The 55018-nt window shown below is 69.3% G+C and carries 58 protein-coding genes (1 of these 58 cut by a window edge); 32 read left to right on the top strand and 26 right to left on the bottom strand.

What is annotated here, in order from left to right:
- The 5 genes from AB0J64_RS40565 to AB0J64_RS40585 all read left to right on the top strand — a co-directional run.
- The coding region (locus AB0J64_RS40565; protein ID WP_364039911.1) for an RDD family protein at positions 1 to 1139 on the top strand (1139 nt) is incomplete at its 5' end.
- A 110-nt stretch (positions 1140 to 1249) separates the two neighbouring features.
- Positions 1250 to 1738: an RDD family protein gene (locus AB0J64_RS40570; RefSeq protein WP_364039914.1), complete on the top strand. Its 489-nt coding sequence runs from the start codon at positions 1250 to 1252 to the stop codon at positions 1736 to 1738.
- A gap of 518 nt (positions 1739 to 2256) precedes the next feature.
- On the top strand, positions 2257 to 2589 hold the full coding sequence (locus tag AB0J64_RS40575; RefSeq protein WP_345000635.1) for an Lsr2 family protein: 333 nt from the start codon (positions 2257 to 2259) through the stop codon (positions 2587 to 2589).
- Positions 2590 to 3680: 1091 nt separating this feature from the next.
- Positions 3681 to 6182: an ATP-dependent Clp protease ATP-binding subunit gene (locus AB0J64_RS40580; protein ID WP_364039917.1), complete on the top strand. Its 2502-nt coding sequence runs from the start codon at positions 3681 to 3683 to the stop codon at positions 6180 to 6182.
- Positions 6183 to 6696: 514 nt separating this feature from the next.
- A complete protein-coding gene (locus tag AB0J64_RS40585) occupies positions 6697 to 7635 on the top strand; it encodes a TIM barrel protein (RefSeq protein WP_364039920.1) in 939 nt (312 codons plus the stop codon).
- Between the two features lie 2 nt (positions 7636 to 7637).
- Here the strand turns inward: AB0J64_RS40585 and AB0J64_RS40590 are convergent, their stop codons facing one another.
- The gene (locus tag AB0J64_RS40590; RefSeq protein WP_364039923.1) at positions 7638 to 8102 is read right to left on the bottom strand and encodes a MarR family winged helix-turn-helix transcriptional regulator; all 465 of its coding nucleotides are present in this window, start codon (positions 8100 to 8102) and stop codon (positions 7638 to 7640) included.
- Between the two features lie 114 nt (positions 8103 to 8216).
- Here AB0J64_RS40590 and AB0J64_RS40595 point away from each other — a divergent pair, with 114 nt between their 5' ends.
- Positions 8217 to 8540 (top strand): cupin, encoded by a 324-nt coding sequence (locus AB0J64_RS40595; protein WP_364039926.1) that lies wholly within the window; start codon positions 8217 to 8219, stop codon positions 8538 to 8540.
- 12 nt (positions 8541 to 8552) lie between these two features.
- A complete protein-coding gene (locus AB0J64_RS40600; RefSeq protein WP_364039929.1) occupies positions 8553 to 8969 on the top strand; it encodes a cupin domain-containing protein in 417 nt (138 codons plus the stop codon).
- Here AB0J64_RS40600 and AB0J64_RS40605 read toward each other — a convergent pair.
- Positions 8962 to 9837 (bottom strand): A/G-specific adenine glycosylase, encoded by an 876-nt coding sequence (locus tag AB0J64_RS40605; RefSeq protein WP_364039932.1) that lies wholly within the window; start codon positions 9835 to 9837, stop codon positions 8962 to 8964. The two genes, AB0J64_RS40600 and AB0J64_RS40605, sit on opposite strands and share 8 nt — an antisense overlap.
- A gap of 78 nt (positions 9838 to 9915) precedes the next feature.
- Here AB0J64_RS40605 and AB0J64_RS40610 point away from each other — a divergent pair, with 78 nt between their 5' ends.
- Complete coding sequence (locus tag AB0J64_RS40610) at positions 9916 to 10605, top strand: hypothetical protein (RefSeq protein WP_364039935.1); 690 nt, start codon at positions 9916 to 9918, stop codon at positions 10603 to 10605.
- A 26-nt stretch (positions 10606 to 10631) separates the two neighbouring features.
- Here AB0J64_RS40610 and AB0J64_RS40615 read toward each other — a convergent pair whose 3' ends face one another.
- From AB0J64_RS40615 to AB0J64_RS40640, 6 genes are all read right to left on the bottom strand, one after another.
- Positions 10632 to 11207: a dihydrofolate reductase family protein gene (locus AB0J64_RS40615; protein ID WP_364039938.1), complete on the bottom strand. Its 576-nt coding sequence runs from the start codon at positions 11205 to 11207 to the stop codon at positions 10632 to 10634.
- 78 nt (positions 11208 to 11285) lie between these two features.
- Positions 11286 to 12362 carry a DNA integrity scanning diadenylate cyclase DisA gene (gene disA / locus AB0J64_RS40620; RefSeq protein ID WP_364039941.1) on the bottom strand — a complete coding sequence of 359 codons (1077 nt, stop codon included), beginning with the start codon at positions 12360 to 12362 and terminating at the stop codon, positions 11286 to 11288.
- A 40-nt stretch (positions 12363 to 12402) separates the two neighbouring features.
- Entirely contained in the window at positions 12403 to 13809 is a 1407-nt protein-coding gene (radA, locus tag AB0J64_RS40625; RefSeq protein ID WP_364039944.1) for a DNA repair protein RadA, read from the bottom strand.
- 50 nt (positions 13810 to 13859) lie between these two features.
- On the bottom strand, positions 13860 to 14165 hold the full coding sequence (gene trxA, locus AB0J64_RS40630; RefSeq protein WP_364039947.1) for a thioredoxin: 306 nt from the start codon (positions 14163 to 14165) through the stop codon (positions 13860 to 13862).
- Between the two features lie 2 nt (positions 14166 to 14167).
- Positions 14168 to 14536 carry a MerR family transcriptional regulator gene (locus tag AB0J64_RS40635; RefSeq protein ID WP_364039950.1) on the bottom strand — a complete coding sequence of 123 codons (369 nt, stop codon included), beginning with the start codon at positions 14534 to 14536 and terminating at the stop codon, positions 14168 to 14170.
- Positions 14537 to 14691: 155 nt separating this feature from the next.
- A complete protein-coding gene (locus tag AB0J64_RS40640; protein ID WP_364039953.1) occupies positions 14692 to 15390 on the bottom strand; it encodes a class I SAM-dependent methyltransferase in 699 nt (232 codons plus the stop codon).
- A 96-nt stretch (positions 15391 to 15486) separates the two neighbouring features.
- Between AB0J64_RS40640 and AB0J64_RS40645 the strand changes: the two genes are divergently transcribed.
- From AB0J64_RS40645 to AB0J64_RS40675, 7 genes are all read left to right on the top strand, one after another.
- The gene (locus tag AB0J64_RS40645; protein ID WP_364039956.1) at positions 15487 to 16296 is read left to right on the top strand and encodes a sugar phosphate isomerase/epimerase; all 810 of its coding nucleotides are present in this window, start codon (positions 15487 to 15489) and stop codon (positions 16294 to 16296) included.
- Positions 16297 to 16298: 2 nt separating this feature from the next.
- Positions 16299 to 17063, top strand: a complete 765-nt coding sequence (locus AB0J64_RS40650) for a class I SAM-dependent methyltransferase (RefSeq protein WP_364039959.1) — start codon at positions 16299 to 16301, stop codon at positions 17061 to 17063.
- Positions 17060 to 17641 carry a TetR family transcriptional regulator gene (locus AB0J64_RS40655; protein WP_364039962.1) on the top strand — a complete coding sequence of 194 codons (582 nt, stop codon included), beginning with the start codon at positions 17060 to 17062 and terminating at the stop codon, positions 17639 to 17641. Before AB0J64_RS40650 ends, AB0J64_RS40655 begins: the two co-directional genes overlap by 4 nt.
- Positions 17642 to 17779: 138 nt before the next feature.
- Positions 17780 to 19885 (top strand): (Fe-S)-binding protein, encoded by a 2106-nt coding sequence (locus AB0J64_RS40660; RefSeq protein ID WP_364039965.1) that lies wholly within the window; start codon positions 17780 to 17782, stop codon positions 19883 to 19885.
- 147 nt (positions 19886 to 20032) lie between these two features.
- A complete protein-coding gene (locus AB0J64_RS40665) occupies positions 20033 to 20836 on the top strand; it encodes a hypothetical protein (protein ID WP_364040077.1) in 804 nt (267 codons plus the stop codon).
- On the top strand, positions 20833 to 21900 hold the full coding sequence (locus AB0J64_RS40670) for a glycosyltransferase (RefSeq protein ID WP_364039968.1): 1068 nt from the start codon (positions 20833 to 20835) through the stop codon (positions 21898 to 21900). Before AB0J64_RS40665 ends, AB0J64_RS40670 begins: the two co-directional genes overlap by 4 nt.
- Before the next feature lie 26 nt (positions 21901 to 21926).
- Complete coding sequence (locus AB0J64_RS40675) at positions 21927 to 22208, top strand: metal-sensitive transcriptional regulator (protein WP_139629693.1); 282 nt, start codon at positions 21927 to 21929, stop codon at positions 22206 to 22208.
- Positions 22209 to 22309: 101 nt separating this feature from the next.
- Here AB0J64_RS40675 and AB0J64_RS40680 read toward each other — a convergent pair whose 3' ends face one another.
- On the bottom strand, positions 22310 to 22471 hold the full coding sequence (locus tag AB0J64_RS40680) for a hypothetical protein (RefSeq protein ID WP_020540796.1): 162 nt from the start codon (positions 22469 to 22471) through the stop codon (positions 22310 to 22312).
- Between the two features lie 214 nt (positions 22472 to 22685).
- Positions 22686 to 24011: a hypothetical protein gene (locus AB0J64_RS40685; protein ID WP_364039971.1), complete on the bottom strand. Its 1326-nt coding sequence runs from the start codon at positions 24009 to 24011 to the stop codon at positions 22686 to 22688.
- Positions 24012 to 24064: 53 nt separating this feature from the next.
- On the opposite strand from AB0J64_RS40685, the gene AB0J64_RS40690 reads away from it, so the two are divergent.
- Positions 24065 to 24967, top strand: coding sequence for a hypothetical protein (locus tag AB0J64_RS40690; RefSeq protein WP_364039974.1), 903 nt, complete (start codon positions 24065 to 24067; stop codon positions 24965 to 24967).
- On the opposite strand, the gene AB0J64_RS40695 is transcribed toward AB0J64_RS40690, so the two are convergent.
- Positions 24939 to 25469: a gamma carbonic anhydrase family protein gene (locus AB0J64_RS40695; RefSeq protein ID WP_364039977.1), complete on the bottom strand. Its 531-nt coding sequence runs from the start codon at positions 25467 to 25469 to the stop codon at positions 24939 to 24941. The genes AB0J64_RS40690 and AB0J64_RS40695 overlap by 29 nt on opposite strands.
- A 143-nt stretch (positions 25470 to 25612) precedes the next feature.
- Here AB0J64_RS40695 and AB0J64_RS40700 point away from each other — a divergent pair, with 143 nt between their 5' ends.
- A complete protein-coding gene (locus tag AB0J64_RS40700; RefSeq protein WP_364039980.1) occupies positions 25613 to 26596 on the top strand; it encodes a hypothetical protein in 984 nt (327 codons plus the stop codon).
- A gap of 700 nt (positions 26597 to 27296) precedes the next feature.
- On the opposite strand, the gene AB0J64_RS40705 is transcribed toward AB0J64_RS40700, so the two are convergent.
- From AB0J64_RS40705 to AB0J64_RS40720, 4 genes are all read right to left on the bottom strand, one after another.
- Entirely contained in the window at positions 27297 to 27539 is a 243-nt protein-coding gene (locus tag AB0J64_RS40705) for a hypothetical protein (protein ID WP_364039983.1), read from the bottom strand.
- A 122-nt stretch (positions 27540 to 27661) separates the two neighbouring features.
- Positions 27662 to 28414: a GntR family transcriptional regulator gene (locus AB0J64_RS40710; protein WP_345000685.1), complete on the bottom strand. Its 753-nt coding sequence runs from the start codon at positions 28412 to 28414 to the stop codon at positions 27662 to 27664.
- Positions 28415 to 28566: 152 nt separating this feature from the next.
- Entirely contained in the window at positions 28567 to 29109 is a 543-nt protein-coding gene (locus tag AB0J64_RS40715; RefSeq protein WP_364039987.1) for a VanZ family protein, read from the bottom strand.
- A gap of 40 nt (positions 29110 to 29149) precedes the next feature.
- Positions 29150 to 29863 carry a dienelactone hydrolase family protein gene (locus AB0J64_RS40720; protein ID WP_364039990.1) on the bottom strand — a complete coding sequence of 238 codons (714 nt, stop codon included), beginning with the start codon at positions 29861 to 29863 and terminating at the stop codon, positions 29150 to 29152.
- A 123-nt stretch (positions 29864 to 29986) separates the two neighbouring features.
- Between AB0J64_RS40720 and AB0J64_RS40725 the strand changes: the two genes are divergently transcribed.
- The 7 genes from AB0J64_RS40725 to kynU are packed head-to-tail and all read left to right on the top strand — an operon-like array spanning position 29987 to position 36388.
- Positions 29987 to 31396: an aldehyde dehydrogenase family protein gene (locus AB0J64_RS40725; RefSeq protein WP_364039993.1), complete on the top strand. Its 1410-nt coding sequence runs from the start codon at positions 29987 to 29989 to the stop codon at positions 31394 to 31396.
- Positions 31389 to 32186, top strand: a complete 798-nt coding sequence (locus tag AB0J64_RS40730; RefSeq protein WP_364039996.1) for a fumarylacetoacetate hydrolase family protein — start codon at positions 31389 to 31391, stop codon at positions 32184 to 32186. Before AB0J64_RS40725 ends, AB0J64_RS40730 begins: the two co-directional genes overlap by 8 nt.
- Positions 32183 to 32614, top strand: coding sequence for a RidA family protein (locus AB0J64_RS40735; RefSeq protein ID WP_364039999.1), 432 nt, complete (start codon positions 32183 to 32185; stop codon positions 32612 to 32614). The genes AB0J64_RS40730 and AB0J64_RS40735 overlap by 4 nt, the downstream gene beginning before the upstream one ends.
- Positions 32611 to 33126, top strand: a complete 516-nt coding sequence (locus AB0J64_RS40740; protein ID WP_364040002.1) for a 3-hydroxyanthranilate 3,4-dioxygenase — start codon at positions 32611 to 32613, stop codon at positions 33124 to 33126. The genes AB0J64_RS40735 and AB0J64_RS40740 overlap by 4 nt, the downstream gene beginning before the upstream one ends.
- Positions 33127 to 34095 (top strand): amidohydrolase family protein, encoded by a 969-nt coding sequence (locus AB0J64_RS40745; RefSeq protein ID WP_364040005.1) that lies wholly within the window; start codon positions 33127 to 33129, stop codon positions 34093 to 34095. It abuts the gene before it with no gap.
- Between the two features lie 15 nt (positions 34096 to 34110).
- Positions 34111 to 35190 (top strand): ABC transporter substrate-binding protein, encoded by a 1080-nt coding sequence (locus AB0J64_RS40750; RefSeq protein ID WP_364040008.1) that lies wholly within the window; start codon positions 34111 to 34113, stop codon positions 35188 to 35190.
- A 4-nt stretch (positions 35191 to 35194) separates the two neighbouring features.
- Entirely contained in the window at positions 35195 to 36388 is a 1194-nt protein-coding gene (gene kynU / locus AB0J64_RS40755; RefSeq protein WP_364040011.1) for a kynureninase, read from the top strand.
- Here kynU and AB0J64_RS40760 read toward each other — a convergent pair.
- Both AB0J64_RS40760 and AB0J64_RS40765 read right to left on the bottom strand, forming a co-directional pair.
- Positions 36381 to 36761: an MmcQ/YjbR family DNA-binding protein gene (locus AB0J64_RS40760; RefSeq protein WP_364040014.1), complete on the bottom strand. Its 381-nt coding sequence runs from the start codon at positions 36759 to 36761 to the stop codon at positions 36381 to 36383. The genes kynU and AB0J64_RS40760 overlap by 8 nt on opposite strands.
- Entirely contained in the window at positions 36758 to 37789 is a 1032-nt protein-coding gene (locus tag AB0J64_RS40765; RefSeq protein WP_364040017.1) for a DUF2293 domain-containing protein, read from the bottom strand. Before AB0J64_RS40765 ends, AB0J64_RS40760 begins: the two co-directional genes overlap by 4 nt.
- A gap of 168 nt (positions 37790 to 37957) precedes the next feature.
- On the opposite strand from AB0J64_RS40765, the gene AB0J64_RS40770 reads away from it, so the two are divergent.
- A complete protein-coding gene (locus AB0J64_RS40770; protein WP_364040020.1) occupies positions 37958 to 38773 on the top strand; it encodes an FKBP-type peptidyl-prolyl cis-trans isomerase in 816 nt (271 codons plus the stop codon).
- Positions 38774 to 38823: 50 nt separating this feature from the next.
- Here the strand turns inward: AB0J64_RS40770 and AB0J64_RS40775 are convergent, their stop codons facing one another.
- The 4 genes from AB0J64_RS40775 to AB0J64_RS40790 all read right to left on the bottom strand — a co-directional run bounded on the left by AB0J64_RS40775 (position 38824) and on the right by AB0J64_RS40790 (position 42329).
- Positions 38824 to 39723: a M23 family metallopeptidase gene (locus AB0J64_RS40775; protein WP_364040023.1), complete on the bottom strand. Its 900-nt coding sequence runs from the start codon at positions 39721 to 39723 to the stop codon at positions 38824 to 38826.
- 100 nt (positions 39724 to 39823) lie between these two features.
- Positions 39824 to 40342 (bottom strand): GNAT family protein, encoded by a 519-nt coding sequence (locus tag AB0J64_RS40780; RefSeq protein ID WP_364040026.1) that lies wholly within the window; start codon positions 40340 to 40342, stop codon positions 39824 to 39826.
- Positions 40339 to 41688, bottom strand: coding sequence for an NERD domain-containing protein kinase family protein (locus AB0J64_RS40785; protein WP_364040029.1), 1350 nt, complete (start codon positions 41686 to 41688; stop codon positions 40339 to 40341). The genes AB0J64_RS40780 and AB0J64_RS40785 overlap by 4 nt, the downstream gene beginning before the upstream one ends.
- A gap of 215 nt (positions 41689 to 41903) precedes the next feature.
- Positions 41904 to 42329, bottom strand: a complete 426-nt coding sequence (locus tag AB0J64_RS40790) for a VOC family protein (RefSeq protein ID WP_364040080.1) — start codon at positions 42327 to 42329, stop codon at positions 41904 to 41906.
- Between the two features lie 565 nt (positions 42330 to 42894).
- Here AB0J64_RS40790 and AB0J64_RS40795 point away from each other — a divergent pair.
- Both AB0J64_RS40795 and AB0J64_RS40800 read left to right on the top strand, forming a co-directional pair.
- Positions 42895 to 43182 (top strand): hypothetical protein, encoded by a 288-nt coding sequence (locus tag AB0J64_RS40795; protein ID WP_364040032.1) that lies wholly within the window; start codon positions 42895 to 42897, stop codon positions 43180 to 43182.
- A gap of 717 nt (positions 43183 to 43899) precedes the next feature.
- Positions 43900 to 44244, top strand: coding sequence for an STAS domain-containing protein (locus AB0J64_RS40800; protein WP_364040035.1), 345 nt, complete (start codon positions 43900 to 43902; stop codon positions 44242 to 44244).
- Here AB0J64_RS40800 and AB0J64_RS40805 read toward each other — a convergent pair.
- From AB0J64_RS40805 to AB0J64_RS40820, 4 genes are all read right to left on the bottom strand, one after another.
- Positions 44229 to 46385, bottom strand: a complete 2157-nt coding sequence (locus AB0J64_RS40805; RefSeq protein WP_364040038.1) for a terpene synthase family protein — start codon at positions 46383 to 46385, stop codon at positions 44229 to 44231. The genes AB0J64_RS40800 and AB0J64_RS40805 overlap by 16 nt on opposite strands.
- Before the next feature lie 70 nt (positions 46386 to 46455).
- Positions 46456 to 47871, bottom strand: a complete 1416-nt coding sequence (locus AB0J64_RS40810; protein ID WP_364040041.1) for a family 2B encapsulin nanocompartment shell protein — start codon at positions 47869 to 47871, stop codon at positions 46456 to 46458.
- A gap of 31 nt (positions 47872 to 47902) precedes the next feature.
- Positions 47903 to 48838: a 4-hydroxy-3-methylbut-2-enyl diphosphate reductase gene (locus AB0J64_RS40815; RefSeq protein ID WP_364040044.1), complete on the bottom strand. Its 936-nt coding sequence runs from the start codon at positions 48836 to 48838 to the stop codon at positions 47903 to 47905.
- An 11-nt stretch (positions 48839 to 48849) separates the two neighbouring features.
- Positions 48850 to 49893 (bottom strand): polyprenyl synthetase family protein, encoded by a 1044-nt coding sequence (locus AB0J64_RS40820; RefSeq protein WP_364040047.1) that lies wholly within the window; start codon positions 49891 to 49893, stop codon positions 48850 to 48852.
- 204 nt (positions 49894 to 50097) lie between these two features.
- Between AB0J64_RS40820 and AB0J64_RS40825 the strand changes: the two genes are divergently transcribed.
- The 5 genes from AB0J64_RS40825 (at position 50098) to AB0J64_RS40845 (ending at position 54409) form a co-directional block, all read left to right on the top strand.
- Positions 50098 to 51279: a zinc-dependent alcohol dehydrogenase gene (locus AB0J64_RS40825; RefSeq protein WP_364040050.1), complete on the top strand. Its 1182-nt coding sequence runs from the start codon at positions 50098 to 50100 to the stop codon at positions 51277 to 51279.
- A gap of 52 nt (positions 51280 to 51331) precedes the next feature.
- Entirely contained in the window at positions 51332 to 52399 is a 1068-nt protein-coding gene (locus AB0J64_RS40830) for an NAD-dependent epimerase/dehydratase family protein (protein ID WP_364040053.1), read from the top strand.
- Positions 52400 to 52478: 79 nt separating this feature from the next.
- Entirely contained in the window at positions 52479 to 52949 is a 471-nt protein-coding gene (locus tag AB0J64_RS40835) for an ATP-binding protein (RefSeq protein WP_364040056.1), read from the top strand.
- 158 nt (positions 52950 to 53107) lie between these two features.
- On the top strand, positions 53108 to 54007 hold the full coding sequence (gene folP / locus AB0J64_RS40840; protein ID WP_364040059.1) for a dihydropteroate synthase: 900 nt from the start codon (positions 53108 to 53110) through the stop codon (positions 54005 to 54007).
- A 9-nt stretch (positions 54008 to 54016) separates the two neighbouring features.
- Complete coding sequence (locus AB0J64_RS40845; RefSeq protein ID WP_364040062.1) at positions 54017 to 54409, top strand: DUF1992 domain-containing protein; 393 nt, start codon at positions 54017 to 54019, stop codon at positions 54407 to 54409.
- 187 nt (positions 54410 to 54596) lie between these two features.
- Here AB0J64_RS40845 and AB0J64_RS40850 read toward each other — a convergent pair whose 3' ends face one another.
- Positions 54597 to 55018 carry the 3' portion of a glycoside hydrolase family 6 protein gene (locus AB0J64_RS40850; RefSeq protein ID WP_364040065.1) on the bottom strand. 1930 nt of this gene lie beyond the right edge of the window, so only the last 422 of its 2352 coding nucleotides appear in the window; its start codon lies beyond the right edge, outside the window; the stop codon is at positions 54597 to 54599.

The raw sequence follows: 55018 nt of genomic DNA on the forward strand, positions 1-55018 counted from the left end.
ACGGCCAGCAGCCTCCCTCGGGCCAGCAGGGTTACGGCCAGCAGCCCCAGTCGGACTACGGGCAGCAGCAGCAGTACGGGCAGCAGCCCCAATACGGCCAGCAGGCCCAGTCGGGCCAGCAGGGCTATGGCCAGCAGCCGCAGTACGGGCAGCAGCCGCAGTCCCAGCCCGGTTACGGCCAGCAGGGCTACGGTCAGCAGGCCCAGTCGCAGCCCGGCTACGGCCAGCAGCCTCCCTCGGGCCAGCAGGGTTACGGCCAGCAGCCCCAGTCGGACTACGGGCAGCAGCAGTATGGCCAGCAGCAGCAGTCGCAGCCGGACTACGGTCAGCAGTACGGTCAGCAGCAGCAGTCGCAGCCGGACTACGGACAGCAGGGCTACGGCCAGCAGCAGCAGTCCCAGCCGGACTATGGCCAGCAGGGCTACGGCCAGCAGCCCCAGTACGGCCAGCAGCAGCAGTCCCAGCCGGGCTACGGCCAGCAGGGTTACTCCCAGCCCGGATACGGCCAGCAGTACGGCGACCAGCAGTACGGGCAGCCCGGCTACGGGCAGTCGCAGCAGTACGGCCAGCCGGGCTACGGACAGGCCTACGGCCAGCCGGGGCCCGTGGGCGTGCAGCCGCCCGGCGCGCCGGCCCCGCTGGCGGAGTGGTGGCAGCGTCTGGTGGCGAGGATCATCGACTTCGTCATCCTCTTCGTCGTGAACGTCGTCATCGGCTTGATCCTGGTGGCGGCGTTGGCGGTCAGTTACTCCTCGCTCGACGGCTCCAGCAGCGGCTTCCTCTCGGGCGGTGCCGTGAGCGCGATCACGGGGCTCGTCGTGACCGCGCTGTGGATCGCCTATGACTTCTTCCTGCTGAAGATGAACGGCCAGACCGTCGGCAAGATGGTCATGGGCATCAAGGTCGTCCCCGTCGGCCAGGGCATGCCCCCGAAGGGCCTGCCGACCGACGTCGCGCTCAAGCGTGCCGCGGTGACGTGGGGTGGCTGGGCATTCAACATCCTCCCGCTGGGCTTCATAAGCTCGTTGCTCGGCTACATCGCCGTGGGGCTCAACGGTGCCTCGCAGCTCTGGGACAAGCCGCTGCAGCAGTCGTTCGCCGACAAGGTGGCGAAGACGGTAGTGGTGAAGATCAAGTAGTTCACGCACCAGGTAAAAGCAGGGGCCGGCTTCGTGCCGGCCCCTGTTTTATGTGTGGAGGGCGTACCAAAATGGGGGGCCTGGGCCGCTGATGACGCGAGGTGGGGGTTATGGCCGGGTCGCCGTCGTGGGCGGACGCGCTGCCCGCGGAATGGTGGGAACGGCTCGCCGCCCGGGCGATTGAAGCGCTCGTCTTCGGAGTGTTCTATTACATTCTGTTCATCGCGCTCTGGGGCATCTTCCGAACTGTCGGCATGCTGGAGGTGTTCGACGGCCGGCTGCCGGGTGTGTTCGCGTGGTTGGCCGCAGGACTGGGTTATGCGGGCTACGACTGGCAGGCCCATTCCAGGCGCGGCAGGACGTTCGGCAAGGCGATCATGAAGATTCGCCTGGCGCCGGACGACGTTCCGTCCGGGGCGCTGCTCAAACGGTCCCTGGTCTATCCGGGGCCTGTCATGCTGATGGGCATTCCCGTGGTCAATCTGCTCGCCGGAATGCTCCTGTTCTGCGTGGGCTTGCTGATCCTGATCGACAAGCCCCTGGAGCGGGGGCCGCACGACAGGCTGGCCGGAACGCGCGTCGTAAAAGATCTTCGCTGAGCCATCCGCAGCCAGGCAGGATGCCAATTCTGAAGATTTTCCCTTGATCCGGTAAGGACTCTGGAGAGACTGGCATTAGGCTATGGGGCGTCCGGGTTGCCGGATGTTGGCGCCCCACGACCCGTAGGGCATCTCTGCGCCGCTATGGTCGTGTCTGGGTGGTAGTCACCTTGTGCGGCACGAGGAGCACCGTCGCTCCGCCTGGTCGCGCTCCCATCCGCATAATGCGCCCCCGAAACCCTGCCAGCCGTGGAGGCGAGGACGAATGGAAGCCCTTACAGACGTATTGTCAGCGCTCATCCCCCCGGTCGTGGTGGGTGGCGCCTTCATCTTTGGCGTAGTGAAGTTGGTCCGATCCGAGGCCCTCGGAGGCCGCCGAAACCGTGAGGATCAGGCCGAGGGGCCAGAACTGAGCGGCCAGTCAGCGGAATCCCCGCAGCGCTGAATTGTCTCCGCGCCTTTCCGGGTATATGTTTGGGCAGGCGAATGAAACAATGCTCCGCGAAAGGATTGCGTAGATGGCCAAGCAGATCCAGGAGATTCTCATCGATGACCTCGATGGGGGCGAGGCCAATGAGACGGTCAGCTTCGCTATTGACGGCTCGTCCTATGAGATTGACCTCAGCGACCTTAACGCGAAGAAGCTGAGGGACGCGCTCACGCCTTTCGTGCAGCACGCGCGCAGGGCAGGCGCCGTCTCCGCGCGTCGCCGCGGTCGCGGCGGCAGCAGGGCGATGAGCCGCGAGAAGAGCTCCGAGATCCGGCAGTGGGCCAAGGCTCACGGCCTGCCGGTCAGCGAGCGCGGCCGGATCGCCTCCACGGTCGTCGAGAAGTACGAGGCGGCTCACTGAGCGAGCCGACTATCGACCATGCGCTTATGCCGTTCGCCTAGGACCCCGGCGGCCGCCATAAGCGCATGATCGTATCTGGAGCCGGTTCTCGAATGCCGCGCGCCCAGATGGCGATCTTCCCCTTGCGCATATGCGGGCGTTTTGGTCGGGTGCTTGGGTCCATGTCCGGCACCGTTTCACCGGCCGGCGCCCGCATATGTGGTTACGCCCCGTGCTGCGCCCGGAAAGCCGGTGGGGCGGTCATACCCCATTCAACGTACGTTCGCGTCCGGACGTCAGGAGTGAGTGCCACGCTCATGGAACGCGCCATCCCCGTAAATCACGGCCACCTATAGCTGAAGGCGATCTCCGGCCCCCCGCCGCGCCTATAGTGGTGATCTCTCCGAACGTAAACCTGGCGCCGCTACCGTAAGTAAACCCGCCGCCGGGCGGATGGACGCCGCCGGGCAATACCGGCGGACCGCCGGCTCCCCGGTGCCGGGTAAAAACCGCTAACCCGAGCAGGGCTCGCACAAAGCTCGTTCCCCGGCATGTTCGCACAATGCCCGCCCATCTCGAGTGCAGAGAAGTGCTGCGAATGCGGCGTCTCGGGGCAGGAGTGGTCTCATGATGCGAGATGAGCCCGGTAACCGGCCTGACCAGATGGCAAGATTCTCTTGGCGTTGCGGCCCGTGCCGCGTTGTGCTCACGGCGTAGCGCGACCGTTTGGACGGGGGCCCCTCCCGTACATAGGATGATTACGCAACGATACGGACGCGGCATCTGAGATGTGCGGGCGAAGGGGCGGTCCCCAACGCCTACTCCGCCCCGGCGCGTCCGATGGCCGATCCGTGTGGATCCGCATGCGTCGTGAGGGGCAATTTTCTGGCGCTTCGGTGAAGCGTCTTAAACATCGTTCGCTTGCGGCGTATCGGGAACACGTCACCCCCGAACAGTAGTTGGATGGAGGGTGAACGCCCTGCTCTCGGGGAACGTCTCTGCTATAGAGCGTGTCAGTGGCAGTGGGCACGGTTCGCCGAGCCAGGGCTAGCATGCGGGATGACGGGACCGGATTTACCGGCCTGACTGACCGCTCTGTGAGGAGCGACGAGATGTTCGAGAGGTTCACCGACCGAGCGAGGCGTGTTGTCGTCTTGGCCCAAGAAGAGGCCAGGATGCTCAACCACAACTACATCGGCACTGAGCACATTCTTCTTGGCTTGATCCATGAAGGTGAGGGCGTGGCCGCCAAGGCTCTGGAGAGCCTCGGCATCAGCCTTGAGGGTGTGCGTCAGCAGGTCGAGGAGATCATCGGCCAGGGCCAGTCGGCTCCGTCGGGGCACATTCCGTTCACCCCGCGGGCCAAGAAGGTCCTCGAGCTGTCGCTCCGTGAGGCTTTGCAGCTGGGCCACAACTACATCGGCACCGAGCACATCCTGCTCGGGCTCATCCGTGAGGGTGAGGGTGTGGCCGCCCAGGTGCTGGTCAAGCTTGGAGCTGATCTCAACCGTGTCAGGCAGCAGGTCATCCAGTTGCTCCACGGTTACCAGGGCAAGGAGCCGGCCGCGGCGGGCGGTCCGCAGGAGTCGGCCCCCTCTACTTCCCTGGTGCTCGACCAGTTCGGCCGCAACCTGACCCAGGCGGCCCGCGAGGGCAAGCTGGACCCGGTCATCGGCCGCGAGAAGGAGATCGAGCGGGTCATGCAGGTCCTCTCCAGGAGGACCAAGAACAACCCGGTTCTCATCGGCGAGCCCGGCGTCGGCAAGACCGCCGTCGTCGAGGGCCTGTCGCAGAAGATCGTCAGGGGCGAGGTGCCCGAGACGCTGAAGGACAAGCAGCTCTACACGCTTGACCTCGGCGCCCTGGTCGCCGGCTCCCGCTACCGCGGCGACTTCGAGGAGCGCCTGAAGAAGGTGCTCAAGGAGATCCGCACGCGCGGTGACATCATCCTGTTCATCGACGAGCTGCACACGCTCGTGGGCGCGGGCGCCGCCGAGGGCGCGATCGACGCGGCCAGCATTCTCAAGCCGATGCTGGCGCGCGGCGAGCTGCAGACGATCGGTGCGACCACGCTCGACGAATACCGCAAGTACCTCGAGAAGGACGCCGCGCTGGAGCGCCGCTTCCAGCCGATCCAGGTGGCCGAGCCCTCGCTCAGCCACACGATCGAGATCCTCAAGGGTCTGCGCGACCGCTACGAGGCGCACCACCGCGTGTCCATCACCGACGACGCGCTGGTGGCCGCCGCGCAGCTGGCCGACCGCTACATCAGCGACCGCTATCTTCCCGACAAGGCGATCGACCTCATCGACGAGGCCGGCTCCCGGATGCGCATCCGCAGGATGACCGCTCCGCCGGACCTGCGCGAATACGACGAGAAGATCGCCAACGTCCGCCGCGACAAGGAGTCCGCGATCGACGCGCAGGACTTCGAGAAGGCCGCTGCCCTCCGCGACCAGGAGAAGCAGCTCCAGCTCAAGCGCGAGCGGCGGGAGAAGGAGTGGAAGGCCGGCGACATGGACGTCGTGGCCGAGGTCACCCAGGAGCTCATCGCCGAGGTCCTGGCGACCGCCACCGGCATCCCGGTCTTCAAGCTGACCGAGGAGGAGTCGCAGCGCCTGCTCCGCATGGAGGACGAGCTCCACAAGCGGATCATCGGCCAGGACGACGCCATCAAGGGCCTGTCGCGGTCCATCCGGCGCACCCGCGCCGGCCTGAAGGACCCGCGCCGTCCCGGTGGCTCGTTCATCTTCGCGGGTCCCTCCGGTGTCGGTAAGACCGAGCTGTCCAAGGCCCTGGCGGAGTTCCTCTTCGGCGACGAAGACGCTCTGATCAGCCTGGACATGTCGGAGTTCATGGAGAAGCACACCGTCTCCAGGCTGTTCGGCTCGCCTCCCGGCTACGTCGGCTACGAGGAGGGCGGTCAGCTCACCGAGAAGGTGCGGCGCAAGCCGTTCTCCGTGGTCCTCTTCGACGAGATCGAGAAGGCCCACCCCGACATCTTCAACTCGCTGCTGCAGATCCTGGAGGACGGTCGTCTGACCGACGCCCAGGGCCGCGTGGTCGACTTCAAGAACACGGTCATCATCATGACCACCAACCTCGGCACCCGTGACATCTCCAAGGGCATCGGGGTCGGGTTCGCGAAGTCCAACGACACCGAGTCCAACTACGAGCGGATGAAGGCCAAGGTGCAGGAGGAGCTCAAGCAGCACTTCCGGCCCGAGTTCCTCAACCGTGTCGACGACATCGTGGTCTTCCACCAGCTGACGCCGGCCGAGATCATCAAGATCGTGGATCTGATGCTCGCCCAGGTGGACGCCAGGCTGAAGGACCGCGACATGGGGCTCGAGGTCTCGCCGGAGGCCAAGCAGCTGCTGGCCGACAGGGGCTACGACCCGGTCATGGGCGCCCGTCCGCTGCGCCGTACGATCCAGCGCGAGCTCGAGGACTCGCTGTCGGAGAAGATCCTGTACGGCGAGCTCCGGCCGGGCCAGGTCGTCAAGGTGACGACCGAGGGTGAGGGCGACAACGCCAAGTTCATCTTCAAGGGCGAGTCCGCCTCGAAGGTCCCGGACTCGGCCGCGGCCATCGCCGCACCGATCCAGCACTGACGGATCCCGCGAAGCCCCCGTGTGAGATGCCTCACACGGGGGCTTTCGTATGCTCGCCGAGACGCCAGGCCCTTTCCCCCTCCCGTGAGCGCGGCGGCCCTGCCCGGCGGCCTCCAGGAGCCCCGGCCTGCTCGGTGATGGGCGTTTGCCCAGGCGGGGACTTCGGGAGAGGCCGGCCTGGCCGGTGATATCCGTCCGCCGTAGTGGGCATGGCGACGTAACGGGGAGAGCCTGCTCGGGCGGCGGCTCACGCACTCCGGCCGTTGCGTAATTGTTGGGGTACCGGATGTACCGCCACCACCACGAGTAGTACTACACTGCGTAGAGCTTCGCCAAGTCTCATCCAAGCGACTCACAAGAGCGCGTTCCTAGGCTGAGGCCTGCTCCCCGGGGAGTAGTGCGGAATCAACTCAGGGCGGACGCGCGACCCACCATCGAGCAGGCATGCTCGCAAGGGCCGGCACGTCCCGAGGGCGGACGACGGAACATCAAGAGCAAGCCGTGGAGGAAACCGATGCGCCTACGTCACGATGACGGAACGCTCGTTCACCTCGCCTACAACGCAGGCGTCCACCCCGCTGAGGACCTGGAGAACCTGATCGCGCACCTGACCCGTTACGCGGTCCCGGTGCGCAAGCGGTTGGGCGTGGAGCGCATGGGCATCGGGCTGTGGCTCTCGCCCACCGTCGCCGACCACCTGACGGCCGACCGCATCGAGCTCGTACGGCTGCGCCGCTCCCTGGAGGAGCGCGGCCTGGAGGTCGTGAGCCTCAACGGCACCGGAGGCCGCAACCAGGAGGTCCCCGGCCCCGACTGGGCCAAGCCCGAGCGCTACCGCTACACCATGGCCCTGGCCAAGATCCTGGCGTTCCTGCTGCCGGAGGATGTGCGGTTCGGGAGCATCTCGACGATCCCGATCGGGTGGCGCCGCGACTGGCCGGCCGACCTGCACACGATCGCGACCCGCCGCCTCGAGCGCCTGGCGCGCGAGCTGCGCGGCATCTACAGCGTGACCGGCAAGACGATCAGGGTCGGGTTCGAGCCGTGGCCCGGATGCGTGCTGGAGACCACCGAGCAGGCGCTCGAGCGCGTGTGCGGCATCGACTCCGAGCACCTGGGCGTCTGTCTGGACGCCTGTCACCTCGCCTGCGGCGCCGAGGAGTGCGGTACGGCGCTGAAGGGGCTGGCCGCGGCCGGCGCGCCGGTGGTCAAGCTGGGGCACGTGCACAACCACACGGGGGAGACGCCGAACACGGGGGCGGTGCTCCACGACACGCTCACGGCGATGCTGTCGGGGGCGGTCAGCGGGAGCGCGCACATCGAGGTCGAGACGCACAACCTGACCGTGCCCGGGCGCGCCAAGGGGCCGGGGGCGCTGGTGTCGCTGCTGGCCGACGAGCTGGACTGGGCCCGTACGAACCTCACCAGCCTGGGCCTTCAACTGGCCGCCTGACCTCAGAGCGTCCCGAACCAGCCGGGGATGTCGAGGCGCCAGAGGTTGGCCGGCGTCATCCTGCGCAGATCGGACTCCAGGGCCAGCAGGCGCTCCTCTCCGAGCTCCTCGGCCCAGCGGGCGCGCAGGGTGTCGAAGATGCGGGCCGAGCGGTTCAGGGCATCCATCCCGTACGGAGTGAGCCGGACGATCTTGCGTCTGGTGTCGTGCGGGTCGGAGGTCCTCTCCACGTAGCCCACGCGTTCCAGGGTCTCGATGGTCTTGCCCGCGGCCTGTTTGGAGACCCCGAGGATACGCCCCAGCTCGACGGCCGTGGAGCCGCCCCGGCCGATCGCCTGCATGACGAACCCATGCATGGGGCGCATGTCCGGATGCCCCTGCCGGGCAAGCTCGGCATGGAGTTCGTCGATCAACATCCTGAACGCGAGCAGCAGACGGAGCGGTAGTTCGAAGCCTTCGCTTGACATGATGGACAACCTGATTGACTATATGGACAACGTAGTTGCCTATTTTAGGGGGTTCAGGGAGTGACTGTCGTACGTTCGGCGGAAGCGCGGCGATCGGAGACTCCTGGCGGGGTCATGACGACGTTCGCCTCGCCGACGCAGGGAGGGGCCTCGCGGTCGTTGTGGCGGGTCGACGCCCGGCCGGGCGCCGAGGGGCCGGTGCACGATTTCGACAGCGAGCAGGTGTGGAGCTGGGTGGCCGGGGCGGCGACCGTGGAGCTGGGCGGTGACACGTTCAGCGTGGCCGCGGGCGACACCGTCGTCATGCCCGCCCGTACGGTGCGGCGGGTCCTCGCCGACCCCGCCGCCGGTTACACCGCCATCGTCACGGCACCGGCCGGTGCACGGGCCATGACCGCCGACGGGGCCGACTACGGCGTCCCGCCGTGGATCGCGTGAAAGGAGATCCTGATGTCTGTTGTTCTGTCCGGTGATTCCCGTAAGACCGAGACGCCCAACGGTGTCATGACCACACTCGCCTCCCCGACCCAGGGCGGGGCGGGACAGGCGATGTGGCGGGTGGACGCCAGGCCCGGCATGGTGGGGCCGGTGCACGCGTTCGACGCCGAGCTGGTGTGGACCTGGCTCGACGGGAGCGCCGTCGTCGAACTGGGCGGCGAGCGGGTCGAGGTCGGCGCGGGTGACACCATGGTGCTGCCCGCGAACGTGAGCAGGCAGATGTTCGCCGATCCGGTGCGCGGCTTCGTGTCGATCGTGGTGGCGCCTCCCGGGGCCGAGGCCTACAACCCGGACGGGGTCTCCGACCCGGACGCGTGCGACCTCGCGCCCAAGGGCACGGAGCGCACCGTGCCCCCGTGGATCAGGTAGCCGGCAGACGGTACGTGCCGTCGTCCAGGTGCTCGGCCAGGCCGTCGGTGATGAGGCCGTCCAGGGCGCGCTCGCGCTGCACCGCGTCGTCCCACACCACGTCGAGTGCGGCCTTGGGCACCGGGCCGTGGGCCGACCGCAGCACCTCGAGGAGGCGGCCGCGGCACTGGCGGTCGGTGCCCGCGTACGTCTGGCCCTTGCGCGCGGGCCCGGCGTGCGGCGGCTTGCCCGCCAGGCGCCAGGCGCACAGGTGAGTGATCGGGCAGTCGGCGCAGCGCGGGGCGCGGGCCGTGCAGACGAGCGCTCCCAGCTCCATCACGGCCACGCCCCAGCGGGCGGCGCCCAGCTCGGGCAGGAGGGCCTCGGCGAGCCGCCGCTCGGCCGCTGAGGTGGCCGTGGGCGGGTACTCCTCGGCGCGTACGGCCCTGGCGAAGACCCGCCGGACGTTGGTGTCGAGGATGGCGTGGCGGCCGCCGTACGCGAAGCTGGCGACCGCGGCGGCGGTGTACTCGCCGATGCCGGGCAGCGCCAGCAGGGTCGCGTGGTCGGAGGGCACCTCGCCGCTGTGCTCCTCGGTGATGGCCCGCGCGCAGGCGTGCAGCCGGAGCGCCCGGCGCGGGTAGCCGAGGCGGCCCCAGTGGCGTACGGCCTCGCCCGGCTGCTCGGCGGCCAGCGCCTTGGGGGTGGGCCAGCGGGCCATCCACTCGTGCCAGACGGGCAGGACGCGTACGACCGGGGTCTGCTGGAGCATGATCTCGCTCACCAGCACGCCCCACGGGGTCGCGTCGGCGGCACGCCACGGGAGTTCTCGGGCGTTGTCCTCGTACCAGTCCAGAACGGGGGCGTGTAGGAGGTTCGGCTCAACCACGAGGTCAAGCGTATTCGTAGAAGGCCGCCTTCGGCGTGTCGTCACTCTTCGTAGCAGCCATGGAACCATCCTGTGCGTATGGATCCGGATACTATGCGTGGCGACGGCGGTGACGTTTACTGGCGGCGCCGGATGAGCGTCCTGGTGGCGGTCCTCGTCGTGGTGGCCGTCGTGGCATGGGCCTGCTCCAGTGGGGGCAGCGGGCCGGAGCGCGCGTCCAGCGCGCAGACATCACCGAGCGCTACCCCCGTCGTCGATCCGCTGCTGGCGGGGCTCCGTACGCTCGCCATGGGCACGGCCAGCCCGTCGCCGACCCCCACGGGCACCGCTACGGGCACCCCCACGGCCACCTCGGCGGCGCTCCCCAGGCGCCCAGGCGAGCCCTGCGCCCCAGGGGACCTGGTGCTCAGCCTCCAAGGGGGCAAGGAGGAGATCTACTCGGCCGGCGCCCTCCCCACGTTCATGGTGACGCTGGTGAACACCGGCCCCGTGATGTGCACGACCGACGTCGGGCCGCGCGCCATGGAGGTCCGCATCACCTCGGGGGAGGACCGCATCTGGTCCACCGCCGACTGCGTCAGCGGGGTGGGCCCGGAGATCAAGAAACTGCAGCGCGGGGTGCCGTACGTCCGGGCCCTGGAATGGGACCGGCACCGCTCCAGCACCGACTGCCGGGCCACCCCGGCCACCGCGCTGCCGGGGACGTACGTGGCCACGGTGCACATGGGCGAACTCCGCAGCCCCAAGGGCGTCTTCCACCTCCGCTGAGCTCCTGACGGCGGCTGCACGAACCCTTAGGCGCGGTCGTAGCGCATGACCACGACGTTGGAGTCGCAGGTGCGTGACTCGACGAGCCGCAGGTTGAGCCGGTCCTCCCGAGGCAGGAACAGGCGCCTGCCGCCGCCCAGCACGACCGGGTGCACGGCGACGTGGTACTCGTCGATCAGGCCGTGGTCGGTGAGCGTGGCGGCCAGCCGGGAACCTCCGGTCAGAAGCAGGTCCTTGCCCGGCTTCCGCTTGAGCTCGGCGACCTCCTCGGCGACGTTCTCCCTGATGACGGCAGCGGTCCACGCCGTCTCGGCCAGGGTGGTGGAGATGACGATCTTCGGGGTGCTCCGCCAGATCGGCGCGTAGCTCAGGACGTGCGGGTGGTCCGACATCGACTCGGCGGTCGGCCAGAAGCTCACCATGCCCTCCCACACGCCGCGCCCGTACAGCAGGGTGTCGACCCGCTCGGTGAGCGCGTCGGAGTACGCCGAGAGCTCCTCGCCCATCACCGGCCAGTCGAACTCGCCCTGCGGCCCGTCGATGTGCCCGTCGACCGAGGTGTGCACCCAGTAGATGACCTTGCGCATGTCCTGCTCCCTCATGTCAGCTCTTCCGCTTTCATGGAGGGGTCGGAGCGGCGCGCCCGTTCTTCACATCCTCGCCGAGAATTTTTTCGGGACTCAGACGTAGCGCTCGAGGATGGAGGACTCGGCCAGGCGGGACAGGCCCTCGCGGACGCTGCGGGCGCGCGACTCCCCGACCCCGCCCACCGCCTGCAGGTCGTCGATGCTCGCCGCCAGCAGCTTCTGCAGCCCGCCGAAGTGGTTGACCAGGCGGTCGACCACCGTGGCCGGCAGGCGGGGGACCTTGGCCAGGAGGCGGAAGCCTCGGGGGCTGACCAGACTGTCCAGATTGTCGGTGCCGTTGTGGCCCAGGACGTGGGCGACGGTCGAGAGGTCAAGCAGCTCGCTGCCCGACAGCTTGTCCAGGTCATGCATCGCGTCGACCAGGCGCCTCTGGCGGCGGCCGGAGGGGGCCGGGAGGTAGTCGCGGACGACCAGCTCGCGCTCCGAGTCGACGCCGGCCACCAGCTCGTCCAGCTGCAAGGAGAGCAGGCGGCCGTCGGTGCCGAGCTCGACCACGTAGCCCTTGATCTCGTCGGCGATCCTGCGGACCATCTCAAGGCGCTGGGCGACCGCGGACACGTCTCTGACCGTGACCAGGTCCTCGATCTCCAGGGCCGACAGGGTGCCGGAGACCTCGTCCAGGCGGTGTTTGTAGCGCTCGAGGGTGGCCAGGGCCTGGTTGGCCTTGGAGAGGATGACCGCCGACTCCTCCAGGACGTAGCGGATGCCGTCGAGGTAGAGGGCGATGATGCGCATCGACTTGCTGATGGCGATGATCGGCAGGCCCGTCTGCCTGGCCACGCGCTGGGCGGTGCGGTGGCGGGTGCCGGACTCGTCGGTGGGGATGGCCGGGTCGGGCACGAGGTGCACGGCGGCGCGCACGATCTTGTCGTCGTCGCTCAGCACGATGGCGCCGTCCATCTTGGCCAGCTCGCGCAGCCGGGTGGCCGAGAAGTCGACGTCGAGCTCGAAACCGCCGCTGCAGACCTCTTCGACGACCCTGTTGTAGCCGAGCACGATCAACCCGCCGGTCTGCCCGCGCAGGATCCGTTCCAGGCCGTCGCGCAGAGGTGTGCCCGGGGCCACCGCGGCCAGGGCTTCGCGACGGCGGTCGTCCAGACTCCTATCCACATGACCCCCGTGTCGATCGGTCACGCCCAGCTTAGCCGCGCTATGTCACGTGTGTGAGGGCGTCCCAGACGTTCTCTGCCTGCACCACCTCGAACCCGGGTGCGAACGCCACCGGCCCCACCGGCACCAATGACCGCTGCCCGGTGCGCCTGCGGCCGCCTTCTTCGAGGGATCCGGCCGGTACGAGTGCCCGCTTGAAACCCAGTCTGGCCGCCTCCGTCAGCCTCCTGCGTACGTCCTTGACCGGCCGCAACTCGCCCGCCAGGCCCACCTCGCCGAGCGCCACGAGCCCGGGCGGCAGCGGTTTGTCGCCGGCGGCGCTGGCCACGGCCAGCATGACCGACAGGTCCACGGCGGGGTCGGCCAGCTTGATGCCGCCCACGGTGGCGGTGAACACGTCGCAGCCGCCCAGCCGGGCGTTGAGCCGGCGCTCCAGGACGGCGAGGATCATCTGCACGCGGTAGGTGTCGAGGCCCGACGACGTGCGCCTGGGCTGCTGTGCCTCCGTGCGGGCCACCAGGGCCTGGACCTCGGCGGGAAGGGGGCGCGTGCCCTCGACGGTGACGGTGACGCAGGTGCCGGGCACCGGCTCGCTGCGCCGGGAGACGAACAGGCCGCTCGGGTCGGTGATGCCCTCGATGCCCCGCTCGTGCAGGTCGAAGCAGCCGACCTCGTCGGTGGGCCCGAACCGGTTTTTGATCGCACGCACCATGCGCAGCCTGGAGTGGCGGTCGCCCTCGAAGTTGAGCACGACGTCGACCAGGTGCTCCAGGGTGCGCGGGCCCGCGATCGAACCCTCCTTGGTGACGTGACCGACGAGCACCGTGGCCATGTTGCGCTCCTTGGCCAGGCGGACCAGGTTGGCCGCGACCTCGCGGACCTGCGTCACCCCGCCGGGCACGCCGGTGGCCTGCGCGGAGCCGACCGTCTGCACCGAATCCACCACCAGCATGCTGGGCTGGACCTTCTCCACATGGGAGACCAGGGCCGACAGCTCGGTCTCCGCGGCGAGGTAGAGATGGTCGCGGATCGCGTCGATGCGGTCGGCGCGCAGCCGCACCTGGGCCGCCGACTCCTCGCCCGTCACGTAGAGGACCGTCTCGCGCTCGGCGATGCGGGCCGCGGCCTCCAGCAGGAGCGTGGACTTGCCGATGCCGGGCTCGCCGGCCAGCAGCACGACCGCCCCGGGCACCAGACCGCCGCCGAGCACCCGGTCGAGCTCACCGACACCGGTCGTGCGCGCGGCCGCCACCTCGGCCTTGACCTGCCCGATCGGCACGGCAGGCGCGGTGGTGGCGCCGGCCTGGACGACGTTGACGCCGGCGCGCGCCCCCTCCTCGTCGACCGTGCCCCACGCCTGGCACTCGCCGCACCTGCCCACCCATTTCGTGGTGCGCCACCCGCACTCGGCACAGCGGTATCCGGGCTTCTGGGCTGTCTTGGCCATGCGGAGCAGGCTAGCGGTCCGCACCGACAATCCTCGACAGCCGCGAGGGGTTACTCGAGGCCCAGCTCCGCGACGAGCATGCGCTTGGGCTTGGCGCCGACGACCTGCTTGACCGGCTCGCCGTTCTCGAACAGCAGCAGCGTCGGAATGCCCATCACCCCGTAACGGGCCATGATCTCCGGGTTCTCGTCGGTGTTGAGCTTGCCGATGGTCAGCCCGTGCTCCGCCTCGATCTGGTCCAGCACCGGAGCCACCATGCGGCACGGCCCGCACCACTCGGCCCAGAAGTCGACCAGCACCGGCTTGTCGCTCTTGAGCACCTGCTCCTCGAAGTTCTCCGTGGTCAGCGTGATCATGTCTATCCCCTTACGAAGCAACCTGGGCATGACTGCGCGAGCTGGGCGGCCACCTCGGCGCGGCGGGCGAGCAGGACGCGGATCTCCTCGTCGATCTCGTTGAGCTTGCGCTCGTAGACCTCGACCGACTCCGCGCAGGAGCCGCCCGTGCTGTGCCCACGGCGCAGACAGTCGACGAACGGCCGCGTGTCCTCCAGCGTGAACCCCACCTTGATCAGCGCGCGGATCTCGGACACCAGCTTGACGTCGTCCTCGCTGTAGTCGCGGTAGCCGTTGGCCGTGCGGCGGGCTCTGAGCAGCCCGTGCTGCTCGTAGTAGCGGAGCGAGCGGGTGCTCACTCCGGTGCGTTCCGCCAGCTCTCCGATGCGCATGCCTTCACCGTAAACGTTGACACCGACGTCAATGTCAAGGCCGGCGAGGGAGCGCCGTCGTCTGGAGGAGCGGCGGGAGCGTAGCGACCAGAGCGGGGGAAGGCGGCGGCATCAAGGGCGAGCGAGCCCGCCTCCACGGAGTGGAGGCCATGAACTCAGTAGTAGCGCCAGCGCAGGACGTTCGGATAGGCGAGCTCCAGGCCCGGCGTCTCGGCGATGGCCTGCTCGGCCACCTCGGGCGCGAACTCGATGCGCAGCACCGCCTCCAGGTCCGCCCGCCGCTCGAAGGCCATCCTGAGGTCGAGCGGCCGCCGCTGCCACCCCTGGCGGACCCAGAACGACTCGACCTCCTGAGCGGAGTACGTCGGCACCGTACGTGAGAACCAGCGGCCGAACGACCCGCGCGTGGCGTCGAGGTCGAGCACGAAGGCCGCGCCGCCGCGGCGTACCACGCGGGACAGCTCGCGCAGGCCCGGCTCGCAGCCAGGACCGAAGAAGTACGCCCACCGCGCGATGGCCACGTCCACGCTCGCGTCGGGCAGCGGCAGGTCTTGGGCCGCGGCGGCGTGCACGGTCACGTTGGCCAGCGCGGCGCAGCGGCGGCGGGCGAGCAGCGCGAGGTCACCGTGCGGCTCCACCCCGATCACCGTCCCCGCCGTGGCGGAGAGCACGGGCAGGTGGTAGCCGGTGCCGCAGCCGATGTCGAGCACCGTGCCGCCGTCCCAGGGGCGCAGCGCGCGCATCTCCGCGTCGGCCGCGCCTTCGGGATCGACGGCCCGGTTCTCCAGCTCGTAGATCTGGGGCGTGTTCCAGATGTTCGGGCTGGGGATCGCACCCTTCGCTATCCGTGGCATGCCCCAAAGTTAAGACACCCCCTGGACACGGCTCACCAAGCGGCTCACCAAAGGGGCTTTCGCGCCAGATCCGCTTCACCGGCTTAGGCTGGCAGCGTGGCTGATGTCATCCGCGTGCCCAATGCGAAGATCGCATTGTCCACCGCCTCGGTATATCCGGAACGCACTCCTGACGCGTTCGAGCTGGCCGCACGCCTCGGCTACGACGGCGTGGAGATCATGGTGGGCGCTGATCCGGTGAGCCAGGACATCGACGTGATCGAGCGGCTCTCCGAGCATTATCACGTCCCCGTCCTGGCCATTCACGCTCCCTGCCTGCTGGTCACCCAGCGGGTCTGGGGCCGCGACCCCTGGGCCAAGCTGGTCAAGGCGCGCAAGGCGGCCGAACGCCTGGGCGCCACGACGGTCGTGGTCCATCCGCCGTTCCGCTGGCAGCGTGAGTACGCCAGGGAGTTCGAGACGGGGCTGGCCAGGATGCGTGACGAGACGGATGTCACGTTCGCGGTCGAGAACATGTTCCCGCTCAAGGCCAGAGGCAACGACGTGGTGCCCTACTCGCCCGACTGGAACCCGATCGACTACGACTTCCCCCAGGTCACGCTCGACCTGTCGCACACGGCGGTGTCGGGCTCCGACGCCATGGAGATGGCGACCAAGCTCGGCGACAGGCTGGCGCACGTGCACCTGGCCGACGGCCTCGGCGTGACGAACAAGGACGAGCACCTCGTGCCCGGCAGAGGCAACCAGCCGTGCGCCCCGCTGCTGGAGCGACTGGCCAACACCGGCTATTCGGGACTGGTGGTGCTGGAGGTCAACACGCGCAAGGCGGCCAGCCGCACCGAGCGGATCGACGATCTGGCGGAGGGGCTCGCGTTCGCGCGGCTGCACCTGGCGGCCACCTCATGAACATGGGGCCGATCAAGGACCTGGGCAGGGTGTTCGACCGGGTGGCCGACGCGTACGACGCGGGCAGGCCCTGCTATCCCGACGAGACGTTCCGCGCGCTCGGCGAGCTGTCCGGCGTCGAGCTCGACGGCGCCCTCACGGTGGACGTCGGCGCGGGCACCGGCATCATGACACGCGCTCTCAGGGCGCGCGGCTCCCGCGTCATCGCGGTCGATCCGGGCGCCGAGATGCTCGCCCGCCTGGTCTCACGTTCGGAGAGCGGCCCGCCCGCCGTCGCGGCCGTGCTGGCGGACGGCAACGCGCTCCCGCTGGCCGACGGCGTGGCCGACCTGGTGACGTACGCGCAGTCGTGGCACTGGCTCGACCCGGTGGCGTCGATCGCCGAGGCCAGGCGGGTGCTGCGGCCCGAGGGGGCCATCGCGGGCTGCTGGAACTTCAACCACGCGGCCCAGGCCGAATGGCTGGCCGCCTACGAGGCCCGCCTGGCGGAGGCCGTGCCCGCCTACTACGGTCCCGCGGTCGAGCAGTGGTCGGCGCCCCCCATCGCCTCGGCCTTCGAGGTGATCGAAGAGCGCTGGATCCCCTGGACCCGGCTGGTGGGCATCGAGGACTTCCTGCTCGACCTGCGCTCACACTCCTACATGGCGGCGCTCCCGCCGGAGTACGCGGACGAGCTGGTCGAGCGGCAGCGCGTGGAGCTGCGCCGGGAGTTCCCCGAGGGCATGCTGCCCGTGCCGATGCGGGTCTACCTGGCGGTGGGCCGGTGACGACCAAGCGAGGGCCCGGGCGCAGGCCCGGGTCGGCCGACACGCGGGGCGAGATCCTCACGGCGGCCAGGAAGGTGTTCGCGGAGAAGGGGTTCGACAAGGCCACCGTGCGTGCCATCGCCCGTGAGGCCGAGGTCGATCCCGCCCTCGTGCACCACTACTTCGACACCAAGGAGGGCATGTTCGCGGCGGCCATGCAGCTGCCGATCACTCCTGATCAGGTCATCCCGGCGCTGCTCGAAGGCCCGCGCGAGGAGGTCGGCGAGCGGCTCGTACGCCTCATACTCCAGGTCACCGCCGCGCCGGAGACGCGCGAGCCGATGGTGGCCCTGATCCGCTCGGCCATGACCAACGAGCAGGCGGCCACGATGTTCCGCGAGTTCATCTCCAACGCGCTGCTCTTCCAGGTGGCCGACCGGCTGGACGTGCCGCATCTGCGGATCGAGGCGGCCTTCGCGCAGATGTACGGCGTGATCATGGGCCGCTACGTGATCAAGCTGGAGCCCCTGGCGAGCGCCGGTCACGACGAACTCGTGGAGCTGCTCGCGCCGACCGTCCAGCGGTACTTGACCGGCTAGAGCATTGTTCTGCATACACCGATGACCTTAGGGTATGTCCCGTATTCCGGAAATATTACTCGCGGGTAGGATCGCCGGGAGATGCCGGCGAAGCGGGTGACCGTACGCTGGCAGCCAACGTCGTCTGTGGGAGGACCCGTGCTCTGGGTAGCCATCATCGGACTAGTGATGACCGTCCTGGCGGTGGCCGTCGCCGGCCGCAGGGTGCTGTTCCTGTTCAGGCTCGCGACGGTGGGGCCGCCCGCCCCCGAGCGGATCGAGTACGCCAGGACCCATGCGGGGGATGAGCTCAAGGCGCAGCTCGTCGAGGTGTTCGGACAGAAGAAGCTGCTGAAGTGGACCCCGTCGGGCACCGCGCACTTCTTCGTCATGTGGGCGTTCTTCATCCTGCTGACCGTCTACATCGAGGCGTACGGCGCGATCATCCAGGGCGCGATCACCGGCAGGCCCGACTTCCACATCCCGCTGATCGGCACCTGGGGCGTCCTCGGCTTCCTGCAGGACTTCATCGCGGTCGCGTGCGTGCTCGGCCTGGTCGCGTTCGCCGCGATCCGGATCAAGAACTCTCCCAAGACGCTCGGCCGCACCTCCCGCTTCTCCGGCTCGCACCTCGGCGGCGCGTGGCTCGTCCTGTTCATGATCTTCAACATCATCTGGACGCTGTTCCTCGCCCGCGGCGCGTCGGCCGCCAACGGCAACTTCCCCTACTCCTCCGGGGCGTTCGTCTCGCTGGCGATCGGCGACGCGCTGCCGCACAGCGCGCTGCTGGAGGAGATCGCGCTGCTGCTACACATCGGCTTCATGCTGGTGTTCCTGGTCATCGTGGTGAACTCCAAGCACCTGCACATCTTCACCGCGCCGCTCAACGTGCTGTTCTCGCGCCGCCCCGACGGCCTGGGCGGCGCGCCCGAGATGCGCGTGGCCGGCAAGCCGGTCGACTTCGAGGACGAGGACCTCGACCCGGAGAAGCTCGGGCGCGGCAAGATCGCCGACACCACGTGGAAGGGCTTCCTCGACTTCTACTCCTGTACGGAGTGCGGCCGCTGCCAGTCGCAGTGCCCGGCGTGGAACACCGACAAGCCGCTGTCGCCGAAGATGCTCATCCTCGACCAGCGTGACCACGCCTTCCAGGTGGCCCCGTACCTGCTGGCGGCCCAGCAGGGCGTCGAGCACAAGGACACCGACGTGCTGGCGCTGCTGGACAAGCCGCTGGTCGGCGAGGACGGCGTGATCCACCCGGACGTGCTCTGGTCGTGCACCAACTGCGGCGCCTGCGTCGAGCAGTGCCCGGTGGACATCGAGCACATCGACCACATCCTCGACATGCGCCGCTACCAGGTGATGGTGGAGTCGTCGTTCCCGTCCGAGGCGGGCGTGATGGTGAAGAACCTGGAGAACAAGGGCAACCCCTGGGGCATGTCCGAGATGAAGCGGGCCGACTGGATCGGCGAGCTCGACTTCGAGGTCGAGGTCGTCGACGAGAAGATGCCCGAGGACACCGAGTACCTGTTCTGGGTGGGCTGCGCGGGCGCGCTCGAGGACCGGGCCAAGAAGACCACCAAGGCCGTGGCGGAGTTGCTGCACATCGCGGGCGTGAAGTTCGCGGTGCTCGGCCCGATGGAGGCGTGCACCGGCGACCCGGCCCGCCGCCTGGGCATGGAGTACCTGTTCAACATGCTGGCCCAGCAGAACATCGAGACGCTCAACGAGGCCGGCGTCAAGAAGATCGTCGCCACCTGCCCGCACTGCTTCAACACCCTGGCCAACGAGTATCCGCAGCTGGGCGGCACGTACGAGGTCGTGCACCACACGCAGCTGCTGTCGAAGCTGGTGGACGAGGGGCTGCTCACCCCGATCACGCCGATCGAGGAGAAGATCACCTATCACGACCCGTGCTTCCTCGGCCGCCACAACAAGGTTTACTCCCAGCCCCGCGACATCATGTCCAAGGTGCCGGGCGTGCGGACCCAGGAGATGCACCGCCACAAGGACCGCGGCTTCTGCTGCGGCGCCGGCGGCGCGCGCATGTGGATGGAGGAGCGCATCGGCAAGCGCATCAACACCGAGCGCGTGGACGAGGCGCTGACCACCGACCCCGACACCGTCTCCACCGCCTGCCCGTTCTGCATGGTGATGCTCGGCGACGCCATCAACGAGAAGAAGAACAACGGCGAGGCCAAGGAGTCGCTCGAAGTCGTGGACGTGGCACAGCTCTTGATCAAGTCGGTCAAGGGCGCTTCCTGACCCCTGGCTGTCGGACTCCCTCACCGTCGCTGTAGGGCAGCCTCGCATGTCAGCGACCCAAGTGTCCGAAATCCGACATCCACATAACGGGAAAATCACGGTAACCTCAACGTCGCATGGCTCTATTCGACGGGGAGGGGGCTCGTGATGGGCGTCGTCGTCACGGACGCCGAAGTCACCTTGGCCGACGTCCTCGCCCTCCGGCTCGCCATCGACGCACCACTGGAAGCCGGCACCGAGCTCGTGCTCAGGCATCGCACCACGGGGGTCGAACGTGACGTGCGGCTCGGCACGCCGGGCGCGCGGGCCCGTGAGGCCACGCTCGCGGTCTCGCTCGCGCCGCTGGAGCTCACCGCCGGGCGCTGGGACACCTACCTGCGGCGCGACGGCAAACGCAGCAGGCTGCGCAGCGTCGATCCCGGCTTCTCGCTCGATCACCTCGACGCGTACGCGCTGTGCCGGCGGACCCTCGCCTACCGCTCGTACCGCACGCGCAACGGCTACCTGGCGCTGAAGATCTCCGACGCCGAGCCGGTGGCCGAGGTGCGCGCGATCTGGTTCAGGGAGGGGCGGTTCGAGGTGATGGGCCTGCTGGCGTACACGGGGCTCGAGGACGACGACTCCCGCCACGAGGCCAGGCTGACCCTGGACCGCAGGCAGACGAACACGCGCCTCCGCGCCACGGCCACCGTGCAGGGCGTGCGCTTCCACGCCGCGGTGTCGCTCGTGGACGTGGTCGCGGCCGACCCCGACACCGGGGCGGACTCGGGCACCTGGGAGCCCGCGCTGGAGGTCGAGGGCGTGCCCACGCCACTCAGGCTGGGCTCGCGGCTCGACGACGTCGACGGCAAGAGACGCCGGCTGCACTATCCCTCGGCCACCGTGGACGGCGTGCCCATAAGGCCCGGCTACACCGCCGACGACGAGCTGCGGATCGAGGTGGGCGGATGAAGGTCAGCCTGCTCCTCACCTCGGCGTACGCCATGCGGGGCGACGTGCGTGCCGCGCTCAACCTGGCCGGCGCCCTGTCCGAGCGGCACGACGTCGAGGTGATCAGCGTACGGCGGCAGAAGGAGAAGCCGTTCTTCCCCGTCGCGCCCGGGGTGGCCATGCGCAGCGTGATCGACGCCAGGCCCGGTGTCAGGCACCTGCTCCCACGCGGACAGGTACGCACCGAGGTGGCGCTGTGGCGGCTGCTGCGCAACCTCAAGTCCGACGTGCTGATCACCACCAGGCCGGGGCTCGGCGTCCAGGCCGCCAGGCACGCCCCGCGCGAGACCCTGAAGATCGCCAGGGAGTGGGGCAGGCCCGTGGTGCCAGGGCCGGTGAAACGCCTCTATCCGCGCCTGGACGCCGTCGTGACGGCCACCGAGTCGGCCGGCGAGGAGTGGAGCAAGCTGCTCACCGACGGGCCCGCCGTGCACTCCGTGCTGGACGCGCTGCCTGATGGCCCGTGGCCGCGCTCGCGCATGGACAACAGGATCGTGGCGGCCGGCGGGCGGTGGGTGCCGGTCAAGGCGTACGACCGGCTGATCAGGGCGTTCGCGATCGTGGCGGACAAGCGGCCCGACTGGCGGCTGCGGCTGTACGGCGGCGGCCCGGAGGAGCGGCGGCTGCGCACGCTGGCCCGCGACCTCGACCTGCACAACCACGTCTACTTCATGGGCATGACGCCCGACCTGGCGGGCGAGTTCGCCAAGGCGTCGATCGTGGCCACCACCTCGCGCAGCGAGGACCTGGGCATGGCCGTGCTCGAGGCCATGGGCTGCGGGGTGCCCGTGGTGGCCTTCGAAGGGGCCAGGGGGCCGGAGGAGTTCGTGGCGACGGGCTACAACGGCGTGCTGGTGCCCGAGACCCAGGACGAGCTGGAGCTGTTCGCGGCGGCCCTGCTGGCGCTGATCGACGACGAGCGCAGGCGGCGCTCACTCGCGGCGGGCGCGCTGGACACCGCCGTGCGCCACGCGGCCGGCGAGGTGGCCGAACAGTGGGAGAAACTGATCACAGACCTCCGCTGAATATCTCTTCCAGGTACCGTAGAAGCATGCATGGGTACAGCGGAGACAAGCAGGCGTATCTGACGCGTCTCAGGCGGATCGAGGGTCAGATCAGGGGCCTGCAGCGCATGGTCGATGACGACGCTTACTGCATCGACGTGCTCACCCAGGTCTCCGCGGCCACGCGGGCGCTCCAGGCGGTGGCGCTGGGGCTGCTGGAGGAGCACATCTCCCACTGCGTCGCGGATGCGATCAGCACTGGCGGGCCGGAGGCCGACGCGAAGGTCAAGGAGGCCTCGGCGGCCATCGCGCGACTCGTCCGCTCTTAGTCCTCCTCAAGAGGGACACCCTGCGGCGCGATTGACTAGTTATAGGAAACCCCGGAAACCTGTTAACTAGGTCCCCGGGGCTAGTAATCGCGATTGATCCTTCAGCGGCTCGCCGAAGTCCGCAATCCGAGCGCGTCGTCGAGTTCGTCCAAGGTCAGCCGCCGCTCGCTGACAGCCACGGCCGTGAGCACCTCGGCGTAGAGCGCAATCTCGTCCAACGCGACACGGTCGTGGACCCGAGAGTCCAGGTCGTCGTGCCCCACCGCGTCGTCCTTCCTTCCGCAGCCCACACCCTCTACGAGGTTACGGCGGTGTGCCTTCTGGCGACATGGCCCATCGGAGTCATTCCTTTCCGATCCTCGTGGGCCCCCGTGTGGATCATTTCCCGAATCGGAGATCACAATTCGGAGAATTACCTGATCCTCGAGTGTTAGAACGATATAGGGGGAGTAAGGCAGAAATAGCGGTATTTGTGGTTTAGGTGAGGTCTGTGTGGTTGTCGTCGCGTTCGTGGACGACTCTCCGTACGAGCGCCGTCTGCCCGGCCAGTCCGCTCTGCGGCACTTTGGCCCCCGTCAGCCTCCCCCACGCGAGGCCGGTGGCGTACGCGGCCCCCAGCACGGCCGCCGCGCTCGCCCGGTCGGGCGGCGCCACCTCCAGGGCCGGTGCGGGCTTGGTGAGCACCCTGCCCAGCACGGGGAAGCCCTCGGGCGCGGTCGACTCGCTCGCGGAGGTGCCGGTGAGCCCGGCTCGGTCCAGTTCCCCGTACGCGTGCCTGAGCCGGTGGTCCAGCCGGGCCTGCAGCGTTCCCTTGGAGTCGGACAGATCGGCCAGGAACGTCGCGGCGGCCATGGGCGGGTCGGGCATGAAGGCCAGCGCCTCCACCAGGTCGTAGACGGCGTGTGAGAAGTGCGCTGCCACGTCGTTCTCGACGAGCAGGGCCCGGCACAGCCGCCGCGGGCAGCGGTCCAGCCACTCCGCGCGCAGCGCCTCGGCGTCCGTGAGGGTGTCGTCGAGACCCGGCCGGCGCAGCATGGGCTCGACCATCGTGAGCAGCGCCAGCGCCCGCGGCCTGAAACGGGTGTCGGACATCAGGATCTGGGCCGTGTCGGCCATGACGGCGGCGAGCCTCAGCGCGGCGCGCGGGTGGCCCGCCCGCCGCCGCTCGGACACGAGCGTGACGAGGTCCAGCAGCGGCGGTGCCGGCAGCCAGCGCACCCATTCGTCGCCCGGCAGCGGGCGGCGCAGGTATTCGCCGAACACGGTGATCAGCCGCTCGTTGCCGTCGAACGCCGGCGCGTACGCGCACCACATGATCGTGCCCCAGATGGCCGCCACCGTGCTCGGCACGTCGGAGGCGAAGATCTCGTCGAAGGCCGTCAGCGGGTAGTCCAGCTCCGACTTGCGCCCGCTGGCCCGCAGCAGCACCCGGAGCCGCTCGGTGAGGCCCTCCGGCACGTCAGGGCCGATGAACGCCTGGGTGGAGCCCGGCTCGGCGTGGAAGTCGGGTCCGTACGGGATCACCTCAGGAGGCAGCTCCGCCGCCGCGTGCCGTACCTGTCGTGCCCGTACGCCCCTCGGGGGCGGCGCGAGGTACCAGCGGCCGTCGGCGGGGTCGTGCAGGTGCCAGCGCGCGTGCGCGCCGAAGAGCCACCTGTCGCCATCTGGGGTCACAAGTATTCTGGCGGCCAGTACGTGGGCGCGATCGGGCACGGAAAGCCCTTGCCAGCGCGGGTCCGCGACCATCGCGCGGACCTGGGCCTCGGCGGAGGTGAACGCATCCCAGGGTCGCACGGGCGTCATCGTACTTGGCCGCCTCCGATCATCCATCGGCATTTCACGGCAGAATGTCCGCTATGAGGGCGAAGGTGGCGGGGGCGCTGACAGTCGTAGGTGCGCTCTCCGCCTGCGGCGTGACCACGTCCGCGCCGCCGTCCCCGACCGGGCCAGGAGTGCTCACCCTGGACAGGGCCCAGCCGCCGACGCCCGGTGGCGAGGTGGGCGAGGCCTCGACGGAGTTCCAGAGCGCGGCGGACATGTCGATGTGGACCAAGCTGAGCGACACGGAGAAGGACGTCGACAGGATCGCCAAGCTCGACGTGAACAAGAGCGTGAAGGGCTCGCTGTATCTGGAGCCCAGGACCTCGACCTGGTTCGACGGCTTCCGCGGCCCTTTCGTCTATCAGGAGCTGGCGGGGGACATCCTCATGTACGCCCGGGTCAAGGCCGAGGGCACCAAGGGCGGTCAGCCCCAGCGGAAGTTCTCGCTCGGGGGTCTGATGGCCCGCGAGCCCGGCTCGTACGCCAAGCCCAACTGGGTGTCGGTCACCACCGGCACGGCCGACGAGAGCGGCCGGGTCGAGGTGAAGTACACCCAGGACGGCAGCTCCAAGCCCCAGGAGCTGGCCGTCAAGGCCGGGTGGGTGGACCTCGCGCTCGGCAGGGTCGGCCGCGCCTTCGTCGCCCTCTACCGGGAAGACGGCGGAGCGTGGAAGGTCGGCCGACGCTGGCCGTCCAACCTCCCCGACGTGCTCCAATGGGGTGTAACCGCCTATACCGACTGGGACAGCTATAACGTGCTCAAGAAGGACGCGACCAAGGCCAACGCCAAGCAGATCAAGGGGGTACCCGACCTGAAGCTGACTGTGGATTTCGTCCGTTTCCTCCGGCCCGAGCTGCCCGAGTACGCCGACCCGCTCAACACCGCATCGGTGTCGGACGAGGTCCTGATCAAAGCGATGACGCCTGCCGGTGCCTGAGCGCCTTGGCCATGTAGTTGTCCGGCGTGCGGGCGAAGGAGGCCCGGTCGTCGTCGGTGAGCTCGCGTACGATCTTCCCGGGCACACCGGCCACCAGCACGCCGGACGGGATCTGCTTGCCCGGGCCGACGAGCGCTCCGGCCGCCACCAGGGTGCCCGCGCCGATGCGGGCGCCGCCCAGCACGATCGCGCCGATGCCGATCAGCGCGCCCGACTCGACGTGGGCGCCGTGGACCATGGCCTTGTGGCCCAGGCTGACCCGGTCCTCCAAGATCGCGGGCTCGCCCGGATCGGCGTGCAGACAGGACAGATCCTGTACGTTGCACTCTTCCCCGACCTCTATCCGCTCATCGTCCCCTCTGAGAACGGAGCCGTACCAGATGCTGGACGCCCGTCCCACGCGCACGCTGCCGACCACCACGGCGCCAGGGGCTATGTACGCCTCAGGGTGTATGTCCGGGACTGCCCCGTTATCCAATGCTGCAATGTACATCCGAGACATCGTAATTCCAGGTCCGGCTAAGGCGTTCCGGTTGCGGACGTGGGCAGATGGCAGGAAAGTCGTTTCCTGACGTCTCGTCGTCAGACCCTCACAAGCCGCGCAGTTTTCCCCCGCCTCACGCAAACCACCATTAGGTAGCCCCCATGATGAACCAGCACGAGAGCATTCCCGATCTGATGCAAGAGGACACCTTCGAAGTCGTGATGCGCGGTTACAACCGCCGTCAGGTCCACGACTACATGATCCGCACCCGTAACCAGATAAGGGATCTGGAAGAGCGGCTGGCGCGGGCCATCGACCAGGCAGAGCAGGGCCGCATCGAGCTGGCGGAGGCCAGGCGGCGCATGGTCGAGACGCCGCAGAACTACGAGGACCTCAGCCCCAGGCTCGCCCAGATCCTCCGGCTCGGCGAGGAGGAGGCCGCGGCCAAGCGGGAGGACGCCGAGGCCGAGGCCGCCAGCGTGCGTGACGCGGCCAAGTCGGAGGCCGAACGGCTCCTGACCACCTCCCGTGAGACCGCCGACAAGATCCTCACCTCTGCCCAGGCGGAGGCGGAGCGCCGGGTGAACGAGGCCACGCAGGCCGCGGAGGGGATGCTGGCCCAGGCGGGCACGGACGCGGAGGAGCAGCTCGCGGCCGCCCGCACGGAGGCCGAGGACATGCTGCGCGAGTCGCGCGCCGAGTCCGAGCGCCTGATCACCGCCGCCCAGGCCGAGTCGGAGCAGCTCGTGCAGTCCGCCAACGCGCAGGCCGACAAGCTGGTGTCGGAGGCGCGTGACGAGTCCGAGGCCATGCTCACCTCCGCACGCCAGCGCACCGCCGCGCTGGACGAGCAGGCGGGGCGTCGGGTCGAATACCTGACCAACACGCACACGGAGGTCGTGCGTCGGCTGACCGAGATCGGCTCCGTCCTCGGCGACCTCATGCGTAAGGAGTCGACGGCCGGGGCACTGATCCCCGAGACCGCCACGCCTCCCGCGTCGCCCCAGGACGAGGTGCGGGTCATCATGGACCCGGACGTGGACACGGGCGGGGACCCGGACGAGACGGTCAAGCTCAAGGTCGAGGGGGACGTCTCCGAGGACACCGACGTCCACGTCGTCCGGCTGACCGAAGTCCACAAGTAACCCCGGCCCGCCGGGGGGCGCTTACGCACGCACGGGATGCCGCCCCGCGCGGGGGCCTGACCACCCGCCCCGGGGCGCCACCCCGCGTCGTGCCTTTGCACACGGCCGGACGCGTCGTACGGGACGCACCGCCGTCCTGGCCGGGCGGCGTAGGCGGTGTACTGGGGCGGGTGCGGGGCGCAGGCACACGGCGGTGCCGCGTGGCCCCACAGGCGGAGGCGCGCGGTCCAAGGGCACGGCGGGAGGCGGATGCCTCGCGAGCGGTGGCGCAGGGCACGCGGCCAGATGTGCCCGGCGCATGGCGCGGCCCGAGGCGCACGGCGGATGCGTGTGGCGTGGGCGGCGGCGCACGGCGTGCGGGCGGTGGCGCAGAGCGGTGGCGCGCAGCGGAGGTGCGCGAGGAGAGGCGCTAGCGCACGGTCGAAGGCGTGTGGCGCGTGGGTGGTCCTGCCCGGCCACGGCGCGGTCCGAGGCGCACCACGCGCGGCTGGAGGGGCGGCGGGCGGTCCGGCCGAGGCCGGGTGCGTGCCTGAGGGAGCGTGAGGGCAACTGGGGCGGGGCGGAAGCCTCCGCCCCCGATAGGGTCGGAGGCTTCCGCGATCGTGGCCCCTCCTGTATTTGGAGGCCCGGTGCCGGGGCCGCCGAGACGCTGGACCCGGCACCGGGCTGCTTGTGGACGCCGGCCGCGTAACGGCCTGCGTCAGGGAGGGGCGGGCCCCGCTTGCCAGGGCTGCTGCTCGCCGGCCCGCCTCTCCTGCTCCCGGAGCTGGTCGCGCAGACCGTCCGGGTCGTCCGCGTCGATGGTCATCGCACATCCGGCAGCGTGCTGCGCCGCGCTGAGCGGATGGTGTCTCGTGGCCCACCAGCGGCCCGCGTCGCTCCGCCAGATGGTCCACTGGGGGTACTCCCGGGCGATCTCGGCAAGATGCCCATCAAAGGACATTGCTGTCCGCCTTCCCGGGTCCCCAGGCGAGGTTCCATCTCCTTCGAAGATGAGGCACTTCTCTAGAGAATTCAATGATCGAGATGGACAGGTCAACCTATCGCTTGACAGATGCTCTTGAACTAGGCGTCGAAGTCGTACTGGAGTACGTACGCCGCCGAGTCGAGCACCATCTCGTTGAGCTCGACGGGCAACCCGCCCGACGTGTACGCGGTCCTGGCGATCACGATCACCGGGGTCCCGCCGGGCAGGTCGAGCAGCGCGATCTCGCGTGGCGTCGGCATGCGGGCGCGCACCTCCTCGGTGAAGTGGGCAGGAGGGACGCCGAGGTCGCTCAGCCTGGCGTAGACGCCGCCCGGGCCGGTGTCAGCGAGGGTGATCGCGCTGCCTTCGACCAGGTGCGCCGGGAAGTAGGAGGTGGCCAACTGCACGGGCCTGGTGTCGACCGAGTAGCGGCGCCGACGTACCCATACCTCGCCGCTCTCCAGGACGCCCGCCACCTCCTCGGCGGCCCGCTCCAGAGCCACCTCCACCCGGTCCACCGTGAAAGGCCGGCCCCGCGTGTCCGCATCCCAGATGGCCCGGCCCTGACCCCACTGCTCTCGTGACAGGCGGCGTGAGCCGTGCCTGCGTATCGGTTTGAACAGCCGCACGTAAACCCCCGAACCTCGTTTGGGTACCGCCAGCCCTTCATTGATCAATACGGCAAGCGCCTGCCTGGCGGTGGCTCGTGCGATTGCGTATTCGGCCATCAGCGCGTTCTCGCCCGGTAGTCGGTCCCCGTCGCGCAGTTCGCCGGACAGGATCCGGGCGCGGAGACCGTCGGCGATGCGGCGATAGATAGGGGGCTCGTGGGGTACCGGGGATTCAGACACTATTGATCACCCTCTGTCACCAACCAGGTTGTGGCGTCTCCAGAGAACTTGCCCCGTCTTGTCCACGATCGCACAGATAGAAAGCTTGGTCGTGGGCTTCTTTTGAGCGGATCGTGCCCGAGTGGTGAATTCGACGGGGTTTTAGCAGACCGTTACCGTGGAACGGTCTCAGCCGGTATTCGAACGGCCCACCAGCGGCGAGTAATCAGGGCAAAGATCGCAGCGCCGGCCGTGTTCAGGAGGACGTCGTCGACGGACGAGAAACGACCCAATCGCAAGACGTACTGAAGGACTTCGACGATGACCGAAAATCCGGCCGCGACCGCCGCAACGCGCGCCGTCGAGGACATCGCGCGGCTGCGTACCGGCAGCAGCGCGCCCAGCGCGGCGAACACCAGCAGGTTGCCCCCGACCTGCACGAACACCGCCTCCCACGGCGCTGTGACCAGGTCCGCAAGGTCGGTGAACGGGATGAGACTGACTCCTGTCTGACCGCTCGACGGCGTGAGGGTCATCCAGATCCACGGAGCCGTGCCGACCACTATGCCGACGTCGGCGATCGCCGTGCGCAGGGGCGCCGGATGGCCGGCGCGGACGCGGTGGCGGAAGAGAAGCAAGATTGCTAGCAAGGCGACGGGAAGTGCAAACGTACCAGCAATAATGATGGTTCCCCACAATTCCCACGTCCGCGCCATCCGACCATGATGGCGATGATCGAGGGGTACCGGAAGCTGTCTATCTGGACAGGGTCAGCGGCAGGTGCTCGGACAGGAAACCGAGAGCCACCTCCCATGTACGCTCGGCCGCCTCCGGGTTGTGGAACATCGGGGCCTCGCTGTTGTGGAAGGCGTGCCCGGCCGCCTCCTCGATGTGCATGACCACGTTCGGCCGGCCCTCCGAGGCCCGCTCGACGACGGCCACCCGCCCGCGCTCGATGTACGGGTCGCTGCCGCCGAAGACCAGCAGCAGGGGCGCCGTGATGCGGTCCATGAGACCGGTCGAGTCGGGCACGGCGGAGCCGTAGAAGGACAGGACGGCGTCCAGCTCCACCTGCGCGGCGAGCGTGTAGTCGATCGAGCCGCCCAGGCAGAACCCCAGCGCGCCCACCCCACCGCGCACCTCGGGCAACGAGCGCAGGTGCGCGACCGTCAGCGCGCAGTCGGCCACGCCCTTCGCGAAGTCGAACCCGCTCGCGAGCTCGATCGAGGCCGCGGTGCCCTCGGGGGTGTGCTCGCCCCGCCAGTGGGGGTGGAGGCGCCAGAAGAGGTCCGGCGCGGCGACGACGTAGCCGCGGCCGGCGAGGTCGAGTGCGACCTTCTCGATGTAAGGGCCGACGCCGTAGATCTCCTGGACCAGGAGGATCCCGGGTCCCGTCCCCGAGTCGGGGAACCATAGATGGACGTCGAAGGTGCCGTCGGGGGCAGCGACTTGATCGGTTCTGGTTCGCATGTGCAACAGCATCGCTCATAGCGCTGACGGCGTTCCGGCGAGACGATGCGATCAGGCAGTCCCGACGCACCCGTTGTCCGCCGATCGCTCAGCGATCTATACAGGGGAGAAGAGGAGAGTGTCGTGCTGACCCATTACATCGGTGGCGAGCCGGTGGGCGCGGGTAAGACGTTCCCGGTCCACGACCCCGTGACGGGCACGGTGATCAGCCAGGTGCACGAGGCCGATCCCGAGGTCGTCGACCGGGCCGTGCGCGCGGCCAGGGAGGCGGCGCGCGACTGGGCGGCGATGCCCGTCGGCGAGCGCGCCGGGTGGATGCGGCGCCTGGCCGCGGGCATCGAGGCCCGCTTCGACGACCTGGTGACGGCGGAGATCGCCGACACGGGCAAGCCGCTCGACCAGACCCGCACGCTCGACATCCCGCGCGGCATCGCGAACTTCCGCGCCTTCGCCGAGATAGCCGCCCAGCGCCCGGACGACGCCTTCCACCTGTCCGGCGTGCTCAGCTACACCGTGCGCAGGCCGCTCGGCGTGGTCGCGGTGATCGTCCCCTGGAACCTGCCGTTCCTGCTGATGACATGGAAGCTCGCGCCCGCGCTGGTCGCCGGCAACACGGTGGTGGTCAAGCCGTCGGAGCACACGCCCGGCTCGGCGGCGGTGTTCGCCGAGATCTGCGCCGACGCCGGTCTGCCCCCGGGCGTCGTCAACATCATCTTCGGGTACGGCTCCGCCGGCCAGCTCCTGGTCGAGCACCCATGGGTGGACGCCGTGACGTTCACCGGGTCCACCAAGACAGGCACCGCGATCATGCGGACGGTGGCCGACCGGGTCAAGCCGGTCTCGTTCGAGCTGGGCGGCAAGAACGCCGGGCTGATCTTCGAGGACTGCGACCTCGACCGGGCCATCGACGGGACCGTGAAGTCGGTCTTCACCAACGGCGGGCAGGTGTGCCTGTGCACCGAGCGGCTCTATGTGGAGCGGCCGATCTTCGAGGAGTTCTGCGCCCGGCTCGCGAGCCGCGCCCAGGAGATCGAGCCGCAGCCGATGATCTCCAAGGAGCACCGCGAGAAGGTGCTCTCCTACTACTCCTTGGCCCGCTCGGAGGGAGCCAAGGTGCTCACGGGGGGCGGCGTCCCCACGTTCGGCGACCCACGCGATTCCGGATATTTCGTAGAACCGACGGTAGTGACAGGCTTGTCGGAATGGTCCAGGTTCAACCGGGAGGAGATCTTCGGTCCCGTGTGCCACGTCGCCCCCTTCGACAGCGAGGCCGAGGCGATCGACCTGGCCAACGGCAGCGAGTACGGCCTGGCCGCCACGCTGTGGACGACCAACCTCGACCGCGCCCATCGCGTCGCGCAGCGGCTGGAGGCCGGCCTCGTCTGGGTGAACACCTGGTACCTGCGCGACCTGCGCACCCCGTTCGGCGGTGTGAAGTTGTCGGGCATCGGCCGGGAGGGTGGCATCCAGTCGCTCGACTTCTACTCCGAACCCACCACGATCACCATCAAACTGGAGCAACCCGATGTATGACGAATGGTCCGAGGCCGTGGACACGCAGACCCAGGCCGCCGACCGACTGGCCGAGGCCGCGCGTTCCGGCAAACCGTGCGCGCCGATCAGGGACCTGGTCGGCACGGCGGCCGACGCGTACGCCGTACAGGAGATCAACACGCGGCGGGCGATCGAGGCGGGGCGGCGGCTCGTCGGCAGGAAGGTCGGCGTGACCAACCCGCTGCTGCAGCAGCAGTTCGGCATTGACCAGCCGGACTTCGGCATGCTCTTTGTGGACATGTCGTACGCGGATGGGCTTCCCGTGCCGTTGGACGGGTTGCTGCAGCCGCGGGCCGAGGCCGAGGTCGCGCTGGTGCTCGGCCGGGACCTGATCGGCGGGCCGTTCACGGTGGCCGACGTGCTCAGGGCGGTGGAGTTCGCGCTGCCCGCCATCGAGATCGCCGACTCGCGGATCGCCGGCTGGGACATCACGCTGGCCGACACGGTCGCGGACAACGCGTCGGCGGGCGCGTTCGTGCTGGGCAGCACGCCCGTCTCGCTGATGGGCCTGGATCTTCGGACGGCGGCGATGACGATGACGCGGGGCGGTCAGGAGGTCTCGACCGGCTTCGGCGAGGCGTGCCTGGGCCACCCGCTCAACGCCGCCGTCTGGCTCGCCTCCCGGCTGGGCCCCACGGAGTACGCGCTGCGGGCCGGAGACGTGGTGCTGACCGGCGCGCTCGGCCCGGTGGTGCCCGTCGAGCCCGGGGACGTGTTCGAGGCACGCGTCGAGGGGCTGGGCTCGGTGCGGGCGGTGTTCCCTAAATGAGCGGACGCGTCAAGGGGCTCAGGGTGCCCGGCAAGGCCGTCCCCCGAGGGAGGTTCCCGCACGTCAAACGGGCAGGTGACTTCCTGTACGTCTCGGGTACGAGTTGCCGGCGCCCCGACGACACGTTCGTGGGCGTGGAGGTGGACAAGTACGGGGCGACGAACCTGGACATCCGCGCTCAGACCAGGGCGGTCATCGAGAACATCGGCGACATCCTCAAGGCGGCCGGAGGTTCGCTCGCCGACCTCGTACAGATCACCACGTACCTGGTCAACATGAACGACTTCAAGGGCTACAACGAGGTGTACGCCGAGTTCTTCGACGAGGAGGGGCCCACGAGGGCCACCGTCGCCGTGCACCAGCTCCCGCACCCCCACCTGCTCATCGAGATGCAAGCCGTCGCCTACCACCCGCAGGAGCGATCATGATTGCGCCCATTGACTTCACCAAGTGGATCGACGAGCACGCCCACCTGCTCAAGCCGCCGGTCGGCAACAAGGTGATCTTCGAGGGGGCGAGCGACTTCATCGTGATGGTGGTCGGCGGGCCCAACTCCAGGACCGACTTCCACGTCGATCCGTACGAGGAGCTGTTCTACCAGGTGCGCGGCAACATGCACGTCAACGTCGTGACCGAGAACGGCCCCGAGACCGTGCACATCCGCGAGGGGCAGATGTGGCTGCTGCCCCCGCGCATGCCGCATTCGCCGCAGCGGCCGGAGGCCGGGTCCGTGGGGCTCGTGGTGGAGAAGATCCGGCCGGAGGGCGAGCTGGAGAAGTTCCAGTGGTACTGCATGGAGTGCGGCGATCGGGTGCACGAGGTCGAGTTGCAGGTACGCGACATCGTCAAGGACCTGCCGCCCGTCTTCGAGGCGTTCTACGCCGACGAGCAGGCCCGTACCTGCGGCAACTGCGGCGCGCTCCACCCTGGCAAGGGCTAGATGGCCGTCGACGTCCACACGCATTTCGTGCCCAGGGGCTGGCCCGACCTGGGCTGGCCCGGGGCGCCCCGGCTCAGGATCGAGTCGGAGCGTGAAGCGACGATCCTCGTCAACGACCGTGATTTCCGGAAAATTCAGGATGACTGCTGGGACCCGCGGGTCCGGCTCGCGCGGATGGACGAGGACGGCGTGGACCGCCAGGTGGTCTCGCCCACGCCCGTCTTCTTCGGCTACGACCGGCCGGCCGTCGAGGGCATGCGGATCGCGAAGGTCTTCAACGACCTCGCCCTGGAGATCTGCGCGGACCCGCGGCTGGTCCCGTTCTGCCAGGTGCCGCTGCAGGACCCCGAGCTGGCCTGCGCGGAGCTGGACCGCTGCCTGGACTCAGGTCACAGGGGCGTGGAGATCGGCAACCACGTCGGCGACCACGACCTCGACGACCCGGGCGTCGTCCTGTTCCTCCAGCACTGCGCCGAAAGGAACGTTCCTGTCTTCGTACACCCGTGGGACCTGCCCGCCGGCCCGCGCATCGAGCGGTGGATGGCGCAGTGGCTGGTCGGGATGCCCGCGGAGACGCACCTGTCCATCCTGGCGATGATCCTCGGCGGCGTGTTCGATCGGGTGCCGGACACGCTGCGCATCTGCTTCGCGCACGGCGGCGGCTCGTTCGCGTTCTGGCTCGGCCGGTTCGAGAACGCCTGGCACCGCAGGCACGACCTGGTCGGCGTCTCGGAACGGCCGCCGTCCCACTACCTCGGCAGGTTCAGCGTCGACTCTGCCGTCTTCGACGAGCGCGCGCTGCGGCTGCTCGTCGACACTCTCGGGGAGGACCACGTGATGCTCGGCAGCGACTTTCCCTACCCGCTCGGCGAGTCGCCACCGGGCGACCTGATCCGGAACGCCGGCTTCCTGTCGGACACGGCCCGGACCAAGCTGCTCGCCGCCAACGCAGAGGCGTTCCTGGGCTGAGCCATGCGCGCATCCGTGCTGGGGTTAGTCGTGCTGATGGCCGCCGGCTGCGGCGGGGCCGTGCCGCTGTCCGGCGAGGGAGATCCGCTGGTCAAGGTTGGCGCGATCATCTCGCAGACCGGCGTGTACGCCGTGCTCGGCGACGACATGGAGACCGCCATGCGCCTCTACCTGGACGACCACGGCGGCCGCCTGGGCGGCAGGCCCGCCGAGCTGGTCGTGGCCGACGATGCGGGCAGCCCGGAGGAGGGCCAGGCACAGGCCAGGCGGCTCATCGACGACGAGGGCGTGGACGTGATCACCGGCCTGATCGCCTCCCCCGTCGCAGAGTCGGTGGTCAAGGCGGCCGGCAGCACGCCGGTGGTGATCGCCAACGCGGGCGCCGACACGCTGGGCGGCCCGAAGGTCTTCCGCGTCTCGTACACCAACCACGACCACGGCTACGCCGCCGGACGCTACGCCGCCGAGCGGTACGGCAGGGAGGGCGTGGTGCTCATGGCCTCCGACTACTCGGCGGGCATCGAGACGCTCAGGGGCTTCACCGAGGGGTACGGCGCCCAGCCGCTCAAACGCATCCTGACGCCCTACGGCCGGGTCACGGACCTGGAGCCGTACTTCGCGCAGATCCCGCCGGAGGCGAAGCTTCTGTACGCCTTCTACGCCGGCGGCGACGCGGTCGAGTTCCTGAAGGGATACCGGCAGCACGCCGCCTCCAAGGTCAAGCTGCTGGCCTGCCAGAACCTCACCGACGAGGACGTGCTGCGGGCCGTCGGCCAGGACGCCGAGGGCATCACCAGCGTCGGCATGTACTCGCCCGCACTGGACGACCCGGACAACACCGCCTTCGTCACCCGATGGCGGGCGAAGACCGGCCGGAACCCGTCCGCGGTGGCGCTCCAGAGCTGGGACGCCATGCGGCTCATCGACAGAGGGCTGGCCAAGGAGGGAGGGATGGCGGCAGTGGGGGAGCTGGACGGGCCGCGCGGGGCGTTCCGGCTCGACGCGACGCACAACCCGGTGCAGAACTGGTACGTCCGCGAGTACCAGAATGGCGTGAATCGGGTAGTTGCCACTATGCCCCCACAAAAGGAGTGAAACATTGGACCGGGACGAGTGCCTCGCCCTCGACGCCGCCGACCCACTGCGGGAGTTCAGGGACGAGTTCGTGCTGCCGGAGGGGGTCGTCTACCTCGTCGGCAACTCGCTCGGCGCGCTGCCCCGCCGTGCCGCGGAACGGGTGCGGCAGGCGGTTGAGGACGAATGGGGCAAGGAGCTCGTCGGCGGCTGGAACCACTCCGGCTGGTACGCGCAGCCGCTGACCGTCGGCGACCGGCTGGCCCCGCTGATCGGCGCCGGCCCCGGCCAGGTCGTGGTGGGCAACACGACGTCGATCGCGGTCTTCCAGGCGGTGGCGGCGGCGCTGCGGCTGCGTCCCGAGCGCCGGGTGATCGTCTCCGACGTCCGGAACTTCCCCACCGACCACTACATGGTCCAGGGCCTGGCCCGGCTGCTCGGCGGCTACGAGGTGCGCGACTTCTCGGAGGGGCGGTTCGACGACGCGGCCGTGGTGCTGCTGTCGGAGGTCGACTACCGCACCGGCGCCCGCCACGACGTGCCGTCGGTCACCGCCCGGGTCCACGAGGCCGGCGCGCTCATGGTCTGGGACGTGTGCCACAGCGTGGGGGCCATGGAGGTGGACGTCTCGGGGGCGGATTTCGGGGTCGGATGCACGTACAAGTATCTGAACGCGGGTCCGGGCGCCCCCGCGTTCCTCTACGTCAACCCGCGGCACCACGCCGCCGCCGAGAACGTGCTGTCCGGCTGGTACGGCCACGCCGAGCCGTTCGCGTTCGAGCCCGGCTACCGCCCGGCGGAGGGCGTCAGGCGGTTCGCGGTGAGCACCCCGCACGTGCTGTCCTTCGCGGCGCTGGAGGCGGCGCTCGACGTGTGGGAGCGGGTGCCGATGGACCGGGTGCGGGCCAAGAGCATGGCGCTGACCTCGCTCTTCGTCGATCTGGTCGGTGACGCGCTGGAGCTGGCCTCGCCCGCCGATCCCGCCGTACGCGGCAGCCAGGTGAGCTTCCGCCACCCTGACGGCTATCCGGTGATGCGGGCGCTGATCGACCGGGGCGTGCAGGGGGACTTCCGTGCGCCGGACATCCTCAGGTTCGGCTTCGCGCCGCTCTACATCGGTTACGCCGACGTCCACCACGCGGCGACCACGCTGCTCGAGGTGCTGGACAAGGAGCTCTGGCGGGACGAACGGTACGCCACCCGCCTGGCGGTCACCTGACCGGGCGCTCGTCGAGCTGCTTGACCGCCCGCTTGGGCGCGATGGCGCGGTAGCTCTCCTCCACCCAGTCGAGCAGCACGTCCGTCTCCGGCAGCTGCGAAAGGAACGGCACGGTCACCCATCCCGCCTTGCCCAGCCCGTAGCCGCTGGGCGCCGCCCCCTCGACGGTGAGCGCGTGGCCGTGCGACTCCGACAGCAGCTTCACGCCGAACGACGGATTCCACTTCTCGGTCTGCTCGTCGATGCCGAGGAAGACGAAGACCTTCTTGTTCACCTTGATGACGGTCTCGCCCCACGGGTGGTCCTCGTGCGTCTCGGGCAGCTTGAGCGCATACGCGCGCAGCTCTTCCCGTACGTCGTGCCAGTCGCTCATCGGCGGAATTCCTCCAGCTTGCGCTCGATGTGTTCCCTGATCATGTCCCTGGCCTCCATCCTGGGCACGCCGGACATGAGCAGGCGGTCGTAGTCGGTGTCGAGGTGTCTGATGGAGGCTATGACAGCCAGCGTGATGGCATTCTCGTCGAGCGCCCTGGCCGCCGCCGTCCTGCCCACCCGGCCGCTGCCGCGCTGTCCGGCGTGCTCGGCGATCTCCTGCGCCCGCTGCTCCGGGCAGCCGGGGAACAGCCTGGCGATCTCGGCCGCCATCCTGGCCTGGAACTCGACGTCCTGCTCCGTCCTGCGCACCCGGTCGCGCTCGCGGCGGCGCAGGCGCACCTCCTCGTCGGCCAGGCACCGCTCCTCGGCGGCGGCCAGCGCGGCCTCCTCGACCAGCAGGCCGGCGCGCTGGTAGACCTTGCGCCGCCGGTTGTACCGGACGACCACCGCCGACAGGCCGCTCTCCTGCTTGGCCCGGCGGCTGAGCGCCGCGTCACCCGACGGCAGGAACACCAGGTGATCCAGGTCCGCACAGGTCAGGCAGTGAGGCTGGTCGTCCTCCATGATCAGGTACGGCCCCGTGTCGCCGCACGAGGCGCACGTCCACTCGTTGAGCGGGGCCACCGCCACCAGATCGGGCACCTTGGGCTCGGTGAGCCTGCGGACCCTGGCCTCGCTGAGGTCAGGTGAGAGCCAGTGCACGCGGAACGGCTCCTGCCCGTGCCCGGCGGTGAAGCGCAGCTCGCGGCGGTCGCGCGTGCCCGCCACGTACGGCGTGTCCACCGGCTTGAGCCCCTTGGCCAGCGCCCACTCCTTCAGCAGGGTGGCCGTGGTGAGCAGGCGCTCCTCGTCGACGGCCGCCAGCTCGGACAGCGTGGCGACCCGGCCCTGCCGCCAGGTGTCCACATGTCTGGAGTGCAGCCAGCGCAGCCCCGTCACCACGTCGATGAACGTCACGTACTTCCGCGCGGTCAACGCGATCTCAGCCGCGTCCGCGACCCTCCGCGCCAAATTGGGCTTGCTCACGGGGCCTCCTGCGTCGGCCCCGTGAGCATGCTGCTGTGTCTATTGGTTCGCTCCCTGCGCTCGCTCACGCCACAAGTCTCCCGCGCCTTTGTCGTGAGATGGCGAGACCCGCAGCTTTCCTTTTGGCCATTGCGGCAAGAACACGTCCGGCCCCTCGAGGATCCGGTCGTGGAGGAAATCGTGCGTCTGTTCTGGCCGGCCGTGCTCATGCTCGCCACCTCGTGTGGCCTCGCTGAGGACGGCACGCAGCCCGTTGTCACGGGTGCGTTCGGCACCAAGCCGGTCGTCGCCATCCCCAGGGGCAAGCCAAGCCGCACACCGCAGATCACGGTGCTGTCGACGGGCAGCGGCCGGCGTACGCTGCCGGGCGACGTGGTGCTCGCCGACGTGGACATCCGGCGCTGGTCGGGCAACCGGCCGTACATGAGCACCTATGACGGCCACCAGCCCACCGCGGTGGTCTTCGACGGCAGGCAGGTGGCGGAGACCTGGCGGCAGTCGCTCATGGGCCGGCCGGCGGGCAGCCGGGTCATGCTGGTCAGCCCGGCGTCGGAAGCGCTCGGGCCGGACGTGCCGCTGACCGGTGTCGCGCCCGGGGACACGCTCGTGCTGGTCTTCGACATCCTGGGCGGTTACCCGCCCGACGCCCGGCTCGTCGGCCGCACCTTGCCGGCTGTCCCGGCCGATTTCGTGCCGGGTTCGCCGGCCCGGGTCCTCATCGACGGCTCGGGGGACGAGATCGCGGCCGGTTCGAAGGTGGTGATCCAGTACCTGGAGTCGTCCTGGCCGTCCCGGGCGGTCGTGGACTCGTCGTACCGGAGGGGCGGGCCCAGCGCGTTCACGCTGAAGGAGGGGGCCGTGCCTGACGGGTGGGTGGAGGCGCTCGTGGGCCGGCGGGTCGGCAGCAGGGTCGCGGTCTCCGGTTTCGGTGACGAGCCGTCGCTCTACGTGATAGATGTGTTGGACACGTTCACACACGTGTGAAGGGGCCGGGTGAATCTGTGCCCACCCGGCCCCTCATCTCATCTGTCTCGTCAATCGCAGTGTTCGAACCCGCTGTCGTACGTCGAGGAGCCGGCCTTGCCGCCCCACTTGACGCACTTGCCGGCCGCCGACGCGATGACCGGTCCCGCGTAGTAGCTGTAGCTGCCCGAGTCCGTCTTCCTCGTACTGCCCTCCACTTCCAGGTAGGCCGTGGTGGCGGTGGCCGTACCGGTGTTCTTGTACTTGATCGTGGTGACGCAGTTGTTGCCGTTGGAGCTGTTGTAGAGCAGGTAGACGGCGCCGTCGGTGCCGAGCGTCGCCGAGTCGACCACGTCGTAGCCCGAGCCGCAGACCGACGTCGGGGTGTAGGGGTTGCCGCAGTTCTTGGAGGTCACGCTCTGCTGCGGGTAGCCGAACGTGACGCCGTTGAAGACGGCCTTCTGGATGTTGTCCGGGTAGTTCGTCCCCAGCCGTACCTCGTAGTGCAGGTGCGGGCTGATGTTGTTGCCCGGCGCGCTGGTGTTGCCGACCGTGCCGATCTGCTGGCCCTGCGACACCGTCTGGCCCTCGGCGACCGTACGGGTGTTCAGGTGGGCGTAGTACGTGGCCCAGCCGTTGCCGTGGTCGATCTTGACGAGGTTGCCGTAGCGGTTCGTCGAGCCCTGGTGCGCGGAGATCACCACGGTGCCCGCCGCGGCGGCCACCACGGTGTCACCCAGGTCGGCGTCGGCGGTGCTGCCGCGGTTGAAGTCGATCTCCCATGACTGGTGTGCGCTGCTGTTGCCGGAGTTGCCGGTCCAGGTCTGGTTGCAGGGGAACGGCATCTGGAAGTTCGTCGCGAGGATCTGCGCCTGATCCGACTCCGGCACGGGGTCGGCCATGGCGGCGGGGGCGGTACCGAGGCTGAGTGCCAATGCGAGGCACGCGATCATGGCTCGGCTGAGCTTCATGGGGGGTGATCCTTTCCCGTGGGATCTCTGACAACAGAGTCAGGAAAGGGCGCACAAGAATCGTCCAGAACTGATACAGGATCTGCCGGAAGCTCCGCGGCTAAGGCTTCTCGTCGAGGTCGGCGCGGATCATGCTGTAGAGCACGCCGTCATGCCACCGGCCGGCGCGGAAGCCGCCGCCGCGCAGGACGCCCTCCCGGGTGAACCCCGCCTTCTCCAGCGCCCGCTGCTCGGCCACGTTGGTGATCTCCGTGCTCGCCTCGATCCTGTTGGCCGTCGAGTGGTCGAACAGGTAGCGCGCGAGCAGCCGCTGCGCCTCCGTGCCGTGGCCCCGGCCGCGATGCTCGGGCGCCACGATCAGCCCCATCGACCAGTAGTAGCTGGCGCGGTTGGCGACCTGCTTGCTCCACGACACCAAGCCGATCTCGTCGCCGCCGTCCGCGATGATCAGGATGCCGCCGTCGTCGCCCAGCATCCCGTTGTCCTGCCAGCGCTCGCGCAGGCGGTGGGGGTTCTGGAAGCCGTACCACTGGAACTCGCCCGTGCTGTCGGGATCGCTCGTGAGCCGGTACAGGAAGGGCAGATCATCCTCTTCGACGGGGCGCAGGCGTACGGTCATGATCGGGACACTAGCCGACGTACCAGTCGTTTGAGGCGGGACTCCTGGAGGGGCGCATTTCCCTCGAGAGCGTCGAGGGCCTCGGCTGCGGTCGGGCGCCTGGCCGGGGAGTGGTCGAGCATCCTGCGTACGACCTCGGGCACGTCGGGACCGTGGGCGTCGGGGCCGTCCGGGAGCCGGCCGGTGAGCAGGTGATAGGCGACGGCGCCGGCCGCGTAGACGTCGGAGGCGGTCGTCATCCGGTCGGGCCGCTCCTGGCACTCGGGCGCCACGTAGTGGGCGTCGAGCACGTTGCCCAGCTCGTGGGCGACGGTGTAGTTACGCGGCCCCGGCTTGGCGTAGTCGAACCCGGTCAGCACCGCGTGCCCGTCGTCCGTGACCAGCACGGAGGCCGGGGTCAGCGCGCGGTGGACGACGCCGTTTGCATGGGCGTGCGCGAGCCCGCGCAGCAGGTCCTGGATCACGCTCAGCCGGGCGCCCCTGCCGAGCGACAGGTGCAGCGCCTCGCCGTGCACGTCGTCCAGCACCAGCACGAACCGGCTCTCGTCGTCGATGGCGAAGAAGTCGCGCGAGCGCACCACGCACGGGTGCGGGGGGATCCTGGCCAGCGTCTGGTAAGCGTTGGCGATGCGCTGCCGCTCGGCCGCCCGCGCCTCGCTGTCGGCCAGCGGGTCGGCCTGGTAGACCCGTAGCAGCACGGTCTCGCTGCCCGGCAGCGTCACGTTGAAGGCGCGATATTCGGTGACCTTGTGGTCGCCGCCGAGCTGCTCCTCGACCTCCCAGTTGCCGAACCTCGGCGGCGCGGTGCTGCGGCGTACCGTCTGGTTGAGCGCGTCGAGAATCGCGGTGCGGTACGGCTTCGCGTCGGGGCTGCACCCGCGCCTGATCCTGGAGACGTCGCTCAGAGTGGTGAGCAGCCCCGGCAGGTCGGTGACGTTGGCCGCGTCGCGTCCCGCAGGATCGACCAGCTGGGCGTCGGGCGAGGTGAGCACGACCAGGCAGTCGACGTAGACCCGCTCCAGCTGGGTGGCCTTGGACACCAGCAGGCCCTTCAGCGCCTTGGCGGTGCCGCGCAACTTGGCCACGGGAGAGCCGAACGCCTCCCTGCGCGGTGGGAACCAGCGCGTGCCCGACACCTCGATGCGGCCCCTGGTGCCCTTGACGTCGACGACCACGAGCGAGTGGCCGGTCAGCACGATCAGGTCCACCTCGAAGACGTCGTGGCCGCGCTGGACCTCGACGTTGTGCAGCAGCAGCCAGTCGGCGGGCGCGTGGTCGCGCAGATAGGCGATCACCCTCCGCTCGGCGTCGTTGACCGGACGTCCCCCGCCGACGATCTCTGCCATGGGGGTATCCTTCCACGATTGCGTCAGCGGGCCGTCGCGAGGATGACGCCGGAGCCGTGAGAGAGCCCCACCGCTCACCAACCACGCGAGCCCCACCCCCGGCCCCCGTCCCGAGCTCCAGCACGCGCCCGCCCGGAGGGACGTGGGCGGCCAGAGCGGCGAGAAGGCGGCCGACGCCGGGGTCGCAGCGGTCGCAGGCCGGCCGCGATGGGCTGTCAGCTGAGCTGCTCGGCCAGCGCGACGATGATCCCCTCGGGGCCGCGGACGTAGCAGAGCCGGTAGCTGTCCTCGTACTGGGCCAGCTCACCGACGAGTTCGGCGCCGTGAGTGCGCAGGCGGGCAACGACGTCCTCGATGTCGTCGACGGCGAACATGACGCGATGCATGCCCAGCGTGTTGTGCGGCGGGTTGTGCGGTCCGGCGCCGATCGCCGCGGGGGAGTGGTATTTCGCCAGTTCCAGCCGGCCGTGGCCGTCTGGGGTCCGCATCATCGCGATGTCGCAGCGGACGCCGTCGAGTCCGACGGTGCGGTCCGCCCAGAGGCCCTCGATCTGCGCCTTGCCCTCCAGCTCCATGCCGAGCTCTACGAAGAACGCAATGGCAGCCTCAAGGTCGTCGACGACAATGCCGACGTTGTCCATCCGCTGGAGCGTCATGGTGGTTCTCCTTCTTCGTCGCGCGGCCCGTTGTAGCCGCTGGTGTACCTGGGACGGAGCCAGCACCACGATCTCGACACGGGGAAGCGTGCTGAGTTCTGACTCCTGCTTTCCGGACCCAGACGGCACCCATTTCACCTGTTACACGCGTGATCTGCGGCAGACCTGCGCGATTCAACCGGCGTGGGGCCGTCAGCCGGGCTGGTCCGACAGAGCGCGGACGGGGTCGAAGCCACCGAACTGACCGCCGGAAGTTCTCCATTTTCGGTTGATCATTTGCTAAACAGCGGTGAACGGCTGCCCCATCGCGTGTGCGGCCGGTAAAAATAAAGCTCGTTCGCCGGACTGTTTCCGTTGTGTATGCGCCGCGCATGGTTGACGAGCCGAAAACCGAGTGCCAAGAAATCGAGGCACCTCCTTGACCTCCACGAGGGCGTTGTGAGTTGCGATTCAGGCCGCCTCCCGCGATTGTTATTTCCGGCACCTCACAGCCCTGCAGAAACGACTATGGCGCTGGATATTCCGCGCCGATCCATGGAGGAAAGCACACATGATCCGTCGCATTCTGGCCGGTGCAGCCATCGCCGCCGCCGCTCTTGGCTTCTCCGCCGCCGCGGCCTCCGCCGACGTCGGTCCCAACCCGCAGACCAGCGGGTGGACCCTCCTGAGCCAGCTCACCGCTGCCGAGGACCTGACCGCGCTGAACAACATCCTGAACGACTCGGCCAAGGACATCCACGCCCTCCCGGTGTCCGTGCCGGTGTCCGTGAGCGACCTCGACGCCCCTGTCCTGGCCGTCCCTGTCATGAGCCACGTGGCCCCGGTCGACACCGACTGACGGCTCCTCACGTGGCGTAGGCAGGAAGCCGATCGCGGCTCCCGTGTGAGGGGCCGCCCGGCCAAAGGTCGCCTTCCTGGTAGTTGAGGTGAACCAGAAGAACGGGCCGTGGACGTTCGCGAGGCCACGGCACGGGCTTGGTGCGCACTGAGCTATCCGCGCCCCGTGGCCCGGGTCGATCACTGCAGGATCACCTGGGCCCGGGGCCGTGGCCGTTCACGGCCGTCGTAGAAGACCAGATCCCCCGTCCCCCGGTACTACTTCCTCCTCGGATATCCGGCTGCTCCCGCGTCGTCGAGCCGATCCGAACCCCCCGTAAGCCCCCACGCGTATTCTCTCCCCCAATTCTCCGGTCATGGCCCCATGAAAAGGGATGCCGGCCATCTCGATCGCGGAACGCGGGCACCGCCATGGTTCCCCATTCATATGGAGTTCTCGCGCGCGCCCCAGCGTTCCTCCGAATAACCGGCTCGTCGAGAGCGGGCGGCCGCCCCCCCGCGCTACGGCCTGGCCCCGTGGCCCCGCTCCTGGCTGGGCGGACGCAGTCCGTACGTCCACGCCCCCGCGCCCCAGAAGCCCTCGCGCGACCCTTCATAATTTCCCCGTAATTCGGTCATTTTCCGGCGAAAATTACATAGCGAAACATACTTCGTGTAACCTGGTGAATCGTCAGAGCAGGAGTACGACCCCCAGAGCGTGTGTGTTGGGGGGTGCGACGTGAGCGGCGCCGAAGACCGGCTGCTCTATCAGGATCGGCAGCTGAAGATCACGGTATGCCCGGCTCCCGGGCCGCCGTCCGTGGCGCTGATCGGGGAGATCGACGCCTCCAACAGCCCTGCGGTCGCCGGTGCCCTGGCGAGTTGCCGCCAGGGAGCGTACATCGTCGTCGACATCGGCAAGCTGAGCTTCATAGACGTCTCGGGCCTGCGCGTGCTCGTCATGCCCACGCTCCCGCCGTCACAGCGGTGGATCCGCCTGCACAACGTCACGCCGCACCAGCGCCGGCTGCTGCGCATGATGGGCTGGTACTACGAGCCCCGCGCCCATCACCTGCCCGCGTAGAGAGGCAGGGCCGCCGAGGTGCCGAGGCCCGTCGGGCCGCCCAGCCGGAACCGCGGCGGCCGGTTGTGGCGGCGCAGCGACTCCTCGTCGAACCGGGAGCAGTTGTGGTGCCAGTGGAACACCCCGGCCACCCAGTTACGCAGCCCGTCCACGAACGCGTCGAGGTCCTGCCGCGTGTCCGCGTCGAGGCCGAGATCGTCGCACACGATCGGCAGCTCGTGCTCCACGATGTGCTGGAACTGGCCCATCCGCGAGGCCTGCAGGTCGGTCACGATGGCGAGCGCCGTCGGGTAGTCGCAGTCGAAGAAGTGCTGCACCACCAGGATGCCGTTGTGCAGATCCCCCTCGAACTCGATCTCCTTCTGGTAGGAGAAGACGTCGTTGATCAGCGTCCCGCAGTCGGCGGCGGTGTTCTCCAGCGACCGGATCGGCCCGCTCTCGCGCAGCTCACGGGGGAGCCGCCGGCCGTGCCGCATCCGGCTGAGGCTCATGGTCAGATCGCTGCCGGCGGCCTGCCGGCGCATCTCCATGAAGTCCACGGGGTCGGGGATGCGGTTCGCGAACTGGTTGCCCAGCTCCCACAGCCAGGCGAGGCACGTGCTCTCGACCGCCTCGCGCAGCTCGCGGCGGCCCTCCGGCGGCATCGGCCCCACCGTACGCGCCCAGACGTCGGCCAGGCCTCGTTCCAGCACGGTCGCCGGGGGCGGCGCGGGCGAGGCGTCCAGCGGCATGAACGCCGAGAACCGCTCCACCGCGATCCTGGCCGCCGCGAGGTTGCGTGACCGGCCGAAGACGGCCGGGAAGTAGTCGTCCGCGTACGTGCCCCACGCCATCCAGTACGAAGCCACGTCCAGCTCCTCGGGACCGCCGTCGGGATGCATGCCCGCGACGCACAGCGGCAGGTCGAGGTCGATCAGCCGCCGCTCGTCCCACACGGTCGAGTCGAGCATCCCCATCTCCCCGCACCAGGCCACGGTGTTGCGCCGGGCGGCGTCGAGATGGGGCGACAGCCGGACCTGGAAGGGCATGCACAGGTCGGGGATCCGCGACGGTCCCACCCGCTGGTACGGCGTGTACGTGAAGCTACGCAGCCGCTTGGCCCCCAGCATGTTGACGATCGACGGCATGCCCAGCGGCTTGCGGGCGGCGGCCCGCTGGTTCATGTACCGGCTGGAGCGCAGGTGCCACTCGTGCCCGCCCGACTGCCAGTCCTGCAGCCCCTTGACGTAGGCCAGCACGCCGGCCGCGGTGGGCGGATCGACGCCGTACTCCACGAACAGCGGGCCCAGCTCGCCCAGAGCCGTGTGCTCGAACTGCTGCAGCCGCGAGGTCAGCAGGTCGTTGACGGCGTCGGCGGCCTCCTGCGTGCCGCAGCCGAGGAACGTCTCCAGCACCAGCACGCCGTTGCTCAGCTCGCCCTCGTCCCCGACCTCCCGCTCGTACGAGAACAGGTCGTTACGCAGATGGACCGCGTCCGCGAAGGCGTCCTTCAGCACCCGCATCGGACGCGTCCCCGCGAGCCGCGCGGGCACCTCCGCCCCGACCGCGTGCTCGACCAGCCCCGCCGACCAGGGAGCCCCGCCGACCTTGCGACGCATCTCGATGTACTCGACCGGGTTGGCCACCCGTCCCCGGTTGATGTTGGCCAGCTCCCAGAGAGACTCGTTCAGCAGGTTTCTGGTGCTCTCGGCGAAACGCGCGCGCCAGTCCGCCGACCTGCTGGGCACCGTACGCACCCACAGGTCGGCCAGGCCCGCCTCGACCGGGTTGGTGGGCTCGGGCATGGTCAGGTCCTCGCCCATCGGCATGAACCGCGCGATCCGGTCGAGGTACGCCTTGCTGCCCGCCAGGTCGCCGGTGCGCTTGAAGACCTCCAGGAAGTGGTCGTCGAAGAAGAAGACCCACACGTACCAGTCGGTGATCAGGCAGAGCTCGGCGCCGTCGCAGTCGGGATGCGTGTACGCGCACAGCAGCGCGTAGTCGTGGGCGTCGAGATCGACCTCCTCCCAGATGCCCGACCCTTCGGACATGCCCAGGTCGCGCGCCCACCGCTTGGAGTGCGCGCGAGCCTCTTCGAGATGCGGGTTCAGCCGCGCCGGGTACGGCATGTAGAAGTCCGGCAGTTCGAACGGCTGGCTCATGGTCGCTCCTTCGCAGTGCGCGGGCCGGCACCGTGCACGCGGTGCCGGCCTCCGGCGTCCGGTCCCTCGGTCAGCCGTTCCTGCCGACCTCGACGTCCTCCAGCACGCCGAGCGCGTCCGGCACCAGAACGGCCAGCGAGTAGTAGGCGCTGACCAAGTAGGAGATGACGGCCTTCTCGTTGATGTTCATGAACCGGACCGACAGGCTGGGCTGGTACTCGTCGGGGATGCCGGTCTGGTGCAGGCCGACAACGCCCTGGTTCTCCTGCCCGGTGCGCATGAGCAGGAAGGACGTCGTGTACGTGGCCGAGATCGGGATCTTGTTGCACGGGAAGATCGGGACGCCCCGCCAGGCCGGCATCTTGTGCCCGAGTACGTCGATGGACTGCGGGTAGACGCCGCGCTTGCTGCACTCCCTGCCGAAGGCGGCGATGGCCTGCGGGTGGGCCAGGAAGAACGCCGGGTCCTTCCACACGGTGGCCAGCAGGTCGTCGAGGTCGTCAGGGGTGGGCCGGCCCGTGCGGGTGCGGATGCGCTGGCTGAGGTCGGCGTTGTGGAGCAGGCCGAACTCCCTGTTGTTGATCATCTCGTGCTCCTGCCGCTCGCGCAGGGCCTCGATCGTGAGCCGGAGCTGCTGGTCGAGCTGGCTCATCGGCTGGTTGTACAGGTCGGAGACCCGGCTGTGCACGCGCAGCACCGTCTGGGCCACGCTCAGCTCGTACTCGCGCGGGCTCAGCTCGTAGTCCACGAACGTGCCGGGCAGCACGGGCTCGCCGGTGTGGCCCGACGCCAGGTCGATGGCGGCCTCGCCGTAGTCGTTGTGGGCGTGCTCCACGCTCGAACTCCAGCGGTCCAGATGCTCGCGCAGCGCAGGCGACCGGTCGGCCACCTGCTCGAAGTCCTGCCTGGACAGGGTGAGCACGGTGGTGGCCGTCTTGGCCCGCGCGGTGAACGCGAACCGCCCGCCGTCGGTCAGCGTCTGCTCGCCGAAGTGGTCGCCGTCGGCCAGGATGCCGAGACTCTGCTCGTCGCCGTACGCGCCGCGGGACACCTTGCTCACGCGGCCGTGGGCGATGAGCACCAGCCGGTCAATGGGCCGGCCCTCGGAGACGATCTCCTCACCCGCCTCGATCTCACGCTGGGCGAAGCTACCGGCCAGGGCCTGCAGCGCCTCGGTGTCGTCGAAGCCGCGCAGCATGGGTATCTCAGTCAGCTCGGCAGGGATCACCCGTACGTCCGAACCGGTGTTGCTGAACGTGATGCGGCCGTCGCCCAGCTCATAGGTCAGCCGCCGGTTGACCCTGAACACGCCGCCCGAGCACTGCACCCAGGGCAGCAGGCGCAGCAGCCAGCGGGAGGTGATCTCCTGCATCTGCGGCGGCGTCTTGGTCGTGGTCGCGAGCTGCTTGGCCGCCTCGGTGCTGAGGCTGAGCTGTCCGTTGCCGTTGACGGTCTCAGGGGCGGTTGAGTTGGTCGTTTCGGTCATCGTGCTGCACCACCAATCTCGATAGGGGGATCTAGCCGGACTTGCGGGCGGATCGGAGTTCGAGCGGAAGCGAGAACGTCAGGGTCTCCTCGGCCAGGGTCACCCCCTCCACGTCGGCGTATCCACGGGCGGCGAGCCAGCCGAGTAACTCCTCGACCAGCAGCTCGGGGACCGAGGCGCCGGAGCTGACCCCGACGGTGCGCACGCCGTCGAGCCACCGCTCGTCGGCGTCCCCGGCCCTGTCGACCAGGTACGCCGCGTCCGCGCCGGCGCCCAGTGCCACCTCGACCAGCCGCCGGGAGTTGGAGGAGTTGGCCGAGCCGACGACGATGACCAGCTCGCACTCCGGCGCGATCCGGGTGATCGCCTCCTGGCGGTTCTGGCTGGCGTAACAGATGTCGTCGCTGGGCGGGTCCACCAGGTCGGGGAAGCGTTCGCGCAGCTCGGTGACGGCCCGCATGGTCTCGTCCACGGCCAGCGTGGTCTGCGAGAGCCAGGTCACGCGCCCCTTCGCCGTCACCTCGCCTGGGCGGGCCGGGTCCACGACGTGGATGCGGTCGGGGGCCTCGCCGTGGGTGCCCTCGACCTCCTCGTGCCCGGTATGGCCGATCAGCACGATCTCGTAGCCCTCCTCGGCCATGCGTACGGCCTCCTTGTGGACCTTCGTGACCAGCGGGCAGGTGGCGTCGATCGTCCGCAGCCCGCGCAGCCCCGCCGCCTCCTTGACCGCCGGCGAGACGCCGTGGGCGGAGAAGACGACCAGCGAGCCGTCGGGCACCTCGTCGAGCTCCTCGACGAAGACCGCGCCGCGCCTGGTGAGGTCGTCGACCACGTAGGTGTTGTGGACGATCTGTTTACGCACGTAAACGGGTGGGCCGAAGCGCCGCAGCGCCTCCTCGACCGTGGTGATGGCGCGTTCGACACCCGCGCAGAAGCCGCGCGGGGCCGCGAGAAGTACCCGTCCCATCGGGGAACCCCCTAGTTGGTGCGGTGCGCGAGCTGGTCCGCCAGCAGGGCCAGCACTCTCGCGGCCTCCGGCTCGATCCGCGCCGTGGCCAGTGCCGTCACGGCCTCGTGCACGCGTTCTTCGATCATTTCCTCGACCCGGGCCAGCGCTCCCGTGTCGCGCAGGATCTGCCGCAGCTTCGCGGCGTGCTCCTCGGTCAGCTCGGGGTTGCCGTACCAGCTCCCGAGGAGGCCGAGCTGGGCGGGGGAGGCGTTCCGCACGGCATGCGCGAAGAGCACCGTGCGCTTGCCCTCGCGCAGGTCGTCGAGGGCCGACTTGCCGGTCTCCGGCTCCGAGCCGAACGTGCCGAGCACGTCGTCGCGGAGCTGGTACGCCTCACCCAGCGGCAGGCCGAAGCGGGAGTACGACTCCAGCACCTCCATCGAGGCGCCCGCCAGCGCGCCGCCGATCTGCAGCGGCCGCTCGACGGTGTACTTGGCGGTCTTGAACCGGATCACCGTCAGCGCCTCGGCCACGCTCGCGCCCGAACGGAGCTGGGCCACGATGTCGAGGTACTGGCCGCTGATGACCTCGGTGCGCATGGCGTCGAACACGTGGTGCGCGGCGCGCAGCCGGTGCGGCTCCACTCCGCACGACGACAGCATCGTGTCGGACCAGACCAGGCTGAGCGTGCCGAGCAGGATGCCGCCCCCCTGCCCGAACGCCTCCGCGCCCGGTCCGGAGTGCAGCCGGGCCAGGCTCCTGTGCACGGTGGTCCGGCCTCGCCGCAGGTCGCTGCCGTCCATGATGTCGTCATGGATGAGCAGGCCCGCGTGGCACAGCTCCAGGGCCGCGGCGGCGGTGATGATCTCCTCGCTGTCGCCGCCGCCGGCGCCGCGCCAGCCCCAGTAACACAGCTGCGGCCTGACGCGCTTGCCGCCGTTGAGGATGAAGTCGGCCAGTAACCGGTACGCCGCCTCGACGTCCGGATCGTCGACGGGGGCTCCCCAGGTCTCGAGGAAGCCGGCCAGGCGCCGGTCCACGCGCGACCCGACGTCGGGCTGAATGAAGCTCACCGGCATGCGCGCGGCTCCTTCGGTCAGAAGTTCGCTACCAATAGTTATTCATTCAATACGTAGCGTGTAAAGAGTCTTCTGTAGCGGATGACTTCTTCTGCCTCAGCAGTCCCAGCGGCAGGGAGTGTCGAGAGGGGCGTGCCGTTTGATGCGATATGCGGGGGTATGCGGCATTCGTGGGCGCCTCTTCCGTAAGGAGACACCATGAAGGCAGTCACGTGGCACGGCAAGCGCGACGTCCGGGTCGAGGAGGTGCCCGACCCCGCCATCAAGGAGCCCAACGACGCGGTCATCAGGGTGACCAGCACCGGCATCTGCGGCTCCGACCTCCATCTGTACGAGGTGCTCGGGCCGTTCATGGCCGAGGGCGACATCCTCGGGCACGAGCCCATAGGCATCGTCGAGGAGGTCGGCTCCGGGATCGACAACCTCAAGCCGGGCGACCGCGTGGTCATCCCGTTCAACATCGCCTGCGGCCACTGCCACATGTGCTCGATGGAGCTCTACGCCCAGTGCGAGACCACCCAGGTGCGCGAGCAGGGCACGGGCGCCGCGCTGTTCGGTTACACCAAGCTCTACGGCCAGGTGCCCGGCGGGCAGGCCCAGTACCTGCGGGTGCCCGAGGCGCAGTTCGGCCCCGTCAAGGTGCCCGAGGGGCCGCCGGACGAGCGGTTCGTGTACCTGTCCGACGTGCTGCCGACCGCCTGGCAGGCCGTCGCCTGGGCGGACGTCCCGGAGGGCGGCAGCGTCGCCGTCCTCGGCCTCGGCCCGATCGGCCAGATGTGCGCCCGCATCGCCGGCCACCTGGGATACCGGGTGATCGGCGTGGACGGCGTGACGCAGCGGCTGGAGATGGCCCGCCGCCATGGGATCGACGTCATCGACGCGAGCGAGGTCACCGACGTCCCCGGGGAGATCCGGCAGCGGACCTCCGGGCGCGGCACGGACTCGGTCATCGACGCGGTCGGCATGGAGGCCCACGGCTCGCCTGCCGCCAAGGTCGCCCAGACCCTCGCCGGCATGCTGCCGTCCGGGGTCGCCGCGCCGCTGATGACGCATGCGGGCGTCGACCGGCTGGCCGCGCTCAACCAGGCCATCGACGCGGTACGGCGCGGCGGCGTCATCTCCGTCATCGGCGTCTACGGCGGCATGACCGATCCCATGCCCATGCTGCGCATGTTCGACAAGGGCATCACGATGCGCATGGGCCAGACCCACGTCAGGCGGTGGACCAGCGTGCTGATGCCGCTGGTGACCGATGAGTCCGATCCGCTCGGCGTCATGGACCTGGCCACCCACCGGATGCCGCTGGAGCAGGCGCCCATGGCGTACGAGATGTTCCAGAAGAAGGCGGACGGAGCGGTCAAGATACTCCTACAGCCATAACTTGCCACGTCACGGGGATTTTCCGGACCAACGGCCGGGCAGCGGAGCTTCCATGAGAGTCGTTGTGGTTGGAGCAACCGGGAACGTCGGCACCAGCGTGGTACGCGCGCTGGCCACGGACGGAGGCGTGACCTCGATCGTGGGGGTCGCCCGCCGGTTGCCCGGGTGGCGGATCGACCGCACCGACTGGCGGCAGGCCGACATCGCGACCGCGGACCTCACGCGGATCTTCGACGGGGCGGACGTGGTCGTGCACCTCGCGTGGCTGTTCCAGCCGACCCGCAACCCGTCCGTCACGTGGCGGGCGAACGTGCTGGGCAGCATGCGCGTCTTCCGCGCCGTCGCCGAGGCGGGCGTGCCCGCGCTGGTCCACGCCTCGTCCGTGGGAGCGTACTCGCCGGGGCCCAAGGACCGGCCGGTGGACGAGAGCTGGCCCACGCACGGCTGGCCGGGGGCCGCGTACGGGCGGGAGAAGGCGTACGTCGAGCGCGTGCTCGACGTCTTCGAGCACGACCACCCGAGCACCCGCGTGGTGCGGATGCGGCCCGGGTTCATCTTCCAGCGGGTGGCGGCGACCGAGCAGCGCAGGCTGTTCGGCGGGCCGTTCGTGCCGCGGCGGCTGATCAGGGCGGGGCGCATCCCGTTCGTGCCGGACGTCCCCGGCCTGCGGCTGCAGGTGGTGCACGCCCAGGACGCGGCGGAGGCGTACCGGCTGGCGGTCACCAGGCAGGTGCGGGGCGCGTTCAACATCGCCGCCGAGCCCGTGCTCGACCCGCCCGACCTCGCCAAGCTGCTCGACGCCCGTACGGTGCCGGTCTCGCCCACCGTGGCCAGGGCGGCCATGGCGGTGGGCTGGCACATGAGGCTCATACCGGCCGCGCCCGGGCTGCTCGACCTGGTCCTGCGGATCCCGGTCATGAAGACCGACCGGGCCAGGGAGGTGCTGGGCTGGACGCCCCGGTACTCGTCGTGGGAGGCCATGCGGGAGCTGGTCGAAGGGCTGCACGACGGCGCCGGCATGGACACCGCGCCGCTCGCCCCCGACGGCGGGCCGGTCGAGCGGATGAAGGAGCTCGCCACCGGCGTGGGCGGCCGTTCGTATGTGCGTCCTGGTGTGTAAGGCCCCGGCTCCGGGGAACGGGAGACACAACGCGAGGTCCTGAAGCGCGGCCTGTGTGTCGGACGACACGGAGGAGTGCATGCGCACCCTGATGGCCCAGCCCTTCACCCTCCACGACGTCACCCGACTACGTCGTGCAGTGGCCGAACTTGCAGGCAGTTGCGGGCTGAGCAGTCCCAAGCTCGATGACTTCGTCCTGGCCGTGCATGAGAGCGTCGTCAACGCCGTGGAGCACGCCGGTGGGCATGGGTACTTCAAGCTGTGGACGGTGAACGGCGTGATCCGCTCCGAGACGACCGACCGGGGCTCGGGCATCCCCAACGGGTACGTGGACGCCGACCTCAAGCCGCTCGACCTCACCGAGGAGGGCAGGGGGATCTTCCTCATCCGCCGGCTGTGCGACATGGCCGACTTCGACACCGGTCCCGGCGGCACCACGGTCCTGCTCACCATGCGGCTGCCGCACCCACCGGAGCGCGTCACCCATCGGGTCATGAAGCGCATGCGGGTCTCCGCCGGCCGCCACCCCTTCGGCCGCTTCACGGCCTGACCCCCGCCCCGCGTCCTGGTGTCGGGCGGTCCCATGACACCCCTGCCTCCGTGACGGCCGCGGTGGTGCCCGTGGACGGCGTCGCGGCGTTTGGCGCACTCCCTCGGTCGGGACGGGCGGGGCGGATGGGCTGGACAGGGGCCAGGTAGGCTCGCAACGTGAGCGGCGAAACGCTTCCTTCCGGGATGATCTCGCCCGTCCGGCGCATCGGGCGGAGGGAGTTCGACTTCGCGCGCCAGGTCGCCATCATGGCCATCGTCAACAGGACGCCCAACTCCTTCCACGACCAGGGCAGCACGTTCGCGCTCGACAGCGCCGTCGCGGCCGCGCGCAGGGCCGTGGACGAGGGGGCCGACTGGGTGGACATCGGCGGGTTCGCCTTCAGCGCGGCTCAGGCGCAGATCGGCGCGGACGAGGAGATCGAGCGGGTCGTCCCGGTGATCGTCGAGGTCAGGAAGGCCACCGACGCCGTCATCTCCGTCGACACCCACAGGCCCGAGGTGGCGCGGGCGGCCGTCGAGGCGGGGGCCGACGTGATCAACGACACCAACGGCCTGCGCGAGCCCGGCATGGCGGAGTTCGCCGCCGAGTCAGGGGTCAGCGTGATCGTCACGCACAGCCTCGGCGGCCCGGGCAAGCGGGTCTTCCGGCCGAGTTACGCCGACGTCGTCTCCGAAGTGGCCGGGTTCCTGCGCGAGCGGGTCGCGTACGCGCTGAAGTCCGGCATCGCCGAGGACCGGATCATCATCGACCCCGGCCACGACCTGAACAAGAACACCTTCCACTCGCTCGAGCTCACGCGCCGGCTCGAGGAGATCACCGCGATCGGGTACCCGACGCTGGTGGCCCTGTCCAACAAGGACTTCATCGGGGAGACGCTCGACCGCCCCCAGGGCGAGCGGAAAGAGGGCACGATCGCCGCCAACGTCTTCTCCATCCTCAAAGGCGCCCGCATCCTCCGGGTGCACGACGTGGCCGCCACGGTCGCGTCCGTACGCATGACCGAGGCCATGCTCGGCTGGCGTGGCCCGCGGACCCCGAGTCACAATCTGGCCTGAGGAGGTCAATTGACCGAGCGGAAACCCAGGGGCATGCCGTTCGAGAGCTGGGTCGACCGGCAGATTCGCGAGGCGGAGGAGCGCGGCGCGTTCGACGACCTGCCGGGAGCAGGAAAGCCGCTGCCGGACCGGCCGTACGACGAGATGTGGTGGATCAAGCAGAAGGTCGAGAGCGAGGGGCTCTCGATGCCGCTGCCGCCCACGCTGGCGCTGCGCAAGGAGGCGGAGGAGGCGCTGGCCGAGGCGCGCGGGGCCAGGTCGGAGACGCAGGTGCGGCAGATCCTCGAGGAGATCAACCAGAGGATCCGCGAGGCGATCAGGACGGGGCTGTCCGGTCCGCCGCTCAACCTGATGCCGTTCGACGTGGACGAGATCGTGTCGGAGTGGCGGAGATCCCAGTAAGGAAGGGGCCCCGGAGTGCGGGGCCCCTTCGGGTGGTCGAGGGACCCGGGTCAGGCGGGCCCCTCCGAGAGACCCGGGTCAGGCGGGTCGCTCGGGCTTTCTGCGAGGGGCCCGGACCGGGTGGTCCGGGCCCCTCGGTTCCGCCGGGGGCCCGGGTGAGGCGCCGGGCCCTCGGCCGTACCGATGGTTAGTTGACCGGCGGGTACGCGTTCCGCAGCAGTTCCTGGAACTGCGCCGAGAACCAGCGGCCGGACAGCGGCGCGCCGGGCAGCGCCCCGGACTTGTTGTGCTTGTTGAGGTCGTTGCCCTCGTACGTCGGGTCGCACATCCGGTCGAACTTCTTGCCCTCGTCGTTCGGGATGTCCGTGCTGGCGCCGTCCGACTCGCCCGGAGGCTTGATCCAGACGTAGGCGTCGAACCCGGCGGGGACGTTGGCGGTGGGCCGCGCGCCCAGGCCCGCGCCGCTCTGGTTGCACCAGTTGCCGGGGTGGATGCGGCGGTCGATGCGTGACTGGTTGACGAAGTCGTTCACGTTGGTCGAGGTGCTCGGCCCGCTCGGGCGGGCAGTGCCGCCCCAGCCGTTGCGCGAGGTGTCGATCAGCATGCCGA

Origin of the sequence: Nonomuraea sp. NPDC049695, assembly GCF_040674955.1 — a bacterium.
Taxonomy (GTDB): Bacteria; Actinomycetota; Actinomycetes; order Streptosporangiales; family Streptosporangiaceae; genus Nonomuraea; species Nonomuraea helvata.

What these genes read in the sequence shown, in the direction of transcription:
- AB0J64_RS40570 (WP_364039914.1), top strand. Translation starts at nt 1,250, where the DNA reads ATGGCCGGGTCGCCGTCGTGGGCGGACGCGCTGCCCGCGGAATGGTGG.
- AB0J64_RS40575 (WP_345000635.1), top strand. Translation starts at nt 2,257, where the DNA reads ATGGCCAAGCAGATCCAGGAGATTCTCATCGATGACCTCGATGGGGGC.
- AB0J64_RS40580 (WP_364039917.1), top strand. Translation starts at nt 3,681, where the DNA reads ATGTTCGAGAGGTTCACCGACCGAGCGAGGCGTGTTGTCGTCTTGGCC.
- AB0J64_RS40585 (WP_364039920.1), top strand. Translation starts at nt 6,697, where the DNA reads ATGCGCCTACGTCACGATGACGGAACGCTCGTTCACCTCGCCTACAAC.
- AB0J64_RS40590 (WP_364039923.1), bottom strand. Translation starts at nt 8,102, where the DNA reads ATGTCAAGCGAAGGCTTCGAACTACCGCTCCGTCTGCTGCTCGCGTTC.
- AB0J64_RS40595 (WP_364039926.1), top strand. Translation starts at nt 8,217, where the DNA reads ATGACGACGTTCGCCTCGCCGACGCAGGGAGGGGCCTCGCGGTCGTTG.
- AB0J64_RS40600 (WP_364039929.1), top strand. Translation starts at nt 8,553, where the DNA reads ATGTCTGTTGTTCTGTCCGGTGATTCCCGTAAGACCGAGACGCCCAAC.
- AB0J64_RS40610 (WP_364039935.1), top strand. Translation starts at nt 9,916, where the DNA reads ATGGATCCGGATACTATGCGTGGCGACGGCGGTGACGTTTACTGGCGG.
- AB0J64_RS40615 (WP_364039938.1), bottom strand. Translation starts at nt 11,207, where the DNA reads ATGAGGGAGCAGGACATGCGCAAGGTCATCTACTGGGTGCACACCTCG.
- radA (WP_364039944.1), bottom strand. Translation starts at nt 13,809, where the DNA reads ATGGCCAAGACAGCCCAGAAGCCCGGATACCGCTGTGCCGAGTGCGGG.
- trxA (WP_364039947.1), bottom strand. Translation starts at nt 14,165, where the DNA reads ATGATCACGCTGACCACGGAGAACTTCGAGGAGCAGGTGCTCAAGAGC.
- AB0J64_RS40635 (WP_364039950.1), bottom strand. Translation starts at nt 14,536, where the DNA reads ATGCGCATCGGAGAGCTGGCGGAACGCACCGGAGTGAGCACCCGCTCG.
- AB0J64_RS40640 (WP_364039953.1), bottom strand. Translation starts at nt 15,390, where the DNA reads ATGCCACGGATAGCGAAGGGTGCGATCCCCAGCCCGAACATCTGGAAC.
- AB0J64_RS40650 (WP_364039959.1), top strand. Translation starts at nt 16,299, where the DNA reads ATGGGGCCGATCAAGGACCTGGGCAGGGTGTTCGACCGGGTGGCCGAC.
- AB0J64_RS40665 (WP_364040077.1), top strand. Translation starts at nt 20,033, where the DNA reads ATGGGCGTCGTCGTCACGGACGCCGAAGTCACCTTGGCCGACGTCCTC.
- AB0J64_RS40670 (WP_364039968.1), top strand. Translation starts at nt 20,833, where the DNA reads ATGAAGGTCAGCCTGCTCCTCACCTCGGCGTACGCCATGCGGGGCGAC.
- AB0J64_RS40675 (WP_139629693.1), top strand. Translation starts at nt 21,927, where the DNA reads ATGCATGGGTACAGCGGAGACAAGCAGGCGTATCTGACGCGTCTCAGG.
- AB0J64_RS40685 (WP_364039971.1), bottom strand. Translation starts at nt 24,011, where the DNA reads ATGACGCCCGTGCGACCCTGGGATGCGTTCACCTCCGCCGAGGCCCAG.
- AB0J64_RS40690 (WP_364039974.1), top strand. Translation starts at nt 24,065, where the DNA reads ATGAGGGCGAAGGTGGCGGGGGCGCTGACAGTCGTAGGTGCGCTCTCC.
- AB0J64_RS40695 (WP_364039977.1), bottom strand. Translation starts at nt 25,469, where the DNA reads ATGTCTCGGATGTACATTGCAGCATTGGATAACGGGGCAGTCCCGGAC.
- AB0J64_RS40700 (WP_364039980.1), top strand. Translation starts at nt 25,613, where the DNA reads ATGATGAACCAGCACGAGAGCATTCCCGATCTGATGCAAGAGGACACC.
- AB0J64_RS40705 (WP_364039983.1), bottom strand. Translation starts at nt 27,539, where the DNA reads ATGTCCTTTGATGGGCATCTTGCCGAGATCGCCCGGGAGTACCCCCAG.
- AB0J64_RS40715 (WP_364039987.1), bottom strand. Translation starts at nt 29,109, where the DNA reads ATGGCGCGGACGTGGGAATTGTGGGGAACCATCATTATTGCTGGTACG.
- AB0J64_RS40720 (WP_364039990.1), bottom strand. Translation starts at nt 29,863, where the DNA reads ATGCGAACCAGAACCGATCAAGTCGCTGCCCCCGACGGCACCTTCGAC.
- AB0J64_RS40730 (WP_364039996.1), top strand. Translation starts at nt 31,389, where the DNA reads ATGTATGACGAATGGTCCGAGGCCGTGGACACGCAGACCCAGGCCGCC.
- AB0J64_RS40735 (WP_364039999.1), top strand. Translation starts at nt 32,183, where the DNA reads ATGAGCGGACGCGTCAAGGGGCTCAGGGTGCCCGGCAAGGCCGTCCCC.
- AB0J64_RS40740 (WP_364040002.1), top strand. Translation starts at nt 32,611, where the DNA reads ATGATTGCGCCCATTGACTTCACCAAGTGGATCGACGAGCACGCCCAC.
- AB0J64_RS40745 (WP_364040005.1), top strand. Translation starts at nt 33,127, where the DNA reads ATGGCCGTCGACGTCCACACGCATTTCGTGCCCAGGGGCTGGCCCGAC.
- AB0J64_RS40760 (WP_364040014.1), bottom strand. Translation starts at nt 36,761, where the DNA reads ATGAGCGACTGGCACGACGTACGGGAAGAGCTGCGCGCGTATGCGCTC.
- AB0J64_RS40775 (WP_364040023.1), bottom strand. Translation starts at nt 39,723, where the DNA reads ATGAAGCTCAGCCGAGCCATGATCGCGTGCCTCGCATTGGCACTCAGC.
- AB0J64_RS40780 (WP_364040026.1), bottom strand. Translation starts at nt 40,342, where the DNA reads ATGACCGTACGCCTGCGCCCCGTCGAAGAGGATGATCTGCCCTTCCTG.
- AB0J64_RS40785 (WP_364040029.1), bottom strand. Translation starts at nt 41,688, where the DNA reads ATGGCAGAGATCGTCGGCGGGGGACGTCCGGTCAACGACGCCGAGCGG.
- AB0J64_RS40790 (WP_364040080.1), bottom strand. Translation starts at nt 42,329, where the DNA reads ATGGACAACGTCGGCATTGTCGTCGACGACCTTGAGGCTGCCATTGCG.
- AB0J64_RS40795 (WP_364040032.1), top strand. Translation starts at nt 42,895, where the DNA reads ATGATCCGTCGCATTCTGGCCGGTGCAGCCATCGCCGCCGCCGCTCTT.
- AB0J64_RS40805 (WP_364040038.1), bottom strand. Translation starts at nt 46,385, where the DNA reads ATGAGCCAGCCGTTCGAACTGCCGGACTTCTACATGCCGTACCCGGCG.
- AB0J64_RS40810 (WP_364040041.1), bottom strand. Translation starts at nt 47,871, where the DNA reads ATGACCGAAACGACCAACTCAACCGCCCCTGAGACCGTCAACGGCAAC.
- AB0J64_RS40815 (WP_364040044.1), bottom strand. Translation starts at nt 48,838, where the DNA reads ATGGGACGGGTACTTCTCGCGGCCCCGCGCGGCTTCTGCGCGGGTGTC.
- AB0J64_RS40825 (WP_364040050.1), top strand. Translation starts at nt 50,098, where the DNA reads ATGAAGGCAGTCACGTGGCACGGCAAGCGCGACGTCCGGGTCGAGGAG.
- AB0J64_RS40830 (WP_364040053.1), top strand. Translation starts at nt 51,332, where the DNA reads ATGAGAGTCGTTGTGGTTGGAGCAACCGGGAACGTCGGCACCAGCGTG.
- AB0J64_RS40835 (WP_364040056.1), top strand. Translation starts at nt 52,479, where the DNA reads ATGCGCACCCTGATGGCCCAGCCCTTCACCCTCCACGACGTCACCCGA.